This is a genomic window from Metamycoplasma orale ATCC 23714 (assembly GCF_000420105.1).
GTDB classification, from domain to species: Bacteria; Bacillota_I; Bacilli_A; order Mycoplasmatales; family Metamycoplasmataceae; genus Metamycoplasma; species Metamycoplasma orale.
In genome coordinates this window covers 1-57,671 of the sequence record NZ_ATUH01000001.1, presented here as the reverse complement: position 1 = coordinate 57,671, position 57,671 = coordinate 1, and the positions used below count along the sequence as shown (strand labels likewise).

Below are 57,671 nucleotides of genomic sequence, written 5' to 3'. Positions count from 1 at the left end.
TTTACTTGCAAAGCCCCCTGGCGAAAACATTTCAATTTCCTTAAAATTTTCTAAGAAATTATCAGCCATTTCATTATCACTTAAGCCCATTTTTTTACTTACAAAATAAATTTCTTCAACCATTTTTTCAAGAATTTCATCAGGATTTTTAAATATATCTGGTAAGCCTGAATGATTGGCTATTTCTTTTTCAGTTTCTTCTTTTTCATTTTTAAAAAAATCTAATAACGAAGACAAATCTAATTCATCGGTTGAATTATCTCTCATTTGAGGCATATCTTTTGGTGCTTCTAGATAATAAACAAAGTTTTTTGCTTGTCTACTTGGATCAATAACAGGATATTTGCTAATATCTAAGCTGTCTAAAATTTGTTTCATAACCTTAGAATCAAATAATTTATCTTTTAGAAAATCATTGCTTGAATTTAATTTTAATTGCTTAATAATATCTTTTTTATATGAAGTTGATCAAATTAATGAATCTTGAATATTGGTTATATTAACATTACTTTCTAATAGCCCTAGAATAGATTCATTAAAAACTAAAGTTTCTAATGTTTGAAGATTTTGTTCTCTTGAAAACGTCTTATCGTTTAATATATTTAATGCAAAGTTATTTTCAAATACTTGTTTATCATCTTTATTAAGTAAATCTTTTTGATTAGTAATTTCAAAGTCAACATCTAATAAGGAAAATGAAAAATATCTTCCATCAGGTTGAATTGACTCATTATGATTTTGAAAGTTTAATGTAAAAATATTTTTATGTCCATTAATCAAAATACATAAATAAACTACTTTTTGAATTTCTTCATTAATTTTTATTGTTGCTGGTTGAAAATTAGTAACATTAAATTTTCAATCGCTAATTTTAAGTGTCGGACTAAAAAAGATAAGATTGTCTGTATCTTTATCAAAAATAGAGTAATTTTCTTTTATGATTCATTGTTTTTTTACATTGCCTAAATTTCAAGAAAATACATATGAAGGATATTTAGCATAATCTTCTTTTTTAATGCCCAAACAAGATTTAATAATCTTAATTATGTGAGCAAATGTTAAATTTTCTTCAAATGATATGCTTAAAGAGTTAATTAGAAATAAATCTTTCTTTGCATGACTTTCATAGTCTAAAACTTCTGAATTATCAAAAATTAACTCTGGACTATTGTTTTCAATTTTGGTATTTTCTAAATTAGTAATTAAAGATTTTGTAGCATTAGTAATTAAGCAAGTTACATTATGTGTTAAGGAGTTTTTAACTTCCATATCTTTTTCTCTTCTATTCATTATGTCCTCCTTTATCTTCAAATTCATGAAACATGTATTTTCTAGCAAGATTTTTTGATCTATATAAATAATCAAGTATAGCTTCGCCTAAACCATTTTGTTCAACAGCACTAGTATGATATTTTGCATTTGCTTTGACATTTTGGTTTGCATTTGCCATCGCATATGAATACTCAGTTAACTTTAACATTGAAATATCATTGTTGCTATCGCCAATAGTCATTATATCATTTGCAACTAAACCATATTTTTTATAAATATTATTTAGCATTCAAGAAACACCACTTCCTTTATTAATATTCTTTGCTTGGATTTCAATATTTATTGAAGTAAGTGTTATATCTAAATTTTTATCATCTTTTATTTTTTTATAAAATGCATTAAGGCTTTCAGAATTATAATCTTTGTTATCTGCGTATATTTCAATTTTGAGCACGTCTTTTGGTTTTCCTGAATAATATAACACTTTTTCTTTTTTAGTCTTTTCTAGCAGAAAATGATAATACAATATTTCTTCATTTCAAACATGATTTTTCTTTAAAAGGTAGTATTCTTCTTCATCTCAAAAGACCATTTGAAAATCATTTTTTAAAATTAAATCAATAATATAAGCATAATCTTTAAATTTGATTAATGCTTTAAATAAAGTTTTTTGAGCAGCAACATCATAGATATGTGCTCCAGAAGAAGCAATTATATAATTAACTTTTAAGTCATTGCATAGCTTTGCCATTCTTTCTAGATAAGGGTTTCCAGTGCACAAATTAAAATGTCCATTATTATCTTTTAAAAAATTAATATCATAAATAGTTTCTGGAGTAGCACCTTTATCTATGTTGTATAGTGTTCCATCGACATCAGCAAACACTACTGATAATTTATCACTTGTTAGTCTAAACACGTTTAATACCTCTTTTTTTTATTAATTCTTATTTTAATTGAAATATATAAAATTAATGCTAATAAAGCAGCCGAAGGAACGGCTATAGAAATTATAGTATTAGTTCTTTTTTGCTTTTCAGCTTTTGCAATCTTAATAGCTTCATCTTTAAAACCGCTGATATTAATATATTTTCTTGCATAATAAAAATAATATTTAAAGTCTTGATTTTTATATTTATAAGTTGAATTTTTTGGCATTAAAGCAAGTTCCAATGGAATTGTTAAATTATCTAAAGAATTTCTTCCATATATTACAACTTCATACTTTTTAGAAAAATCTGAAGTTGGGTCATTGCCTATTAAAGAATAATATTGGCTTTCTTTAGCAATAGTAACTAACTTAAGCATAATGTCTAGGTCTTGATTATATAAATACTTTTTATAAAAATCAGTGGGACTATAAGCTTCAAGATTTTTAATGTCTTTATTCAAAATATTTTTATCATTGTATAAATTTAAATCTTTAAGTTCTAATTTATTAAATGCCGTTAAGTAATTTTCAAAATTAGAATCATCTTTTGGCTTAGATAGTTCTGGTTTTTGTTTGCATGAAATTGCACTAAAAGGTGCTGCTAATATAATAGGGGTCAAACCAAACAATAATTTCTTCTTCATAATGTAATTAATTTTACTAAATTTTAAAAAAATAAATGATAATACCGCATTCAAAAGCAAAAAGAAAAGAAAAATAACCCAAATGGGTTATTTTAATTTGAAATATATTATTTAAGAATTTTGGTTACTGTACCAGCACCAACAGTTCTTCCACCTTCACGGATTGAGAATTTAGTTCCTTCTTCAACAGCAATTGGTGCAAGTAATGTAACTGTTAATTCAACGTTATCTCCAGGCATAACCATTTCACGTCCAGGTTTAAATTCGATTGAGCCAGTAACGTCGGTTGTACGGAAATAAAATTGTGGTTTATAGTTGTGGAAGAATGGAGTATGACGTCCACCTTCTTCTTTTTTAAGAACATACACAGTTGCTTCAAACTTTGTATGTGGAATAATTGTTTTAGGTTTTGCTATAACTTGTCCACGTTCAACTTCGTCTCTTTCAATACCACGAAGTAATAAACCAGCATTGTCACCAGCTTGAGCTTGTTTAAGATTCTTTCTAAACATTTCAATTCCAGTAACGGTAGTTTTTTTGGTAGGTTTAAGTCCAACAATTTCAACTTCTTCGTTAATTTGAAGAACACCTCTTTCAACTCTACCTGTAGCAACAGTACCACGACCTGTAATGGTGAATACGTCTTCAACAGCCATTAAGAATGGTTTGTCGATTTCTCTAACAGGTTCATCGATATATTTATCAACAGCATCCATTAATTCTAAAACATTTTTTTCATATTTTGGATCACCTTGTAATGCTTTAAGAGCAGAACCAGCGATAATTGGCGCATTGTCTCCGTCGAAACCATATTCTGATAATAATGCACGAATATCCATTTCAACAAGTCCAACCATTTCATCTCTTTCGTCATCTTTAAACATATCAATTTTGTTTAAGAAAACAACGATTTTAGGAACACCAACTTGTTTTGCAAGAAGGATGTGTTCACGAGTTTGAGGCATAGGGCCATCAGTTGCAGCAACAACTAAGATAGCACCATCCATTTGTGCAGCACCAGTAATCATGTTTTTAACATAGTCAGCGTGGCCTGGACAGTCAACGTGTGCATAGTGACGTTTTTCTGTATTATATTCAATGTGTGAAGTATTAATAGTTATACCACGAGCTTTTTCTTCAGGAGCATTATCAATTGCATCATATGCTTTAGCTTCTGAAAGACCTTTTTTAGATAAAACTGTAGCAATAGCAGCAGTTAAGGTAGTTTTTCCGTGGTCAACGTGACCGATTGTACCAATATTTACGTGTGGTTTTGAACGGTCAAAATCTTGTTTAGCCATTTAAAATTCCTTTCAATTTTTATTTTATTTTTTAATTATATATAGTATTCTTTAATTTATGATTAAACGCGTTTAACCTCCATAGTATAGCCTTTCATCTATATCCTGTCCAAACGTTTAATAATAACTTTAATATTTTACCATATTTTGATTTTTATAATTATATAAAATTTTTGTCTTTATGTTAATTTTTGCAAATAAAAACACAAAATGATTTTGTGTTCTTATTTAATTTTGAAATGTTACTTTCAAGGATTATTTCATTTTGAACACTTTTAATGCAATAATCACAAACAATATAAATGTAATAACAGCAGCAACTGATAAAACGCTCAAGAATATTCATGCTTTTGATTCAAATTTAGCACTTAATTTATTATCTGAACGTGATTTCATTTGCATATCTTCATAAATACTTCTTGCAGTACTTAATTGAATTTTTCCACCGAATCCTGATAATGATTTAATAAATACAGATGATTTTGATGCATCTTTTTTAATTGCATAGTAAACATCTAATTTGTCATCGTTAATTAATATTTTAGCAATTTCAACAGTAAAGCCTGGAAGTTCAGCTCTAATATCTCCCATAACAATTTCATCAATTTTCTTTAATGGACTTAATACAGTAATTTTTACGTCTTTTGCTTTTTCATCCAAGTCAAATTCTTGAATAGCAACAGCCATTGTTGTATCTGATGCATATTTGTTTGCAGTTAAAGGTTGAATTAACTTATTAGCTTCTAATTGAGCAATAATTTTTGTATTATCAATTTTAATTTTACTTATTTTATAAAGGATAACACTTGCTTGTTCTAATGTTACAAATCCTCTATATGAACCTAATCTGTGAAAATAAAGTACACATGGAACTTTAGATTCTCTCCCTACTAATATAAATGATTTTAAAGCATCAATAAAGTTTAAAAATCCTCTTGCAGGGTTTTTGGTTCCTATTTCATTGAAATAGAATCCCAATTTTTTAGTTACAGGGTTTGTTCTTTCTAAAATATAGAATTTTTTAACTGTTTGTCCTTGTGTTTGGGCTTGTGCAGTTTGAGTAGTTGTTGTTTTTTGTACTTGCGCTTGTTGAGCAGCAGGTTTTTGTGCTTGTGCTTGTGATTGTGCTGTAGTAGCAGCTGGTTTTTGTTGTGGTGTTTCGTTAGCCATTTTTAACTCCTATAAATTTTATTTTTATTTTTTAACTAAAATTTTCCTAATTTTACTAATTTCATAACAACTAGTATGAATAGAACAAGATTTAATATTGTAATAATTGTAAATACTGAAAAGAATGTTCAAGCTTTAGCACTAAATTTTGTATTTTCTTTTAATTCTTGTTTTGCTTTTAATTGAATATCTTCAAATATTGATCTTGCTTTACTTACTTTTAATGTTTTTCCAAAGCCATAAATAGATTTAATAAATACAGATGATTTTATTTGACCTTTTTTAATTAAATAGTAAACATCTAGTTCTTCTCCATTTATTAAAGTTCTATTTATTTCAACAGTATACCCTGGAAGTTCTGCCTTAATATCTCCCATAACAATTTCATCAATTGGTTTATTTGGTGAAACTAATGAAAGTTGAACATCTTTTGCTTTTTCATCCAAGTCGAATTCTTGAATAGCAACAGCCATTGTTTGTTCACTAGCAAATTTATTTGCAGTTAAAGGTGAAATCATTTTATTTGCTTCTAATTGAGCAATAATTTTTGTATTATCTACCTTAATTTTGCTTAATTTAAAAAGAATTGCAGTTGCTTGTTCTAATGTAACAAATCCTCTATATGCGCCTTGTCTATGAAAGTAAAGAATGCATTGTTCTTTACTTTCTTTAGCAGTAGCAATAAATGCTTTTAGTGCATCAAGAAAATTAACAAAACCTCTAGCAGCTTCTTTTATTCCAATTTGATTAAAATAAAAGCCTAATACTTTTGTGCTAGGATTCATTCTTTCTAGAATGTAAAACTTTTTAATCAAATTTTGCCCTTGAGCCTCGTTTGCCATTTTTACTCCTTATATTATTTAAAATTAACTTAAATCATAACTGAATGATTAATATAATTTACATATAATTATATATAAAATTAAGAAAAAAAATAAAAATGCTCACTATGGAGCACTACTAAGTATTATTTTTGAAACGATTCAAGCTTTTTTGTAATCTCGTCAATTGTTTTATTATCTAAAGTTTCTTCTAATGAAGTAATAATTTCATTGAAACCTTGTTCAAGTTGTGATTGATTAGTAAAAATTATATGTCCCGGAACATTATAAATATCATGTTCAATTTCTTCATTTATTAAAATAAACATTAAAAGAATAGGAACATTTTTAGGAAAAATATCTAAGATATCTTTAATAATCATTTCATCACTCAAAAGTGGGTTAGGAAATACTTTTTGTTTATTTTCATTTTTAGGTGATATTTTATATCATTCTCTTTCGATGCAGTTTCCATCAATCTTTGTATCAAAATATATTGGGTGTGTTAATACTAAAGCACGCTTTGATAATAAAATAGGACCATTTGCTTTTATAACTTGTGATTTTAATTTAAATTCCACTCCATTAAAAAACCTTCAGTTATTTTTATTACAATATCTTTTTAAAAGACTAAAACAAGGAGCATAATTTTCTTTTTTAGCTCTTTCTTTCTTTTGCATATTTCGCTTAAGTAAATAATTAATCACAAAAATTAAAGCAATAAATATTGCTAAGCAAACTATTCCTAAAGAAATTCCTAAAATATATTTTTTATCTAAAGTCATTGCTTTTCCTTTTAATACATTAAATTATATTAGATTAATCATTTGTTAATTTAAAAATGTGTTGATTAAGTTTTTTTGTAACTGCTTTATAATTGGGATAATTATTTTCTACAAGTTGATAGAATGCTTTGTTATGTCCATGATATTGTAAATGTGCAAGTTCATGTACAACTACTGATTCAATCATTTTTTCTTCATAAAATGATAAATATTTAGTAAAGATTATTCTTTTTTCACGTCTAATAATGCAAGCTCAATTAGATGTTTTTGTAACAACTTTAATTGTAAAATCATTTATTTGTTTATAAGGGTCCATGTTGGGCAAATGCTTATTAACTAGATTTACTAAAATAGGATATAGTTTTTCAGATAAAATATCTCAAATAAAATTCTCTGCATCAATTTCTTCTAAACAAACTTCCTTATAAGTTTTTGAATCTAAAGTAAAACTAAGTTCATGATTCATATAATTAAAATAAACTTTATTGCCTAAAAAATAAAAATATTTATCTACTCAATTAATCGCCAAGTTTTCTTTTTTTGCATCTTTAGATAATTTGTTAATAGAATCAGCAACAAACTTTTCTGTGTGCGGTGTATTTAAAAAAAACTTTCTAATTTTTAAAGTATAAAAACCCTTATCAAAAGTCATATATGTTTTTAAATTTTCGGTAAAAATTACTTTAACTGGATATTGCTTTCCATTAACTTCAAAAAATTTAATTATCTCTTCTTGTTTAGCCATATAAAAATATTTTAACTAAATAAATAGCAAAAATAAAAAATTAAGTTAAAATATATAAATAATTTATTTTTAAAAGGAGAAGCAATATGGCAAATATCAAATCAAAACAAAAATCAATTATTTCAGAAAAGAAAGCAAACGAACGTAATTCAGCAGTTAAATCAACAGTTAAAACAGCTATTAAAAAAGCAAAATTTGCTATTGATGAAAAAAATAAAAATGCTAATGAATTAGTTGCCAAAGCACACCACGAAATTGATAAGGCTGTTTCAAAAGGCATTTTACATTCAAACAATGGTGCAAGAAAAGCAAGTCGTTTAGACGCTTATGCTGCTAAAAATAAATAATTAAATCTACTTAAAATATTTATTATTAATATTAAATTGAAAAAGTTAGGACATTCTCCTAACTTTTTTGTTTCATTTAATTAATTATAAAATTAATTATTTTTCCTTCTTTATAAATCTTCTTTATGATCTTCTTATCTTCTAGTCATTTAGCAACTGATTCAACTTTAGCTGCTTCTTTTAAAATTTTAGCTTCATTTCAATCAGGCAATATTTCAATTTCGCCACGAACCTTACCATTTACTTGAATACCTATAATAGGATTTTTCTTTATTATTTTAGATTTATCACAATATGGTCAAGTTTGTAAATGAATAGGATCTTGATTTAATAAAGAAAGTAATTCTTCGGAAATATGTGGTGCAAATAAAGATAAAAGAATTACAAATTTAATTAATGCAGAAGTTGAATTTATTTTTTCTAGATTAGATAAATAATTAATAAATACCATCATTTTACTAATTGCAATGTTAAACTTATAATTTTCCAAGCAATCTTCAAAATCACTAATTAATTCATTTATATTACTTTCTAGTTCTTTATTTTCAGGAAGTGTAACATCTATATTTTGTGAATTTGCAAAATACGATATTTTATTATAAACTTTATCTAACCATTTTCTAATGCCGCCTAAAGAATCTGTACTTCAAGCCTTAGATTCAGTAATAGGTCCCATAAACATTTCATATATTCTTAAAGCATCAGCTCCATATTCTTTAACAATATCATCAGGGTTAATTACATTACCTAAAGACTTAGACATTTTTTGGCCATCAGGGCCCAAGATTAAACCTTGGTTAATTAATTTAGCAAAAGGTTCTTTAGTAGGAACTACTTGTTGATTGAATAAAAATCTATGTCAGAAACGTGCATATAATAAATGCAATACAGCATGTTCTTGACCACCAATATATAAATCGACCGGAAGTCATTCTTCAAAACGTTTTTTTGCTTCCTCAGAATTAAGCGGTAAATAAGTTCCATCATCATTTTTTAGAATATAAGCTAAATAATATCAACTAGATCCAGCTCACTGAGGCATAACATTTGTGTCGTGTCTAAAGAATTTCTTACCAATTCTTACATTCATTCAAGTTTCAATATTTGCAAGAGGGCCTTCTCCAGTACCTGAAGGTTTAATATTAGTAACATATGGAAGTTCAACAAGTTCTTTAACTAAATAAATATTGTTTTCCTTATCATATAAAACAGGAAATGGTTCGCCTCAATATCTTTGTCTTGAAAATACTCAATCATGTAATTTATAATTACATATTCTTCTAGCTTGTCTTAATTTAGTAAGTGCAGTATAAATTTTATCAGTTGCAGTTTCAATTTTATTTCCATTAGCAAAATCTGAATTAATATGTTTTCCTTCGCCTAAATAAGGTAAAGGTTCAGAAGTTTCAATAACAGGAATTATTTCTAAATCAAATTTTTTAGCAAATTCAAAATCTCTTTCATCATGAGCAGGTACCATCATTAATGCGCCTGAACCATATGAAGGTAAAACATAATCACTAACTCAAATAGGAATATCTTTCTTAGTAAGCGGGTGAGTTACATATGAACCTGTAAACACACCAGTTTTGTCTTTATTAAGTTGACTTCTTTCTAAATCTGTTTTAGTTTTAGAATCTTCAATATATTGAGTTGCAATCTTTTTAAATGTTGGTGTAATAAGTTTTGAAAGTTGAGGATGTTCTGGAGAAAGTACTATTGCTGAAACTCCAAAGATAGTATCTAGTCTAGTTGTAAATGTTGTAATTGAAGTGACTGAATTTTTAATTTTTCAAAATACGTTGTATCCTTCACTTTTACCAATTCAGTTTCTTTGAAGATTAATAACAGAAGAAGGTCAATTTAATTCATTAAGACCATTTAAAAGTTCTTCAGCATATTTTGTTATCTTAAGAACTCATTGTTTCATAGGCTTTCTAATTACAGGGAAAGATCCTCTTTCACTAACTCTTTTTCCATCTTTTTCTAAAACTTCCTCGTTAGCTAAAACAGTACCTAATCCTTCACATCAATTAACATCGATGTTTTCAATTGAAGCAAGTCCTTCTTTATATAATTCTTTAAATATTCATTGTGTTCAAAAATAATATTTAGGATCAGTGGTATTTATTTCCTTATCATAATCATAAGAAAATCCCATTGATTTTAATTGTCTTCTAAAATTATCAATATTCTTTAAAGTAAATTCAGCAGGGTGATTACCTGTTTTTAAAGCATATTGTTCTGCAGGAAGGCCAAAAGCATCTCAACCAATTGGGTGGAGTACATCATGTCCTGTTAAACGTTTATATCTTGAGATAATATCTGTAGCTGTATAACCTTCTAAATGTCCCACGTGTAATCCTGCGCCAGAAGGGTAAGGAAACATGTCTAGAATATATGCTTTTTTACTGCGAGTATTTGTAGTTTTGAAGGTTTTATTTTTATCTCAATATTTTTGTCATTTTTTTTCTATATTCTTGTGATCATACATTGCATTATATATTTTATATTTTTTAGTATTTTTTTAACAAAAAGAGTTGGCGAAGTTAAAAAAACATTAATTAAAGATATCAATTAGTATATTTTATGAAATAAAATAAAAAATATAACCGCTTTTAAAAAAGATAAATGGTTATATTTTTGAATAATTATTTGTTTAAATTACGTTTAATTTTCAGTTCAACAATGACATTTTTTTGTTGTTCTTCTTCTTTTTCTACATTAACAACTTTAAGTGGTTCTTTAGATATATCGTTTATTATCATCGAAAGTAGATTATCTTTAAAATAAACAATTCCATTTCCAACGTAATAAGTTTCTTTTTTATCTTTGGTAAACTCTATATAAAGTTCAGAAGGAACAATAGAGGCCATAAATTCAGTGGCATTTTTCATAAGACCACGATAACCTTCTGAAGTTTTAAAAGTTGCTAAATAAACTTGTTCATCTAAATAAATGCCTAAAGGTGTAGAAATAACAATATGAAATAAAGGAAGATTATCTTTGTTTTGTTGTTCCATAATTTATTTATTTAATTTTTCATTAATGCTGTTTGCTTTCGCAACAACATCTTCAATAGTTCCAACATAAAGAAATGCTTCTTCAGGTAAATCATCATATTTACCAGAAAGGATTTCTTTAAATGAATGTAAATTTTCCTTTAAAGAAATATATCTTCCTTTAATGCCTGAGAATTTTTCTGCAACAAAGAATGGTTGGGATAAAAAGTTTCTAATTCTTCTAGCACGTGCAACAATTTTCTTATCTTCGTCATTTAACTCATGCATACCTAAAATTGCAATAATATCTTGAAGTTCTTTAAATCTTTGTAAAATACTTTGAACTTCTCTAGCAATTAAATAATGTTCAATTCCAACAACATTAATATCCATTATACGTGATGAAGAAGCAAGTGGGTCTATTGCAGGATAAATTCCAAGAGCAGCTATATCTCTATCTAGAACAGTTTTTGCATCCAAGTGAGTAAATGTAGTAGCAGGCGCTGGGTCAGTTAAGTCATCAGCTGGTACATATACTGCTTGAACTGAAGTAATTGAGCCATTATTAGTAGAAGTTATTCTTTCTTGTAATTGTCCCATTTCGGTTGCTAAGGTTGGTTGATAACCAACAGCAGAAGGCATTCTTCCCAAAAGAGCAGAAATTTCAGAACCTGCTTGAGTAAATCTAAATATATTATCGATAAATAATAAAACATCTTGTCCAAGTTCATCTCTAAAATATTCAGCCATAGTTAAAGCAGTATATGGCGCTCTCATTCTAGCCCCAGGAGGTTCATTCATTTGACCAAATACTAATGCTGTTTTTTCTAAAACACCACTTTCTTTCATTTCATTATATAAATCGTTACCTTCTCTAGTTCTTTCACCGACACCAGCAAATACTGAAAGTCCGCCATGTTCTTTAACAATGTTATTAATTAATTCTTGAATTAAAACAGTTTTACCAACACCAGCTCCACCAAATAAACCAATCTTTCCACCTTTAATATAAGGCATTAAAAGGTCAATAACTTTTATTCCTGTTTCAAATATTTCTAAGGTTGGTTTTTGTTGTTCATAATTAGGAGCAGCTCTATGAATAGGGGCTTTAAGTTTAAAATTATTATCTTTTCCATCAATAGGATCACCTAAAACGTCAAACATTCTAGATAAAACACTTTCACCAACTGGAACAGAAATAGGTGCTTTTAAGTCTAAAACTTTCATTCCACGTCTAAGGCCTATTGTTAAGTTCATCGCAATAGTTCTAACAGTATCATTACCAATTTGTTGAGCAACTTCTAAAATTTGCTTAGGAGCATTTTTATCATCAAGAACAACTTCTAAAGCATTTAACATATTAGGGATTTTACCTTCAGAGAATCTAACATCAATAACTGAACCTAAAATTTGAGTAATAACTCCATAGTCATCACTACTTTTAGTTTTTGAAATTTTAGTTGTCGTAGTTTTTTCTAATTTTTTTGCTTTTGGCATTTTTAGCTCCTTATCTAATTATCAACGTTAGATCCGCTGACAATTTCAGTTATTTCTTGAGTAATTTTTGATTGACGTATTCTGTTGTATTCTAATTTTAGATTATTAATTAAATCGTCTGCATTTTTAGTTGCTTGTTCCATTGCGGTTCTTTTCATTGACATTTCAGATAATTTAGAAGAATAAAGTGCATAGTAAATTGATGCTTCAAAAAATATAACAAAAGAGTTTTTTAAAATTATTTCTGGACTAGGTTCAAATGAATCTGCATCAATTTCAAAATTATCAATCTCTTTCATTTCTTCTTCATTAAATGTAATTGGAAAGATATCTTTTTTTCTAGGTTCCGACAAAATAGGATTTAAATATTTTGTGTATATGATTGATATAGATAATAAATCTGAAATTTGTAAAACTTCATAAATTTTGCTTGCTACTAATTTAGCAATTTCAAACGTGGGTTCATCACCGATTGCTTTAATAGATTGAATAATATGTGTGTTGGGACGCTTTGCTAGCATTTTTTCTAAGTTTGATCCTACACATATTAAAATATCTTCATCAGTGATTTCTTCATTTATCTTTTTTAGCATATTAGCATTATATGCGCCACAAAGACCAGCATCAGAACCAAAAACTATATATAGTTTTCTTGCACGTTCAAATTTTCAAGATGGTTTATCATTTAGCAATGCATTTATATTTGTATCAGTGTGTTTGATAAGATTTATAAAAATATTTTTAACATTTTCATAATAATCTCTAACACAATCTAAATTTCTTTTAATTTTGCTAAACTTAGCTGCTGAAATTAATTCCATTGCCTTTGTAATTTTTTTTGTTGATCCTATAACTGCAACTCTATTTTTAATTTTTTGTAAACTTGCCATCTATTTTTTACTTTCAAGTTTAGGAGGTTGCTTATAATCTTCTTTTTTATAAAATGGAATTGCTGAAACGAATTGATTATTAAATTCATTGATTGCATTTCAAAGAGTTTCTACAATATCATTATCTCAAGCCTTGGTATTTGGCGATTCAAGTACTGAGATTAATTTAGAAGTATCTTTATTTTGCTTAATGTATTTAATAAGTTCGTATTTATATTTATAAATAGAATCTTTAGGTATAGGATTAATTAATCTATATTTAGAAGTAAATAAGATTACTAATTGTTCAAATTCTGAATATGGACTATATTGATCTTGTTTTAAAAGTTCATATACTTTTCCACCATGATCTAGAATGTCACGTGTGCTTGCATCAAGATCTGATCCGAATTGAGCAAATGCTAACATTTCATTATATTGTGCAAGTTCTAATTTCAAACTTGAAACAACTTTTTTCATAAGTGTATTTTGAGCAGCTGATCCTACCCGGCTAACTGAGTATGAAATATCAATAGCAGGACGTTGTCCAGCATTAAATAAACTTTCCTTGGTAAAAATTTGACCATCAGTAATAGAAATAATATTTGTTGGAATATAAGCCGAAATATCTTCTGCTTGAGTTTCAACAATAGGAAGAGCTGTAATTGAGCCCCCTCCATTTTCTTTATTTAATTTTGCTGCTCTTTCTAAAAGTTGCGAGTGTAAATAGAAAATATCACCAGGGTAAGCTTCACGTCCAGGAGGTCTTCTTAATAAAAGTGATAATGTTCTATAAGCAACTGCATGTTTTGACAAATCATCATAGATGATTAAAACATTCTTACCTTTAGACATTCATTCTTCAGCAATAGTAATACCGGTGTAAGGTGCTACATATTGTAATGGTGAAGAATCTGCTGCAGATGCTGAAATAATAGTTGTATATTTTAGAGCATCTCTTTTTTCTAAATTGCTTACTATTTGAGAAATAGTTGAAGTTTTTTGTCCTATTGCAACATATATACAATATACGTCTTTACCTTTTTGATTTAGAATTGTATCTATTGCAATAGCAGTTTTACCAGTTTGACGATCCCCTATGATTAATTCACGTTGACCTTTTCCAATAGGAATCATTGAGTCAATAGTTAAAATACCGGTTTTAAGAGGTTCATTAACTTCTGATCTAGTCATAACGTCAGGCGCTATTTTAAAAATTGGATTATACTTATCAATTTTTATTTTACCTTTTCCGTCAATTGGGTTACCAAGTGCATCAATAACTCTGCCTAAAAGTGCATCGCCTACAGGCGCTGATATAAGCTTGTTAGTTCTTGTAATTGAAGATCCTTCAACTATTGCAATATCATTTCCTAAAACAACTATACCTACAATTTCATCTTCTAAGTTTAGAGCCATTCCTAAAATACCTGATTCAAATTTTACAATTTCACCATATTCAACATTGTTAAGTCCGCTAGCTAAAACAATACCGTCACCAACGGCAATAACTTTTCCTGTTTCTAAAACACGAACATCTTTTTCAAAGTTCTTAATTTGATCTTTGATAATTTCTGATAATTCATTTGGTTTTATTGGCATTTTTACTCTTTTCCATTATTATCTTCGTAATGTTTAAAAGCTTCTAAATATGACTTAATTGAGTTATCAAGTACATAATCTTCGACTTTAATTTTTACACCGGCTAATAATTGTTCATCAATTATGTTTATTAATTGCACTTCAAAATTTATTTTTTCAGATATTATTTTTTCTAATTTTTTAATTTCTTGATCACTTAGTGGAGTTATAGAATAAACTATTCCTTTTTTAATTTTTAATTCACTATTTGCAAATTCACGATATTTTTTAAAAATAACTAAAAGATATTTTGAAATGTTAGCATCAATACATAACTTAATAAAATTTACTAAATATTTATTAAATGTACTGAAAGCCTTATCAATTAATTTATTTTTAAATTCACTTGAATATGAATATGAGTTTAAGTAGAATAGATACTCTTTATTTTGTTTTAATACATTTATTAATGTATCTACTTCAGTATTTATTTTATTTAATATTTTTTCTTCACTTGCAAGAGAATATAAAGCAAAAGACCAATTATAAATTACTTCATTAATAGAATTTGTTGCCACTAGTTTTCCAACATTTCTTGAATTAATCTTTTGTTATCTTTATCTTTTAATTCTCTTTTTAAAATTTTTTCAGCAAGTTCAACTGCATTTTCTACTATGATTTTCTTTTGTTCTTGCTCAAAATCCTTGTATTTCTTTTCAACTAAAATATTAGCCTGAGTAAGTAAAATCTCACTTTGCTTTTTTGCTTGTTCAATACTTTCGTTGATAATTTTTTCACTTTCAGTTTTTGCTTGAGTAATCATATTGTTTACTTGCATATCTGTATCAAGGATTTTCTTGTCGATTTCTTCATCAACTTTTGATGCTTTATCTTTAGCTGCTATAGAATCATCTATATTTTTTTGAATAAAGTCATGTCTAGCTTTTAACATTTTTTTAATAGGCTTGTAAACTAATAATGTAATTATTAATGTTACTAATGCAAGCGCTATTAAAGATGCTAGAAAGTGTGGTCAACTGAAACTCATTCCTTGGAAGGTTCTTTGAATTTCTTCCCCAACACTAAATTGATTAATGCTATTCATTTATTATGAGAAAATTAACATTAAAGCTATAAGGAAACAGTAAATTGATCCTGTTTCAACAATTGCAAGACCTATAATCATTACTGAACGAATTTTAGACATAGCTTCAGGATTTTTTCCAATTGCTTCAACTGCTTTAGCAACTGCTTTTCCTTGTGCCATTGATACTAATGCAGCTCCAAAAACAGCTGCTGCTGCTGCACAAACTGTAAGACCATATGCAAGGTTGTTATCTTTAGCTTGGTCAGCTTTAAATTGATTAATTAATGTGTTCATTTTAAGCCTTTCTATATAATTATTTTTATTGTATTAAATTAACTTGGGGTTCTCCATTAAGTTCTTTATTTTCATTTTGCAATAACTTTTCTTTTGCGTGTTTTACTTTTGATTTGATTTTTTCTTTTACTTCTTCTTCCGAAGCTTGGGACCAATAAGAAATAGTTAATGTAATAAAGACAAATGCTTGAATGGCTCCAACAAAAATATCAAGATATAAATTAAGTATTGGAGTAATTAACATTTTAATTGGGTTCATAGCAATTGCCATTTCTGAGGATGATTTAATTATAGATTTTCATAAACCATCTAAAGCACTATTTAATAAAACAAATAAAACTATCCCGCCTGTAATATTTCCAAATAACCTAAATGTTAAGGAAATTAAAGGTGAAAAGTTACCTGCCATTTCGATTGGATTTAGCAATTTAATTAAATATTTAATTTTGCTATGATAAAATCCTAGAAGTACCATTGATATTCAAGTAACAGCAGTTGCTGCAAAAATTACAGAAACTGAATTTCCTACTGGTACAAAGCCAAGTAATGAAATCAAATGTCCAAAAAATAAAAAGATAAATAAAGAAATAAAATATGGGTTTGCTTTTTTCAATCTATTTTCACTTAAGTTGTCAGCATAGTCATTACTTAGAGTAACTAAACTTTCAACTAATAAAACACCATTATTAGGAGCTTTATCTGCTCTTTGATTTTTAACAGCAAAATAGATTAATAAAGATAAAACAAAAACAATAGCCACTAAAATTATTAGGGTAAAAAATTGGTTATCTTGAATTTCTTTTGGACCAAAATTATTTAATTTGCCAAATAAAACATCCATTTTATTCCTTTCGTAATTCTTTCTTTTTATTTAGTGAAGCATCAATTGCAAGTGCAACAATGAAAACTAAAAATGGAAAACTAAAGGTTATGAAATTTATTGGCCATAAAAAAAGATTTTTGTTTTCATTAATGTGTTTCTTGCAAAAATAATTAATTAAAAAAAATAAACTAATTATTAGAAACATCATTAATGAAATTAAAAGAAATAATAAAACTGTATAAGTAGCTTTTCTTTTAATTGCCGAGTTTTGCTTATTAAACATTTTTTTAAATAATTGATTATTAATTAATAAATAAATCATTAATGAAAAAAATCCAGCCAAAAATCCGGCAATCAATTCATAATTATTAAATACTAAACTTAAAAGTATTAGTGCAACGAAACTATTTGTTGTAATAATTAGAATTCAAAATCTTTTATTAATTGTATGTTCTTTCATTACCTTTTAAAACTCTTTTGGTTATATTTTAATAACCATTATCTATTATATGCTAATATCAAAAAATATATAAGGTAATCAGAAAAATATTTTCAAGGAACTTAAAAAAGTAAAAATTATTTTTTATTTTTAAGAAAAAAACAAAAAAAATTAATTATTTTTAGCACTCAAGGCAAAAGAGTGCTAAAATATAGTAGTAATTAAAAATAAATGAAAACTTAAGGAGGTTGAAATGGATTTTTCTTTTACACCTAATGATGATAAATCAAAAGACCCATTAAAAGAATATGGGCGTAATTTAACAGACCTAGCAACTCAAAATAAATTAGAACCTGTTATTAATAGGGATGATGAAATTAGAGCACTTGTTAGGATATTAAGTAGAAAAACAAAAAACAATCCTGTTTTAGTTGGAGAACCAGGTGTTGGTAAAACAGCAATAGTAGAAGGACTTGCAAGAAAGATAGTTGAAAATCAAGTGCCAGAAAATCTTAAAGGTAAAGATATTGTTGAACTTGATATGGCTGCATTAGTTGCTGGTACTCAATACCGTGGACAATTTGAAGAAAGATTGAAAGCTGTAATCGAAAAAGTAGAAAAATCTAACGGTGATATTATTTTATTTATTGACGAAATACATATGATCGTAGGAGCTGGTTCTACTAATGAAGGATCTATGGATGCTGCTAACATGTTAAAACCTTTAATGGCTAGAGGACAACTTCATTTAATAGGAGCAACTACTTTAGATGAATATAGAGAAAAAATTGAAAAAGATCCTGCTTTAGAAAGAAGAATGCAAAAAGTATATATTGAAGAACCTTCTATTGAAGATACAATTACTATTTTGCGTGGTATTAAAAAAAGATATGAAACATATCACAATGTAAAAATTGAAGATGAAGCTTTAGTAGCGGCTGCTAATTTATCTGCAAGATATATTTCTGATAGATATTTACCAGATAAAGCAATTGACTTAATTGATGAAGCTGCTTCTAATATTAAAACTGAAATGAATTACATTCCTCTTCCATTAGAAAAGGTCCAACAATCTATCGCTAAACTAGAAATTGAAAAAGTTGCTTTAAATAACGAAAAAGAAACCGAAAAACAAAAGAAAAGAATTAGCGACATTGATAAAGAATTAAAAGAACTTAGAGTCAATGAACATAACCTTGAAAAGAAATGAAAAGAAGAACAAGATGATATGGCTTTACTTTCTGCAACTAAAGAAAGAATTGAACAATTAACAAATAAATTAACAATTCTTCAAAGTGAAGGAAAGTATGTAGAAGCTTCTAAGATTAAATATGTTTTAATACCTGAACTTCAAAAGACACTTAAAAACTTAGAAGAAAAAATTGATAAAGGAAACAGAATGGTCAAGGAAATTGTTGATGCTGAACAAGTTGCATCAATAGTAAGCAAATGAACTAAAATTCCTGTATCAAAATTACTTGAAACTCAAAAAAATAAATTAATTAACTTAGAACAAGCATTAAGTGAAAGAGTTAAGGGACAAGATGAAGCAATTAAGTTAGTTGCCGAAACTATAAGAAGAGCTAAAGCAAATATTAATGACCCTAATAGACCTATTGGAAGTTTTCTTTTCTTAGGTCCTACTGGAGTTGGTAAAACTGAACTCGCCAAAGCGCTTGCTGAAAACTTATTTGACAATGAAAATAGAATTATTAGAATTGACATGTCAGAATATATGGAAAAACATTCAACTAGTCGTTTGATAGGTTCGCCTCCAGGATACATAGGCTTTGAAAAAGGTGGCCAATTAACTGAAAAAGTTAGACAACATCCTTATTCAATTGTTTTATTTGACGAAATTGAAAAAGCTAATAAAGATGTTTTAAACTTATTACTTCAAATTTTAGATAATGGTTTTATTACAGACGGACGTGGTAAAAATATTAATTTTAGAAACACAATTATTATTATGACTTCAAATTTAGGCAATATTGAAGAAGGCAACAAAAAAATGACTGCCGATGAACTTAAGAATGTTTTATTAAAACATTTAACTCCTGAATTTGTAAATAGAATTGATGAAATTGTTCAATTTAATAGTTTAAGTGAAAATGTAGTAAATAAAATTGTTGATCTTGAATTAAAGAAATTAAATGATAGATTATACAAAAATCAAAATATTACTATTTCATATAAAGAAGATTTAATCAAATACATTGCAAATAATTCTTATGACCCTGCATTTGGAGCAAGACCTATTAGAAGATATATTCAAAAGCATGTTGAAAGCCAACTTGCAAACGCAATTATTAATGGAGATGTTAAAGAGGGACAAAATGTTCCAATTGAAATTATTAAAAATGAAATAATTCTACTTACTAAACCAAACAAAAACAAATTAAATTAAAAAAAGGTTTGCCTAATAAGCAAACTTTTTTTATATGGTACACCTTGTGGGGCTCGAACCCACGACCCAAGGATTAAGAGTCCTTTGCTCTGCCAGCTGAGCTAAAGGTGCATAACCATATAAAGTATATAACAATTATGCTAATTTTAAAAAAATATCTTTGTTGGTTTTAAAAATATAAAATGAAAAAACCGGAAAAATCCGGCTTTTAATTTTAATCATCATATTCAGTAGTGTCACTTAAACCACTTCAAGTTGATTTAGATCTTTGATTGTTAAGTTTCATAAACTTACCAAATCCACCTTCTTTAATGGTCATAAGAATATATTCTTTTTTAGTTACTTCATATGGTTGGCCATTTTCACTTACTTTATATTTAAACTTAGTAAGTTTAGAACTTTCACTAGGGTGATATCCACTAGAAGTAATTAAATACATAATAGCATCAGGAGTATAATCTTCTTCTTCATAATATTTGTAAGTTTTAGATCATCAGCCTGATACACTTACACAATAGTTGGTAAATTCACGTCTTAATTTTTCATTAGTAAAGGTTTTTTGCATACCTGAGAATTTAGAATTAATAACTGGAATAGAAGAAATGTTAGTTCCTTCTTGAATTTCTCAAAGTATAGCACGTGTTCCTTTATAAATAGTCACACTAGTTCAACTACCAATACCATAATTTCTATTTCTATCAGCTTCTAATGTTTCACGACCAAACATTTCAAATAAAGCCCATTCTAATGAAACTAATGTTCTATAAGTTGCTTTATAAGCTTCTTGTTTTGAACGTACTTTATATTGAGACATATAGTTTGGAATAGTTTTTGATTCTTTAGTTACTTCATCAGCTAATAATTGAAATACTGTATTTATAGTTGCTAGATAATCTACTGAAATTGTAATGTTATCAGGGTCTGTAGGATCGCCTTTAGGTTTAGGACTAAATACAGATGAAATTCCATCACTTATTATTTTATTTAAAGAAGCTAAGTTAGTTTTTTCAGGACCTTGGTTAAGGTTTCTTAAAGCATTCATAATTATCGAATCTGGATATTTACTTTTACCTAAAACTAAGTTAATTAACTTAACTAATGTAGGTCCATTAATAACTTTATCTTTACCTATATAGTTAGCAATAATTGTTGCATCGTTTCCACCTAATGCTGATTTTACTTTTTCTATAGCTTTTTCAATTCATACACGTGGGTTAAGAATATCAAATGTCTCTGCAGCATTCGCAAATTGAATAATTGAACGTTTAAGAATTTTTCTTGTAAATAATTCAGTTTTAAGAAGTTCAGGAATTAGTTTCTTAGTAAGATCTTTTAAGAAAATAACATCATCTTCAGTTGTATTTTCTAATTTAAGGAAGTTAAATATTTCTGAAACAATTTCGCTTAAAATTTCATCATGTTGAGAGAATTTGTAAATTATCTTAGTTATGTTTTCTTTTAAGTTTGGTTCTATCTTTCTAATAATTTTGCTCATTAATTGGCCTAAATTATTAGCAACTAATTTTTCGCCTGCTAAAACATCATTAACTAAAGATTCTATTAAACTTCTAACTTCGTCATATTCCACAACTTTTTCTAATGATCATTTTAATTTTGAAGCAGATATTGGTAAGTTTTGTACACCATCTAAATTTAATTTAGATACTTCATTTTTCATTATTCTTCAAATAACATTTGTTAAAGACACTTTACCATTTTCATTATCTGGCTTGATCGAACCATTAGCGGCACTTAAAACATTGAAAATTAATTTTTCAAGCATCTTTAGGAACTTTTCACGTTCTTCTTTTTTTGCTTCTTCTGAAAGTTGATTTGTGTTATTGCTATTTGAAGTTCCTACTTGTTTTTTAGCAAATTTACTTAAATTAGTAGTTATAAATGAATAAATAGAATACAACTCATTTTCAATTTGGGTAACTGGTAGATTTTTATCTAAGATAGTTTCAATTAATTCTGAAATATATTCTGTCTTAATGTACTTATCATATTCAATGTTTTTAATTGTATTAGTAATATTAGTTTTAACATCATTAGCATTAAAGTGGCCTTCATCATTAACAATATTAATTTTTTCTAATGAATCCACTAAATCATCAATAATTAAAGAAATGAAATTAAATTTGTTAGATTTTAATAAAACTCTCTTAAGCACTGCTTTAATATTATCTATTTCATCTGAACTAGTTTGTAATTCAAAATGCTTAATTAAATAATTAAATGCAAATTGTAAAGCTTTGTCAACATAGTTTGCATCGCCCAATGATAATGATATAAGTGAATTAATAAACTTCTTAATTTCAGTTTTGTTTTCGCGAATAATATATTTAAATAAATCATTAATTCCATTTAATGAAGCAAGCGCTGAGTCATCAATTGTGACTAATGAAGTTAATAAAGAATTAAAGAATTTTTCAGCATCATCTTTTTCATATAAGCATTCAATAATTTTATTAATTGAAAGCTCTGCAAATTCTTTAGCGCTGCTATCAAACTCAACAAGTTTAGTTTTGATAATTTGCAATTTTTCTTTCAATCAAATTTTTGTTTTAGGTTCAGATCTAAATCATTCAAAAATCTTAGGCAACTTAACTTTAATTAAATTCTTATCATTTTGATTTAGAATACCAAGTCCTTCTTTTAATAAATTAAAGAAGACATTAATGTTAATTATAATTCCTTTTTTAGGTCTTTCAAAATTATAAGATTCGCCAGAAGACGATCCTGAAGAACTTGAAGTGCTTGTATTAACAATATTTGAAAATCCATTTATGTTTTCTAAAATTAATAAAATAACATTTCTAATTTCTTCACTAGTTAATGATTTAACAAATTTAATTATTTCATCATAATTTAAAGTATTAATAATTTCAATAAAGTCAATAGCGCCAAAGATACTAAACTTAGAAAAATCAAAACCTTTTTTAGCCACATAATCTGAAGCATATTCTAAAATAGATTTAACTGCGCCTTTTACAATATTGAATTTAGGAATTGCGCTTAAAGCCTTAACAATAGATCTCTTAAGTGATTCTTTTCCATTAGCAGGTCAAGTAACTGAACCTAAGTTTTGATCCATTAATTCAATTAAAAATGAAGCAATATTATTTTTAAAATCAAGACTATAACTTGCATTTATAAATAAATGTTCAAATAAATTATCGCATTCATCACTAAGAAGTTGAGTTGAGGATGTAATGAATTTCGAAATAAGTTCATTTAATGAATTTGAAGATTCAACAATAGTTTTATCAAATAATTTGTTAACTAAAGTTTTAACTAATGGCTTAACTTTATCATCAAATTTTTCATTAACAAATTGTTTTAAATTATTTAGAATGTTTCTAATTTCTCTTCTAACAGGTTCTGAGAACTTGATTTCATTAATCTTAATATTATCAAGCATTTTTAAAATCAATTGTTTTGGATCTAATTTAACAAAAATATAATCTAAGAATTTTTCTTTTCCAAATAAAACTTTTAGAACATTCATTAATTCTATAGTTGTATATTTTTGCGAAGTTGATGATTTTAAATGCAATAAATCAATGATTTCATTTATTGAATTTGACTCTTTAAGCTGATCTAAAATTGAAGATAAAACTTGACTACCTAAAGTTTTTAGTGATGCTAAAGATTCTAGATTGCTTAATTTATCGCTTATATTGTTAATGGTTGATTCAAAGAATTTTGATGATGGAATAAATTTAAATAATGAAATTAAGTATTCTTTTAAGGTACTAATTTCAGAATTTGTGAGATCTAAACCAATTTCTTTGTCAAGTCAGTTTATAGCTAAAATAGAACTTTTTGAAACAATATTATCATTACTAAATAAATTAGTAATTAATCTTTTTACTAATCTCTTTATTGAATTTAACTTATTGTGTTTTAAAAATTTAATTAATAATTCGTCTAAATTACTAAAGTTATAAAGAGCTTCATTATTAGCGTAATGTACTAAAAGAACTTTAATATCATTTATATTTTCATCTTTTATTAATTCACTTACTATTTCATTAAATATTGAATATGAGAACTCTTCAACATTTTTAGAATTTGTTTCAGCTAATGTTTTATCAATAATATCTTTATCTAGTTTATTAAATAATTTTACAAACGTTGAATTTAAATATTTCTTTAGTGATTCATTTTTCAAAATCTTCTTTAGATTTTCGCAAATAGAATCTATTAAAACTAATTTATCATCTTTATCAACTTTTTTAATTAATTCAATAACAATTGCTAATATTTGTTCTGGTCTAATTGAAGCTGTTTGTGATGGTTGAGGTGGTGTAGTTGGTGATGCATTTTGTGAATTATTAGGTAAAATAGCATTAATAATATTTTCTAAATTATTTAATAATATTTCACAAATATTTCTAATTTCTTTGCTTGTAATGTCATTTTTAATAAAGTTAATAATCTTTTCAACACTTATTAAATTTGTAAAAATATTTTCAAAGTTAAGCAATTTAGAACTTACAAAATTGTTAAAGTTAAATCCTTGATTATTAATATTATCTTTTAGTGCATCAACTAAAAATTTAGTTATGTTCTTATAAAACTTAGTTGTATGTACTTTATTTAAAATGTTATTGAATGTTACTATCAATAAATTCTTGTTATTTGTAGTTAATGTAATTTTGTCTTTTAATTTTGAATATAAAATTTCAACAATCAATCTTGAAAATGTTGCGTTTTTAGTTGGGGCAGCATAAATGAAATCATCAAATAATAATTCAATAATGTTATCTATAATATCCTTGCAATTAGTTAAACCTTTAATAGCAAATTCTTCAAGACTATTAATTGAGCTAAGTGTATCTTTGTCAAATAATTTAATAATTAAATTTTTAATTTTAGAAAGTATATTAGTTTCTCAATTTTTATTAATGAATAATTTTAAATCGCTAATTAAAGAGTTTAAATCACTGGTAATATTATTATCTAAGTTTAATTTCTTAGTATCAATTATGTCTAACAAGTTAATAACTTGTGATTTAAAATCTATTTTTGAAGTTACATAATTAACAAAATTTCTATTTGATAATAAAGGAGAAAATACATTGAGTAATTGACTGATTGAATACTTAGCATTACCGGCTTTATTTTTAGTTAAAACAACATCAATAATTTCATTAATGATTTCTTTATTGTTAGCTGGGTTCAATTTATTATTTAATAAATTAGCAAAATCCTTAAAGCAATCTAAGAATGGCTTATTAATATCAGCTTCATTTGCAGCATCAACTAATGCATTTTTAGCTCTATCAAATAATTTAGTATTAGGAATATTTTTAAGAATATTAGATACTAATGATTTTATTGATTCTAATTCACTTTGTTCTAATTTGACATTAATGGTCTTTTGTAATCATGCATCCATAATAGTTGTTAACTTATTAAGTGCATCAGTTGAAGAAATTTTTTCCAATAAAACTTCAATAATATTAAATAATTTATTTTGATCTTGATTTTTAATAATTTGGAAGATTAAATCTGCATAATTTTTGTTTTTATAGTTTTGACTATTTCTAATAATGTCTGAAATTGTGAATTTAATTGCATCTTTTAATTTTTTAGAAGATAAAATTGCATATCCGTCATCCAATAAAGAATTTGTAAATTCTTCAGTAGTTGCAAATTGTGAAAATGCACTAAGAATAATTGAATCTCATTTGTTTTCTTTTATTATTTTATTTAATGGATTAATGATAGAAAACTTAACTATGTTTTTAAGTGAGTTATATACAAGTTCATTTTTATCTAAAAGCTTATCAATATTGAAATTAATGGTATTAATTAAAATATCTTTTCCATCACTAGTTAATTTATTAAATTTATTATCAATAATATCTGCAAGCAATGTAATTAAACTATTTCTAAATGATTCGTCTGTCAAATTAGTAATATTTAATTTATGCAATGATAATTTGTTAATAAGACTTGAAAATGTTGAAACATATCTACCTTTATCAAGTTCTGGATTATTAGGAATAAATGATAAAATTTCAAATAATAGCGAATGATTTTCATTTAAGTCATATTTATCTTCACTTGAAAATAAATAAGTTATTAATTGTGAGATAAATGAATTTAAATTATTTTTATTTTCACTATTGTTTAAATTGTCTAGTGATATATTAATTAATAAATTAATTAACTTATCTTTTGATTCAAATGAATTAAACCCAATAATAAAGTTATGTAAAAAGTATTTAATATTTTCTATATCGGTTTCTTTTAATGAAAAGTTGTTAGCTAAATTATTAGCTAAAGTTTCAACAACAGAATCTAAATATTCAGTTCCCTTAATTGTTTCAATTAGTAAAACAATAATTTCATTAAATTCAACTTTTAATGAACTAATTACATTTTTAATAAGTTCTTGAACATTGTTTGAAGATGAAATAATAGAGTTATTGGTAATAATAAGTTCAGTTACTTTAATAGCAAACTTTGTAAACTTATTTTTGAAGTTAGTATTAGTTTGTAATGTTGAAATAAATGATACTAAGTTTTTACCAAAAATATGTGGTAATAGTTTACTATTTACAAAATCCACAATAAAAATATTTGCAAATTCATTTAATCATTTTTTGTTTGCTTCATTAGAAGAAAATGAAGAATTAAAAAATTCTTTTATGTTTGAAAATATTTGTGTATTGTATAAACTAAATGAATCAGAAATAATTTCTAAAACCTTAGTAAGATTTTTGTCTTCATAATGAATTGATTCAAATAATTTTTCAGCTTCAGCATTAATATAATTAATTTGATTATTTAATGTTTCATTATTAAGGATTTCTTTTATGAATGTAATAACTATTTCTTTGGTATTTTTATGTGATGCTGAAGAAGCTAAATAGTTAAATGAATTTTTAAATTCACTATTTGATAAATTAAATAAACTAAATAATTGGTTAAGAGCTTGTGTAACTTCTTTTTTATCAAATTCTTTAATACTATTAAAATAATTTTTAAATTCAACTACAAAGTTTCTATTCAATTTATTATTTTCAGCATCTTTGATAGCATTTTTGTTTATATCATTTGATTCAAAATCATAAACTTTTTTATAACTATCTAAATTTAGAGAAGATATTCCTAAAATAGTGTTTTTAATTATTGTTGCTTTTTCATTAAAATTAATTGATTTATATGAAGTGTAAGTAGAAAAATTATCAACTTGAGGTTCTAAATTAATAGAAGCCACATTTGGTTTGTGTTCTGGATTAAATTTCTTTGATTTAACTAATAAATCATATTCTTCATTAGTTAAAGATAATTTTAAGAAAAGTTCTTGAGCTAATTTTTTATGTGCAGAATTATTAAGCGAAGAATCAAATAAACTATTTCCTAATTCATAACTTTTGTCAACTACTTCTTCTTGGTTTTCAAAGTTTAAATAATTAATATTATTTGTTTTGGCAACATTTTGGATAGTTTGATTAATTACTGTAAAAATATCTTGAATAGAATAATCTGCATTAATGCTTTCAATTACTTTAGCAATTTTTACATATGGACTAATATATCCAATTAAACTAATGTTTACATTTTTGTTTAATTTTCTAATTTCTGAAATTAAGGTATTGTATTTTCTTTCAATCGATTTTGCTTTTGCACTAATTTCTTGTATTCAATCTTTAAATTCGTTTTGAAAATCTTCAATGTTACTTTTTGCTAAATGCAATAATTGCAATAATTTTTCAGAATATTCGTAAGGATTAATAAAATCATTTAATCCTAAAGAAATTGTCATTAAAGATGCTTCTTTAATTTGACTAATTAAATTATCATTTTTGCCATCTTGAAAATCGTTAAAGAAACGTTCAATAACACTTTTATTATCAAATTGTAATGTTTTCTTTAATGAACTATTAAAATCTAAGTTTCTAATAGTGTCATTTGATTTTTTAGATTTTGCATTAATTAAATAGAGTCAATCATCAATTGTTGTATTTGATAAACCTAAATTGTAAAAAGTATCTAAATAAGTTGTTTGGTTAGAAAGTAAATTTATGTTATTAGCTAAATAAGAAGCATAAGATATCCCATAAGCAATTTTATTTTTGACATCAAAATATTCAAAATTATTACTATTGTAATTATCTAAATATTGATCTCCTAATGCTAAATATTTAATTGAACCAGTAACAGCTTCTTGTCTATTAGTTTTTTTCACATCAGGTTCTTGAGGGGTTGGTTTTGTTATTTTACAAGAATTAACAAGCATACCAATAGCTGCTCCAGATAACATAACTGTCGCAATTGCTAGGGGTGAACTTAATTTTTTGTGCTTGAAAGATTTTTTATTTAGAGTGTTTTTCATAATGATTCTCCTTTATTATCCGATCGCAACATCTTCATAAATATATCTAACGTGTTCGTTGCTCTTTCTATTTCTTCCTCAAATTAAAATAGTTTGTGGAATACCTAATTGACCAATAATCATTATTATGATTAATGTAACTTTTCCGTATCCTGAGAAGTTTGGAATTATACCCATAGGTGAACCTGTACTTCCAAACGCAGAACATACAACGAATAATATGTGGCTTGTATCGAATTTCTTTTCATGAGGTAAAATACTATTAGCATTTAAATTTGTAGTTGAATAACAAATTAAAACTCCAATAATAACTAGAAATATACCAATAGCAAATACATTAATTGCCTTGATAAGGTTTTCTTTGCCTATTTGTCTTTTGAATGCTGTCACTTGTTTTTTTCCAACAAGCATTGATACAACAGATAAAAAGATAATAGCAACTGTTGCACTTCTAATCCCACCAGCGGTTGAAGCTGAAGAGAAACCAATAAACATTAAAATTGAATGAACCAATAAAGTTTGTTGTGTGAAATTATAATAATCAGTAGTTATAAATCCTGATGATCTAGTAGTTTGTGTTTGGAATATTACAGCAAATGATTTTGCAAATGTAGAACCATATTGACTTTGATTTCAAAATGAAAATTGATTTTTAGAAGTTGTTTCAAATAAAAATGTAAGTAGTAAACCAATAATGCTTACAAATACATAAGTAATTAAAGTTAATTTTGTAAATAATGTAACTCTATAACGTGGTTGAGTTTTTCTATAACTATTTAGTTTTTTATAAATATCATAAATAACTGGAAATCCAACTCCTCCAATAAATGCTGCAATTAATGTAAATATTTGTAGAGAATAATCTTCATAATAAGGCATTAAACTTTTGCTTCCTATATTATCAAATCCTGCATTATTAATTGAACATATTGAATGAAAGATTGCATATCTAAGCGATTTCCCGAAATCGCCTTTTGGATTTTGTACATTAAATTCATATGGGTTAAATGTTCTTAAGTCATATGATTTTGCAGCTTCAATATCACTAAATTTTCCATATGGAGAATAATAGAAAATGAATGTAAAAATAATTGTAAAAATAAAAAGAGAAATTAAAAGAGTTGAAACAGATACTTTAATAATTTTTTTAGTTTTACCACCATCAGCTGAACCACGTTCAATTTGGGTAAGTGCTGAATTGAAAACATTTATTTTTGATCCAAAGATAGTTTGAAGAATATAAACCTTCAAAGTAAATATTCCTAAACCGCCAACTAAAACACTAATAGCGATTAATGCTTGGCCAAACATATTAAATGAATAAGCAATAGAAATTGGGGTTAAACCTGTATCAGAAAACGCGGACGCAGCTAAGAACAAGGCGTCTATGTAACTAAAAGTAACTTCATTATTTTTAATTGAAGTTCTAAAACTTTCTGTATGCGTTATTGGTCAATATAAGAATAAAGAAATAAGAAAGGTAATTAAAATATAAATTATGAAAATATATTTAATTACTCCCATTCTTTTAAATAGCATAAAGAATCAATTATATTTTTTAATTCTTCTGTTCTTCTTCATAATAGAACAATTATATACTTTTTTAAAAATAAAATTAGTTTTATGGCTTTGGGCTAATTCTATACAAAAATAGTCAACCTTTAATACATTAAAAAAATAACAAAAATAAAAAAGTTATCTATAAATAGATAACTTATTTTTGGTTTTTAATCTTCTACAAATGCAGAATGGTAAAGTTTTTCATAGAAACCTTTTTTAGCAAGAAGTTCTTCGTGTGTTCCAGATTCAATGATTTCACCACCATTAACTACTAAAATCTTATCGGCATTTACAATAGTTGAAAGTCTATGTGCTATAACAAAGGCTGTCTTTTCGCGCATTAATTCTAGAATAGCATCTTGAATAAATTTTTCTGTTCTAGTATCAATATTAGAAGTAGCTTCATCTAATATTAAAATGTTTTTGTTAGCCAAAATTGCTCTTGTTATTGCAATTAATTGTCTTTCACCATGTGATAAATTAGCTCCACCTTCTTGTATAATTTCATTATAACCATCTTTTAATTGTTGAATAAATTCATCAGCTCTAGACATTTTTGCTGCGGCAATAATTTGTTCATCTGTCGCATTTTTATTAGCATACCGTAAGTTTTCCATTATTGTAGTCTTAAATAAAAATGTATCCTGTAAAACTATTGAAATTTGATCGCGTCAATATTTTTCATTAATAGAAGTTGATTCTTTACCATCAATTAAAATTTTTCCAGAAAGAGGTAAATAGAATTTGCTTAATAAATTAATAATAGTAGTTTTGCCTGCACCAGTAGGGCCTACAATCGCAAAAGTTTGGCCTTTATTTGCCTTAAATGATGCATTTTTTAGTTGTAGATTGTTTGGATCATTTGTATAGCTAAATGAAACATTTTTAAATTCAACAATTCCTTTAACATCATCCATTTTTTCTAATTTATCTTCATTAGTTGGAGGAACTAATTTACTTATTTTTAAAATTCTACTTGTTGATACTAATGCCATTTGGAATTGTGTAAAGTTTTGGAAGAAAAATGTAATATTATAAGACATTAAACGTATATAAATACCAAATGAAATTAACAAACCTACAGTAATTGTTTTATTTCAACCATTGCCAATATTAGATAAAGCAAATGTTATTCCGATAGCAGCAACAATAAATTGAATTGCAAAAATTGCAGCATTAGAATAAGGATAAATGATTTCTGAATATAAATTAGCTTTAAAAGCTGAATTAAAATATTTTTTAGTAATTTTATCAAACTTATTTTTAATAGTTTCTGTTTGATTAAATGATTTAATTAAATGATGTACTGTTAAATACTCTTGAACAAAGGTAGTCATTGATGCTAACCTTGTTTGTTGTTTTTGAAATTGAGGCATAGCCTTTTTCATTATCAAACCAACAAAAGAAAACATTAATGGTATTAACACAATTGTTATTAATGTTAAGTATAAAGATAAATAAATCATAAATCCAAATGAAAATAAAATTGCAAAAATTGAAGTAATTAATTGAGCAATAACATCACTTAATCCAAATAAAATATTATCAGCATCATTTGAAATAATACTCATAACTTCCCCTGTATTAATTGAATCAAAGAAAGAGATTGGCATTTTCATTAATGCTTTATAAGCATCGGATCTTAAAAGTTTAGTAGCGTTTGTGGCCATTTTAACGCAAATTAAAGAAACTCCAATATCAATTAATTTTCCCAATAAATACACCACCACTAAAGCTACTATACTAAGTATAAAAGTTAACAAACTAAAATTTCCGCCAATTTTTAATTGATCAAATCCCAAAGCTCTGTCAATAATAATCCCAATAATAAATGAACTACTTGAAAAAAATAAACCGTTTAAGATGGCTAGTACAATAAGTCCAAAAATTAAAAATTTACGATGCACTAAATATTTAAATAATTCGCCAAAAGTTTCTTTTTTAATTTTTGCATGAAGTTTTTTTCTTTCACGCAATTCTTCTTTAGTCATGTCTTTTGGGTTCTTTTCGCTGTAAAAAGGATCAAAATATTTTTTATTATTCATTATTTTCCTCCTACGCTTTCTTGTTGAACATCTGCAATTTCTTTATATAACTTATTAGTTTTTAAAAGTTGTTCATGAGTTCCATATCCATCTAATTTGCCATGGTGCATAACTAAAATTTTTGTTGCATCTTTGATAGCAGAAATTTTTTGTGAAATTATAATTTTTGTTGTGTCTTTAAATTGTTCATTAATATTAGCTTTAACTTTAGCTTCAGTTTTAGCATCTAAAGCACTAGTAAAATCATCTAACATTAAAATTTTTGGATGCTTAATTAAACCTTGGGCTACTGACAAACGTTGTTTTTGTCCCCCAGAAAGGTTAGTAGCTTTAGGTTCTAAAACATAATCAAATTTTTGAGGAAATTTATTTATAAAATCATATGCGCATGCAGCTTTAGTAGCTCTTTCAATATCTTCTTCTGTAGCATTTGCATTAGCAAATAATAAATTTTCTTTAATTGACGCATTAATTAATGCAGGAACTTGATAAACATATGAAATATTTGTAACTAATGAAATAGTATCAAGTTCACTAATATCATTGCCATCAATTAAAATTTGTCCATGTTTGGTTAAATAATCACGATTTATTAAATTAGTAATTGTACTTTTGCCTGAGCCAGTAGGACCTATAATTCCTAAAGTTTCTCCGGGTTTAATTTCAAATGAAATGTGTTCAATAATATTTTTATCCTCATAAGCAAAAGTTACATCTTTAAATACAATATTACCTTTTACTATTTTTTTATCAGAAGTTACAAAAGGTATTGAAGTTTTTGTATCAAGAACTTCAAATAATTTTTTAGATGATCTTACACCTCTTGCAATATTAAAACTAATAAAGGTAGTAGTCATTATTCCTTGCACAACCACAAATATATAATTTATAAATATATTTATGTTACGAATCATTTCTGTATGCGCTTGTTTATCTAATGTACCTTTATATTTAAGACCAATAATACCTAATAAAAATGCGATTGCTAAATTTGCAAATAAAAATATTAAACTAAATGCAATATTAATACCATAATAATTGCCTCTTACCATGTTTGCAAATCCATTATTAACATTCATAAATTTAGCATCTTGAATATTTTCAAGATTAAATGATTTTATAACTCTTATCCCTAAAATGCTTTCAGAAGTTTCTAAATTTAATTTTTCTGCTAATTCAATTTCTTTTTTAAATCTAGGTAACAATTTTCAAGAAGTAATACCCATAACTATAACTAAAACCGGAATTAATGCAACTAAGATTAAAGAAAGATTTATATTTATAAAAAGCGATAAAGTAATACCAAAAATCATATTAATAGGACCTATAATTAACATTCTAAGCATATTTGTTACAGCAAATCTAACTCTAGCTATATCTGTTGTAAATCTAGTTATTAAATTACTATGAGTAAATTTATCTATTTCCTTTTTAGAAAAACTTAGAATATTATCTCACAACTTATTACGCAAGTCTCTTGAATGACCTAAACCTATATAGTTTGCTAAATAAGCAGCTCCCAATGATGAAAATGTACCAATTAATATAACTATTAAAAAGATTATGGCTACTCATTTTAGACCTTCAAGTGGGCTAGCTACATTAAACTTAATATTGCCAATAATTTGAATGGTTATGCTTGAACTTGAATTAGAATTTGCAATTAAACTAACTATAGTACCATAAAAATTAGGAGAAAGTAAAAAACATGCTACTTGTAGCATTGTTAAAATAATTGTAACAAAAGCTAATATTTTAAACTTTGGTCGCATTATTTTAAAAATTCTTATCATATATTATCTCCTGTCTAATTCTTTTGCTTCTTTAGCAATATAAAGTTCCTCATTAGTTCTAACTACATAAATAGGAATAGAACTCTTTTTAGAAGAAATTAAATTATATTCCTTAAAATCATTTTGATTATTTTTTGAATCATCAATATCTAAAGGAATAAGATTAATTCTTTCGATTACATGTTTACGTAAATCACTATTATTTTCAGCAACGCCCGCAGTAAAAACAATAGCATCAATTTTGCCTTGAATCTTATTTAAATAATTAATTAAATAATCTGAAATTTTTTGAATATATAAATCATATGTAAATTTAATTTGAGGTTTTTCAATATGTGTTTTAATATCACGAAAATCTTGAGAATATTCACTAACACCTAATAAACCTGAATTTTCATTTAACATATGCATTGTTTGATCAATAGTTCAATTGTTGTGTTTCATAATATATGGAATTATTGATGGATCAACATCGCCACTTCTTGTGCCCATCATAACCCCTGCTAGTGGGGTAAAACCCATTGAAGTTGCAATTGACTTACTTTTTTCTATAGCACATAAACTAGCGCCATTACCAATATGTAAATTAACTATATTAACTTCTTTTTTATTTAAAATTTCTTCCATTTTTAAAGCAATATAATGGTGGCTAAGTCCATGAAACCCATATTTTCTAATATTTAATTTTTCACTTAATTTATTATCAATAGGATAAGTATATTCAATTTTGTCTAAAGTTTTGTGGAAAGATGTATCAAAGTGTAAAGTTTTTCTTTGCTTAACAAAAACTTTTTCAATAGCTAAAATAGTTTCAAGTGCACCTTTATTATGCACAGGCGCTAAATCTAAAGCATCTTTTAAATAATTAATAGCTTTTTTAGTAACTTCACAAGTTTCTCTTAAATTAGGTCCTCCATTAACAATTCTAAATGCTATGTGTTCAATTTCATTAAAGTCACTAATAACCTTATTTTCTTCTCATTCTTTAACAAGTTCATTAATTGCAAAATCAAATGAAGGCAAAGCAACTTCCTTAGTTGTTTTTATACCATTAAAAACTATAGTTAATAACCCTAGCTTTTGCTTAATACGTTCAACAACACCTTTAGCAACCATATTTAAGTCATAATCAAATAAGGTTCACTTAATTGAACTTGATCCAGCATTAATAATTAAAATCTTTGACATACTCTCTCCTTTGTTTTTTTTATATTTATTAATTATAAATAATTAATTTAAATTAAAAAATAAAATAAAAATAATTTCCTAGTATTAAAACTAAGAAATTACGTATTATTCATAAAATAAATCTAGGATATCTTGAGAAATTGGTTTTGGTTTATCTGAATAGAAAATATGTTGTACTGAATCAATCTTATGTGTTTGTGAAAATGCAATGTTTTTGCTATCTTTATTTTTTAAGAAATATCTATAACTATATCCTTCTTGACCAGTACTAGTATCGCTATTTGTTAAATCAAGTGGATATCATTTCCCGCCATCACCCAAATCAAGTCAAACTTCATTTCATGCGTGTGGTTGGCCGCCACTAGGGTTATATGGATCAAAGCTTAACCCACCAATGTAACGCGCTGGAATACCTAAATGATACATAAATTTAACAAATATTCTTGCATACCCATCACAAACAATTTTTCCATTTTTAACAATATTATAAGGATCAGCAAGTGATAAACCTAAACTATTTTGATATTTGTTAATATTTGTTTGACTATTCTCATATTCCATTTTTCATAAAATATAGTTATGAACTGCTTCAACTTTTTGCAAATCAGTTCATCTTCTATCAATAATTTGATTAATTTTGTTTAAAACAAAATTATTTAGTTCTTGCTCATGACTTTGTACATTAGCTTCTGACATATTTTCATTAGAAGAATATCTAAAGTTAAATTTAGTTATATTTAAATTAAATGTATGATTTATAGGATTTTTATCTGCATTAGTAGGAATATTAAAAGCGCCTAATAAACTTAATGTTTCATAGTATCCTTCGCCAGCTGCAACATATAAAAATCTTGCAAGTTCTAATTCATATGAAACAAAATTAAATTGATTTATTTTTTGAGCTTCAGTTCAATTTTCAAATTTATCAACAAAAGAATTATTGATATATTGTCTAAATCAATTTGTTAAATTATCTGGTAAAGTATTTATATAAAATAAGTCTTCTTCAAATGGTAATTTCATTCCAGGAACTGATTTCCTATTTTTAAAAATATTTTTTAATTTATTTAATTCTTCAAATTTACTTCTTTTATTAATCAATAAATTATTTTCTTTATTTTGTCTATCGTTTGCATCAGCATAATAAGAATAATTTGAATTTGTTCTTAATAGATTATAAGCTCTTTCAAATTTAATAATATCTTCTAAAGTTTTTGTATTCTTTTTTAAATTATTTAAAAGTGAATAATATTGAGATTCTCATTGAATATCTGCATTTTGACCATAATAAGGTTTAGTATTAATATAATTTTGTAATATGATATTAAAATTATTTTCATATGATTCCAAAACAGTTTGAGCATCCAACATTAATTTTTTAAAATAATTTCCCATTCTAAAATCGCTAGCAATAGCCTTATCAAAATCACTAGATACTTTTATATATTTAGAAACTTTTCGCATATAAGGATATAAGATACCAAATGATTTTGCATATTTATCTACTATATTAACACTAGCATTTTGCTTAGAATAATATTCTAAAGAATATTTATCTTCATCTGCAACTATGCTAAAAGGTAATTTAGGAGCTTCTGTATTTGTTTCAATATTATAATTTCCAAGTTGATATAGTGGCTTGTTTAAATATTTAGCAGTTGCTAAATCTGAATGTGATCTTGAGATAATATTTGCTTCTTTTAGCAATTCATTTAAAGACGCACTTTTTAAATTATTTTCTTTAATAAAACCATTTAATTCAACTACTTTAATAACAAATTCTTTATTATTAATTTCAGAAGTTAGTTTGATTGAAACTAAAATTTTTCCTTCAATTCTTTTTCTTTCTATATTAGTAATTGTTATATTTGCATCAGCGCTTGGTAAGGTCGCTAAAATATCTTTATCATTAATATCATTTACTTTTTTAGTTCCATATTGTGAAACATTTAAGTTTTTTATTGAAATATTTATTTTGTTTAATAAATTAGATAAATTAATTTCGGTACTTGTTTTTAGTAAAACATCTTTTTTAATTGTATAAACATTATCTTTATAAGTTACCTTAAAAGATACAGTTGCAAGTTTTTCGCTTTCATTAATATCTTCAATTTTAAGTCCACTATTAAATGAAATTAAATTTTTAAAAGTTTCTGAAACTGTAAGTTTAAAATCAGCACTATTTATTTCATTAAAATTTTTTTGTGCTGGAATTGGCGAATATAAAACTGTAAAATTATTGGTTAATGTTTTAATTATTTCACTTTCACTATTTTTCTTATCTTCTTCATTTGAAAATAAATTACATCCATTAAATAATGAAGACATAGTTAAAGCTGGCGCTAATAATGTAGACGACAATGCTAAAATACTTACAACTTTTTTGCTATTTTTCATGTTCTACTCTCCTTGAAATTAATTTAACTCTTATATTGTATTAGATATTTTAAAAATAAAATAATAAATAATAAAAATAAAAAAACGCCATACATGACGTTTGCAGATTTCTCTGAAATGGTGGTTCCGGCAGGAATCGAACCAGCGACACACGGAGCTTCAGTCCGTTGCTCTACCGACTGAGCTACAGAACCATAATGGCGGTCCAGACGGGAATTGAACCCGCGATCTCTTCCGTGACAGGGAAGCGTATTAAACCACTTTACCACTGGACCGTGGTTGCGGAGATTGGATTTGAACCAATGACCTTTGGGTTATGAGCCCAACGAGCTGCCGACTGCTCTACTCCGCTATATATGGCGGGCAATGAGGGATTCGAACCCCCGCGGGCCGTGAAGCCCCTGACAGTTTTCAAGACTGTTCCCTTCAGCCAGGCTTGGGTAATTGCCCATGGTGGACCCAACAGGACTCGAACCTGTGACCGACCGGTTATGAGCCGGTTGCTCTAACCAACTGAGCTATGGGTCCAAATCAAAACTCTGTTGAGATTCCGTATGGTAGCGCCAAAGAGAGTCGAACTCTTGACCTTCCGGGTATGAACCGGATGCTCTAACCAACTGAGCTACAGCGCCAAATGGTGGAGAGGAAGGGACTCGAACCCTCTACCTCCTGCGTGCAAGGCAGGCGCTCTAGCCAGGTGAGCTACCCCCCCATAAATGGTGAAGAAGACAGGATTTGAACCTGCGACCACTTGGTCCCAAACCAAGCGCTCTGCCAAACTGAGCTACTTCTCCACAGCACTTCAACTATTCTTGCATAAGAATACCTTATTATTATATATAAATTTTAATAATTAATTAAAAATTCCTAAAAATATAAATATGGCCTAATAATTGAAAATACCAATTAAATTATTCTTCTTCTCAACTGAATTCAAAGTCTTCTATTTTGACTATATCACCGTGTTTTATTCCTTTAGCTTTTAAAGCATCATAAACGCCTAAACCTTTTAATTTATAATTAAATCTTCATAAATTATCAATTGAAACTAAAGGTATTTTATGATAAAGATTTGAAACCTTAGCACTTTTTATTTCATAAGTAGTGTTATTAATTTTAATTATTTCTAAATCATCTTTATCTAATGAAATAGTTATTTCTTCTTTTTCTAAACTTTGAGCATTTACTAAAGTATCTTTAGACTTCTTATATATTTCGTATAATGTTTTTTTAACTTCATCAATATTATCTTGTAAAAGTGCTGAACAGGTTACAATTTGCAATTTAGGAAATTTTTTTTTAAACAATTTTAAATGTTCTTTAAATTTAGGTAAATCGCTTTTATTAGCAATAATTACTTGCTTGATTTTTTCAAGAAACAAATTATATGATTTAAGTTCATTATTAATAACTAGATAATCTTCAATTGGGTTTTTATTTTCATCACCAAAATCAATAACATGCGCAATTGCTTTACATCTTTCAATGTGCTTTAAAAATTGAATACCTAAACCTTTACCTTGCGAAGCAAATTCTATAAGACCAGGTAAGTCAGCTACTACAAAAGAAGTATTGTAATATTTAACTAAACCTAATTGTGGAGTTAAAGTTGTAAAATCGTAACTCGCGATTTTAGGTTTTGCATTTGAAATTATTGAAAGTATTGAACTTTTTCCGGCTGAAGGTTTGCCAACAAAACCAATATCCGCTAAAACTTTAAGATTTAATTTCAAATCAAATACTTCACCAAGTTCTCCATTTTCGCAAAGTCTTGGTGCAGTATTTCTAGAGGACTTAAACTTTAAATTCCCTCTTCCACCTTTGCCTCCTAAAGCAATTAAATATTTATCTTTAGTAGTTATGTCTGCAAGCAATTTTTCACCATTAAATACCATTGTTCCTAAGGGCACTTTAATAATTAAATCTTCACCATTTGCACCATATTGGTTTTTACTTTTTCCGTTTTCTCCACTTTGGGCAATATATTTATTTTGATAATAAAATGGTAACAAAGTGTTAAGTCCATCATCTCCTTGGAAATATACGTCGCCACCTTTTCCACCATCGCCACCATCTGGACCACCACGATCTACATTAGCTTCACGCCTAAAACTGATGATACCATTACCACCATTTCCAGCTTGTACTTTTATATTTATTTCATCAATGAATTTCATTTTATTTACCTACATTTACTTAATTCTTGGAAAAAGAATTTCCTTAACTTCAACTTTTTTATTATCAAATTTTGTTCAATCAAATAATAATTTTTCATCAAATTTTGATTGATTTAAATAGCCTAAAATGATGTTACATTTTTTAGGCATAATTACACTTAACATAAAATTAATAGCATATAAGCCATTTAAAAGGGTATTTAAGACACTATTCAATCTTATAGGATCATTTTTTAAACTTCAAGGCGTTGTTAAATCTATATATTCATTTAATTTAGAAGATAAATTAATTACAGCTTTTGAAGCCTTGTCAATATGGAAATTATCAAAATGTAATTTGTAATTTTCATATGTTTCAAAAATTAATTTATAAATAAAATTATCAATTCCTTGCAAGTTTTTTTCATCATATTTTGTCCCATTAGAAAATGATTGATTAACCATTTTGACTACTCTATTTAATAAGTTTCCAAAATTGTTAGCAAGATCAGAATTTAAAACATTTACTAAAAGTTCATCTGAATATGAAAAATCATTATCAATATTTATTTGCGAAGAAAAGAAATATTTAATTTCTTCAGCACCATATTTTTCAACTAAGGGAATAGGTTCGATTATGTTGCCTTTTGATTTAGACATCTTTCCTTCAGGAGTTATTATTCATGAATGAATAACTTCTTTAGTTGGTAAATTAAGGTCTAATGATTTTAAAAAGATAGGCCAATAAATTGCATGGAATCTTGAAATTTCTTTTCCTAATACATGTACTCTTTCAGTACCATTTTTTCAAAACTTTCGATAATTTGTATCATCACTTTCTAAATATTGAAGTGCTGTTAAATAATTAAATAAAGCATCTAATCAAACATAAATGATATGAGTGTGTTTATTATCATTTGATTTAAATTTATCAAGTGCAATACCTCAATCAAATGATATTCTTGTAATTGATAAGTCTTCTAAACCTTTATCTAAAAAATTATTTATTAGTTCTTTTTCAATTGCTTTATTTGTTAAAAACTCAGGATTATTTAAAAAGTATTCTTTTATTCAAGAACCGAATTTAGACATGCTAAAAAAATAAGATTCTTCTTTTATTTCAACTAATAAGTGGTTAGAAGTAGGATGGTAATATTTGCCATCTTTGTGTATTGCTTGAGTTTTGGTTAAAAACTCTTCATCATTGATTGAATATAAACCTTCATAATTTCCTTTGTAAATGTACCCTTTTTCAAACATTTTTTCAAAAACTTTTTGAATTGTTTTTTTGTGCTTTTCATTAGTAGTTCTTGAAAAGAAATCGTAATTAATATCAAGTTTTGTTCAAAGATCTTTGAATTTCTTTTCTTCACCATCAACATATGCTTGAGGCTCTAAATTTAAAGACAAAGCTTTCTTTTCAATTTTTTGTCCATGTTCATCAATACCTGTAACAAAATATGTATCATAACCTTGTTGCTTTTTATAATTAGTATAAACCCATGCTAAAGTAGTAGTCAAAAGGTGACCAATATGTAAATTGCCACTTGGGTAATAAATAGGAGTTGATATATAAAAGGTTTTATTTTTTTTCATCTTCATTATCCTTTGCTTTTATTGGCGAATATAGCTTTACAATTTCTTCTGTGTATTCGTGATTATTTATATCATTATAATGCAAATATAAATTTTTTTTGAATGAAGTACCTCAACCACTATTATATCTAGATTCAATTAAACAAAATTTTGGTAAGTCATTAACTCTTGGATAAACTAATTGTATTACTTTAGGTTCAAAATTATATTTTCTTAAAAGAGTTACTGCATCGATATATCTTGCAATAGGTAATACCATTGTAAGATATCCTTTTTGTTCAATAATTTTTGAACTACCTTTAATTAATTGTTCCAAAGTTAAAAATATTTCATGAGTTGCTGCTTTTTTAGCATCTGTGCATTTTGTTCTTGGAACATTAAATTCTTCTTTATAATATGGGGGATTTGCAACTATTGCTGAATATTTTTTAGCTAATTTATTGCCACATTTAAAGGCATATTCTTTAGCATAAATATTAAAGTCTTCATTTATTACATTAATTTGAGATTCTAACTTATTTAACTTAACATTTTTTTTAGTTAATAAAGCTGCATCTTTTTGAATTTCGAGAGCATCAATATTAATTTTTTTAGAACGTGAAGCTATAAAAATAGAAAGAGCCCCATTATTAGTCCCTACTTCTAAAATATTAGATACAGTTCTATTAATAGAAAAAAAGTTGCCTAATAAAATAGTATCAATAGAATAATTAAAGGCATCTTTATCTTGATATACAAATAAAGTTCCACTATAACCTAAATTGTTTTTAACAATATTCTTTTTCATATTGTCTATTATTTTATATTGTTTCTAGTTTTTTAATTTCTTTTTTAAATTTTTCAAATGTAATTAAAGAATTATTATTTTTGTAAACTAAATTTGCAAATACTGATGTTAAAGATTCTCTAAATGAATCACTATTATTATCAACTAGATCTTCATATATTTTTAAATGTTCATCTGTAGTACTTCTTAAAAATAAATTATTAATTTGATCTAAAACAGGATCTTCATTTAAAAAATGTTTATTATATTCATCAATAAAATGTTTTGATGGAAATGTGTATTTAGTCGACATTGCATAATATTCAATAGGATTAAGTTTTACTATCTTATTATTAATATTTCAATCCATTAAATTAGTTGGATCATATAACCAATTAACAAATTCCTTGACTTGTTTGGTTCTGTTATCATTAATATTAACACCTATTAAATTTATGCCTTGATTAGTAAATGTAGAATTTTCTTGGCTAGTAGTATTTTTACTTGGCGCAAGTAAAAATAAATAATCTTGTTTATTTAATAGGGAAGTATTTTTAAGCAAAATTTGATCATATGCTCAATGTGATGAAATAAGCGTAAAAATTGTGTTTATATCAAAAGGACTACGATTAAAATCTTCTTCACTATATTTAAAATGTAATGCTTTATTATAAATAGCTTTTGCTTCTAAATTAAATATTTTTGTTAACATTTGATTTTCAATTCCTTTGCCTTCAAGTGCTTCATTATATTTTAATCTTGCAAAGTTATCATATTGTAAAAAATAATTTTTGTATAAACCATTAGACTCATTAAATAACATAGAATATGTTAAATTTGCTGAATGATGACTATAAAAAATACGTTTTGAATTATAATCCGAAGGGCGTGCACTATGATTAAAAATTAAAGACATAGTATTAGCAAAATTAAAAAGGTCAAAATAATTGAAAAAAATATTATCATTAAATTCAAAATTAGTTTCTTCGATTTTTGATTTAATAAAAGTATTGGCTATGTTTCATTCTTTATTAATTCTATCTTTTTTAGTTGTATATAAAGATTGATAATAATTTAAACATTCTTGTAATATTTTATTTTTAGAATTATCTAAAGAAATTATATTTTTCGAAATCGAGTTTTCAAGACAATACTTTTGCAACTCATAAATAAAATATCCTAAAAGTCCTTTATTAAGTGCTAAAACGTCGCTACTATTAGCAACAGGTAAAATTCTTCTTTTCATATTTTTAGATGGAATACCTAAATTATTATTAATATCTAAAAATTTTGAAAATATATTATTATCAAATTTTTCATTATACAAATCTAAGCTTCGATTATATGAAGCAACTAAATAAGCCATGCTAGGATAATAAAAAATTAAATCAGATATAGCCTTGTCTTTTGAAGCAAGCTGTATTTTTAATTTATTAATTAATAAAGATCTAGATGATATACTAGAAACATTGACTGGTAATTTTGTTATATCATTTTGGATTTGTTCATTATATTTTTGAATTACATTTAACATCTTTTCAAATCTTAAATCATTTGTAGTAAATGGAAGTAAAACATCAATATGTTTATTTTCTTTAGTACATTTAGAGCTAAAAACGCTAAAAGGCAAAATACATAATGATGAAATTAAAGACAATTTAATAAAAGTATATTTTTTATTTTTCATATTAACTATTTTAGTTAAAAAAATAAAAAATAGTAAATTATTTCTAATCGACTATTTCTTACTATGTTTAAAATTACGCAAATTATACAGTTAATTTATAGCTTGAATTTTGTTTGAAACTTAATACATTAATTTTTTTATAAATAATTACATAACATATAAAATTAATTATAAAAAACACTAAGAAGCCAATCATAATTATTAATGCTGAGACGCTATCTAAAAAACTAGCAAAAGGATAAAATGCCAATGGAATTAAATTATAAATGTAAAAGCCTCAAAATCATTTTTTATGTTCAAAATTATTATATCAAAATACATAAAATAAAATTGTTCCCACACAATATGCAACCATAATAAATGATAAAATGCTTGCGGTTATAATTTCGTTTTTGTTTAAATTTCATTTTATATTTGGCTTAAATATGATAAACATGCATAATGCAACAATTAGTATTGCTAGGAACTCAAATATATTTATTGAACAAAGTATAATGATATGTCTTTTTGCATGTTGACTGTGCTTATATAAATAAAAATCATTTTGATAATTTTCTTGTGAAAAAATTAAATCATATAAATTTAGTATGTCAAAGGCAAAACCATCATTAATATTTTGAAACCTTAAATCTATAACTTTAAGATTTTCATTATCAAAATTAATATTGATTTTTTTAAAGAAACTTATTAAGTAATCTTTAAATTTTTCTTTATTTTTTATAAAAAGTATTGATTTATCAAATTGAAATTGTTCATCAAATTTTTTATAATTAGAAATAAGATATTTAATTAATTTTCTCTTTGTTAATAAAATAAAGTCTATGTTTTCTATTTTTTTAACTATACCCTTATTTTCAAAAATATTTTTTACTATTGAAATTAGATTGCCAAGTTTTTCTTTATCAATATTTTTGTAATACTTAGGAATTATTTTTCAAAGTTTGTCATAAGTTTTAACTATATTAAAGTAATTTTGATTTGAATTAAAGAAGTTAAAAATATATTCGCGTTCTAATATTTCACTAAAAATTTCAGGCGAATTAAATACATTAAATTTATCGACAATTTCAAAAATGTCATCTATTATTTGCTTAATTTTTTCTTTTTGAAAAAAGGCAGATTGAATATAATCTTTTGATAAAAAATAAAATAATTGACATAATGTTAAAGAATATGAATATTCTAAATTTGCTACTAATAAATTATTAATTTTTATGGTATGTCTTTTAAATATATTTTTTGACATAACGCAATTTATAATAACTATTTCATTATTAAAAAGGACTTCATATTTTTTAACTAAAAAACTATCTATTAATTTTGCTTTAATATTAAAATTAGAAATAAAGTTTTGTCAATAATTATTGTAATCTAATAAAGTATCATTTTCGTTATATAAAAATGAAATATCCAAATTGTTTGGCAGTCTAGTAATTAATTTATTTAAATATAAAGCTGCGCTTCCATAAATTAAAATTTTAGAGTTTTCATTTATTTTATTTAATTGTTTAAGTAATAAGTCTAATGTTTCTTTTTTCATAAAATATTTTTCCCCAACAGAATAATTAATTCATTTATTTGGACTTTAATAAACTATAATTTTTCTTAGCTTAATAAAATTATAATATATATAAAAAGTTAAATATATTAAAATAGTGAATTATTTCTAATCCACTATTTTTACGAATGATATGTTAATTAACTTAAAGCTTCAGCTGGGGTTTTAATAATACCATAGCATGCAAGGCCAGCAATAATGAGACCAACTATTAAAACAAATGCTAGTATTACATAAATAACAATTTTTGTAATCTTACTTTTTAATTGTGTTTTTTTGATTTTTTCATATTCAACTGGGTCCATAATTCTATCCTTTAGAAGCTCTACCTTGACGAGATATAGCATTCATTATTCTTTTTCTTAAACTAAAGTAAACAATTAACATAGGTAATATAGCTAATATTGTAGCAGCCATTCTAATACTCATATATACCCTATTACCATCAGGGTCATTTTTAACTTGACCGGTATCTGTAAGTCAAATGTTCATAACTGTTCATGAACCAGGAGCTTGTTTTCCTAAAATTAATAATGGTCATGTATATGAGTTTCAAGTTGCAAGTGCAGTTAAGATACATACTGTTCAAGTTGTGGTTTTAACCATTGGCATAGCTATTTTAATGAAGAACTTAAATCCAGAAGTACCATCAATTAATGCAGATTCTTTAACTGAATCTGGAATATCTTCAAAGGCATTTCTATACATAAATCCAGAAAATACTGAAGCCACGAAAGGCATCATTAATGAAACAAAACGTCATGTTCCAATATGTCAACCTAATTTAACTGCTACAAAGTATTGACCTGATAAAAGAGCAACTTCTGGTAAAACTAATAATGATAAGAAGAATGCTCATGAAAATGATTTAAATCTTCATTTTCTAAGTGAGAAGGCATACCCAAATGACATTGAGAAGAATACTCTAGCTACAACTGAAAAAGATGTAACTATAAATGTCATTAAAAGAGCTTTACCATATCCTTCTTGGAATGCAAATTTGAAGTTTTCTCAGTGCGCTTCAAATTTAGAGTATGTAACACCAAATTTCTTAGGGTATCACAATATTGAACTTGAGTTTACCATTGATCATTGCTTATCTGTTAATGATTGTGAAATCATAAAATAGAATGGGAAAGCAATAATAAATCCAAAAAACGCAAGAACAAATATTTTAAATATTCAAGTTAAGATAATGCTAGATGCTTTAGTATCATCTATAGGTCTTGACATTAAATCTTGTTTAGACTGTAAAGATTGTTTTTGTCTTCAATGTCGAGTTTTCAATTTTCCTAATAACATTGTTTTCTCCTAACTTAACACTTAACTTAAATGTTAAAGTTACAATTTTTCTTAATGTAAATGATACAAACACACCAATAACAAATAAAATTACTGATGCAGCACCTGAGTAGTATCATTTCCCAGCTTTAACAGCACGATACACAAATAACATAATTGAAGAACCACCATTATTAATAGCATCTTCGGGATTGTTATTAAATAATGCAAGAGGGAATACTTTTATACCATTAATAAGACCCATAGTAATTAAGAATGATAATGTTCTTTTAATTGATGGTAAAGTTATTGCAAAGAATTGTTTTGATTTTGAAGCACCATCAATAGCACCGGCTTTATATAATTGTTTATCAACTGAAAGCATAGCAGTAGTTAATATAAGAATTTGAAATGCTAAGTTTCCTCAAATTCCACGTAACAATATAACTCAGAAAGCATTTCATGTGTCTTCTAATCCTGAGTTTAAAAATTGAATAGGTTTTTTTCTTCCTAATTTGGCCAAAATACCATTAATAATTCCACCGTCAGATTTAAACATATAAAGAAATGAAAGTGAAACTGCAACTGCTGAAGTCACATAAGGCAAGAAGAATACTGTTTGTCAAAATCCTCTAGCTCATTTTTTAACTACCATAGTAATAGCAACGCTAATTAAAACGGAAATAAATAAACTAATCGGTAATGCAGCAATTGAATAAATTATTGAGTTTCTAACCCCAACTTTAAAGAATGGGTTAGTTAAAATACTTTTATAGTTATCAATTGAAAAAACAGTATCAGCTACTAAGTGAGAAGTTGGACTTTGTACTTGAAATGAGTTATACAACACTATAATAAATGGAATAAGTGTAAATAGACTAATAGTCAACAAAGAAGGAAGTAAAAGTATAAAAGCTTTCCAATATGGTGTTCTTTTATTGAGAATAGCTAAATCTGTTCCCTCTTTATTTATTCTATATTTTTTTCAAAAATAAGTCTTCATCTAATTAACTCTTTCTGTTGTATCGACATCAAATAAATGAAGTAATGAAGTATCTTTAACTGAAAACTTCAAAGTTTCTCCTAAATTATATTTATGCTTTTTAGTTAAATAAACATTTGAGATCATATCAATATTTTTAATGTAAACTTGAGCTTGAATTTCTTTTCCAAGATATTCAACAACTCTTAGTTCACCTTCAAAAATACCATTTTCGTCTTCAACTAAAGTTTCTGCTCTATAACCAACACGAATTTTGTCTTTTGCGTAATTCTTTGGTTTAGTTGCTATTTGTTCTTTACCAACCATTATTTTTGTACCTTTAATATCAGCTGTAAAAATTGTCATTTCAGGCATACCTAAGAATTTGGCAACAAATTCATTTTTAGGTGTTCTATATAATTCCATTGGTGAGCCAATTTGTTGTACTTTAGCAGTTGACATACATACAACTTTGTCACTAATTGACATAGCTTCTTCTTGGTCGTGTGTAACAAAAACAGTAGTAATACCAAGTTCTTGTTGAATTTGACGTATTCACTTTCTTGTTGAAATACGTAATTTTGCATCAAGGTTTGAAAGCGGTTCATCAAGTAATAATATTTTTGGCTTTTTAACAATAGCACGAGCAATAGCCACACGTTGTTGTTGACCACCGGATAATTGAGTAGGTTTCTTGCCTAAGTTTTTGGTAATATCTACCCTTTTTGCAACTTCAAGAACATCTCTAATTATTGCTTGATCAATAGTTAAAATATCCGCAGAAATTACTGAAATTTTTTCTATTAAATCTTTTGGCAATAAAGAAATTAAATTATGTAATTTTTTATTAAAAGATCTTCCTTTAATATTATTTTTTTCAAATATAGGATCTAAAATCCTATTAATAACTTCTTTATATTCATCTTTAACAATAACATTTGCTTGTTTTAATTTGCTTTCAAATTTATGAACTTCTGCATTGTAAGGACTAAGACGTTTTTGATGTAAAGCTTCTTTTAATAAAATATATTTCTTTTGAATATCTGCATTATTTTTAATTTTTGCATTCTTATAATTATTTTCATAAGTTTCAGTAAGAATAGCAATTTCTTTGCGGGCATCCAATTTAATATTTTTAACTGTTTGTTTATACAAAGCAGCAATTTCATTAATTTTTTCAATATCTTTTTTGTGATCTAAACTAATAATTTTTTTATTGAAATCAAATCTAGCTTCAATAAGCTTTTCTTCTTTATTCTTTTTAACTAAACTAATGTCTTTTAAAACTTTTTTAGTTAATGAAGTTAATTCAGCTGATTTTTTAGTTAAAGCAAAACGATATGCATTTTCTTCAGCTTCACTAATATCACTTAATTTTCCTTTAATTTCAATTAAATGTTTTTTAGTTTCTTTAGGAACATCAATTAAATAGAAACATTTCTTTTTTGCTTCGTTAATTAATTCTGGACTAACTTTAAAGTATTCAAATATCAAATTAAATACTTTGTGTTGAGCTAATTTAGTTTTTTCTATTGTTTCTTCTTTTCAATGCTCATCATTAGACAAAGGGAAGGCAATATTTTCATAAACTGTCATATGAGGATATAAGGCATAATTTTGGAAAACTAAACCTAATTCTCTTTGTTGGGGTGAATATTTAGTAACATCAATACCATTAAATATTAATTTACCACTAGTTGGTCTCAATAAACCAGAAATAGCATTTAATGTAGTGGTTTTACCTGAACCAGAAGGTCCAAGTAAAGTTACTAATTCGCCTTTCTTAATTTCAAATGTTGCATTGTCTACTGCAACAGCATCACCAAAGTCAATAATTAAATTTTTTATTTCTATTGCTGGTAATTCTTTGTTTTGTTCAAAACGTTGCTTAGAATAGCCATGAATTTCTTCAAGGTCTAAATTATATTTTTTTTCAGCAACCATTTTTACTCCTTTCATAAAAGTTAAATAAAATAATCAATATGCAATTTTAATTTTATTTTAAATAATTTTCACTATTCAGCATCTTCTTTATTTAATTCCAAAAGATGATGAAATAAAGAATACTTGTTTGTGTTTTTTTGTTTTAATGATTTCATTGTTGAAAATTTTGAATCTAAAATATATTCTAAATATGGCATTAAATTACCATGTGTAATATACATTTTGTTAAATTCGCTAACATTTTTAAAAAATGTTTTGCCTTGATTAGCTCTATTAGGATTATAAAATCCTTTTTTATTTTCAATCCCATCATTGAATGCATATGCAAAATAAGGCAATAAAAATCCTTGGATATTTTCTTTCTTAACTTGATTGTATGAATATAAAAATTGCAATTTGTCGTCATCACCTATTCTAGGTAATGTATAACCGTTTGCTACTAATTCAACAGAATAATTTTTTTCAAAATGTTCTCCAAAGAATACATGTGCAACAATTCTATTATATGACTTTGTAATTTTTCCATCAGGTGGTACAACTCTAACGGTTGAACCAACAGGCAACATTTGTTCAGCAAATGCTTTGTCTTCTTGCGCAAGTGCTTTTTCTGCCGGGCTTACAGTACCGCCTGGAATATGTTCTTCTAAAGTATCAATAAGAGAAATTCTTACAGCAAATGTAGAAGGAAAATTTTCTTTATTAACTACAATTCCATTATTTAATGTAAGTACTTTGGGTTGCTCTTTAACTGAAAAATTCATGGTATCACCATCACTATATGAAATTAAAGTTGCTTCACATGCGCCCATTAAATCTCAGTAAGAATATTCATTGCCAGAATTATATTTAAATTTTCTATCCAAAAGTTTTCCAACTTTGCTATATTCCTTAAGAGGAATAGGTTCTGGTTTATCAAAACCAAATTCTTCGTTAATAGTCATATCATGATGATCTAATTTGCCGACTTTTGATAAATCTTCATCTTTTGATAAATCTTTGTCTTTGCATGAAAAAGCAACAAGCGGTAAACTAGAAAGAGAAATTAAAGGCAATGTTCAAAATAAAATATTTTTTTTAATTTTTTTCATTATTTTCCTATTAGACAAGAATAAAACAAATAATAAATATTTGTTTTATTCTACTTAAATTATTTATTTTGTAAAATTATGATTTAGTTATTTAAATCAGCAAATGATTTTTTAATCTTGTCAATAAATGTAAGGAATGTTACAGTTTCACCATCTTGTGCACGAGAAACTAAAGCTTTTCCTGCAGATTCTATTCCACTACGCACAATGTTTGACAAGTGTGAAGGAACGTCTTCAACAATTTTATAGTGTTCACCATCTATGTTAGCTTTAGCAAAGTTTTCAAAAGCTATTTTATTGGCAGCATTTAATTTTGTTAAAACTGGATCTGATGTTAAAGATCTTGCAAAGAATGATTCAGTTGGTGAAACATAACTTGCATGAATATTAAATGCATCAATTGGAGTACCATTATAAGTTGCTTTTTCTATCTTAATATTTGTTAATTTTTCAGTAAAGAATCATTTAACAAATAAGTTTGTTGCTTTATCTTCTTCTTCATTAGCATGAATACCAACAAATGATGGTCCTTGAGTAAATACTGAATTAGTTTCTTCAGCAGCACCTGTTGCTTTATAAGGTGCAGATAAATGGGTAACTTCAGTTTTATTTAAAAATGCTTCAGCAGTCTTTTTAATAGTGTCATATGCAGTTTTAGGTAAATAATAGAAATTATATTTATCATCTTTTGCTTTACCTTTATTATTTACAAAAATATGTGAATATTTCTTTGCATTTTTAATTTCTATTTTTGTTGAAGAACCAGGTTTAGTGTAATATACTTTTCCATTTTCTTCAGAAAATTGTTGTTTTTCACTAGTAGTATCTTCTTGAATAAAGACTCCACCTGCTGTTAAAGCTGCTGTAATTTCACTTATTTCATCGCTAGTTAACGAATCACTTAAGTAATAAGCATAACTGTCGTTTTTAAGAGTATCATTCACTGTACTAAATTTGCCAAAAACAGGGTTAGTATATTTTCCGCTTGTAATACCAGCAATAGCAGAATCTCAGTTTGCTTTATACTCAGCTTTTGCTTTTGCTTTTCCATCTTCTTTTGAAACAATATCTAATGGTGAATCAAATTCAATATCAGTACCTTTTGGTTTAATTAAAATTATTTCGTCTTTTTCAACATAAGTATGAGAGAAACCAGCTGTTGATCCTAATGATAATGCTAACTTATGTATTGTTAAATCTGATGATCCATATGTACCACCACCACCAACAAATATAGCATTGTTGTTAATACCTTCAATAATTTTAGTTAATGATTTTTCAAACAATTTATATTCTTCAGAATTTTTATTTTGATAAAAACTCTTGAAATCGTATCCTCCATTTACTTTAAATTTAGAATCAGTTGATTTTCTAATATAATTCTTAGAAGGATCACCTTTTGAAAGTGAAGAACTAATAGCATTAACCGCATTAGGCAATGAGTCAAAACCTAAAACATAATATCCTGACTTTCCAGGGAACATAGATTTAACTAAAATTGCAAAATCAATTAAATCTGAATAATTAGAAAAGATTTTATCATCTAATGTAAATTGTTTAATTTTTGCTTCTAATTCAGCGTTAATTGTAGGTTCGCCTCATGAATCAGTTGATTTAATGTAATTAACATCATTTACAGATGCATTAGCCGCAGCTATTATTTTATCTACAAGTGTGTGATTATCACCAATTTTTGCACCTTTGTCTTTTAGAATGTTTAAGAAATAACCAGTAACAGGTTGGTTAACAGCAAACATTTCAGATGAACGTGACATAGGAACCATTCATTTTTGATTGTTATTATTAAATGCTATATCTTTGTTAACATCCTTAAATGCTTTTGCAAGACCATATTGTTCATAGTCTTCTTCATTAAACGCTAAATTCATGTCATATCTAGCAATTTCTGCAGCAGTTGCTGGATAGTTAGCGATAAGGTTATAGAATCCTTTTTTATCTTTAGAAGATAATTTTAAGTTCATGTCATCTGTTTTATAACCATTAGGGTTAATAACAGACATAACTGGCATATATCCTTCTGCTTGTTTATTTACAGCTTCTCATGTAACTTTTTCGTTACCATCAACTTTAGCGCCAATAAAAGTATTATATCTTTCAATTAAAGCATCTAAAGCAGCTTTTTGTTTTCCTGAAGCACCAAATCCAGTTGCTATTTTAACAATTCCATCATTTTCTTGATCAAAACGTGGAGACTTATGCTTACATTTTAGAGAAAGTGGAAGTATTGACAATCCAAGTGTTAATGAACTTGCTAAAAATATAATTTGTTTTTTATTTTTCATTATTTTACCTTTCATAATTTAATGTTATTTATATGTTATTTTTTTAAGTTCTAGGACTATATAAAAATATATAGAACAGAATAAAAGAAAAGCACAAAAGAAAAATTATCTTTTGTGCTAAAGATCTTTTAGTGAAATATTATCGTTTGCATATTGATTTTTCACATAATTAATTTTACCATAAGATAGCCCACTATTTTTGAGAAAAATTAAAAATGTATGTAAGTCAAAAGTAAAAACTTAAATTTCAAATATAAAAAAGCACAACAAATTATTATGCTTAGATGTTGTGCTTAATATGTACTTAATAAAATAATTTATAAAAATTGTTTGTATAGTTTTTTATATATTACTTTTACAAGCGAAACTAGCATTACATATGTTCCTAAAAATAAACTTAGTCATGCATAGAATAGTGGAGGAAGCGCTTCTAGTTTAATTCAACTATTAACTTTTGGAATATATTGAATTGAAGTTATAACTGCTACTCCTAAAAGGGAAGTAATAATAATTGGACTCGAAGCATTTGATTTTATAATTGGAATTTTGTTTGTTCTTAAAAAATGGATAATAATAGTTTGAGTTCACATTGATGTTACTAATCAACCAGTTCAGAACATATGTTGAAACTTTTCTTGTAAGTTTAGATTAGATATAGATTTATATTGAGTGCCTAATTGTGAAGGAATAAATACATAATATAAAATAATAAATGTCATAATATCAACTATTGAACTAACAAGACCAAATCAAATCATAAACCGAAGAATGGATTTGTGTTCTCATTGCCGCGGCTTATCTACAAATTCTTTATCAACATTATCTCATGGAATAGCACTACAACAAAGATCATAAATTAAATTTAAGAAAATTATTTGTACAGGTGCCATTGGCAAGAATGGTAAAAGCATTGAAGCTAATAAAATACTAATAATATTTCCAAAGTTTGAAGAAACAGTCATTTTAATATATTTATTTATATTAGCATGTGTTCTTCTACCTTCAATTATTCCAGTTGCTAAAACATTTAAGTCTTTTTCTAAAAGAATAATGTTAGCAGTTTCTTTTGCAATATCGACAGCAGTATCTACTGAAATAGAAACATCAGCAACTTTCATAGCAGGAGCATCGTTTATTCCATCGCCCATATATCCAACAACATGTCCGTTTTTACGTAATATTGTAATTATCTTTGCTTTTTGATCAGGGGACAATTTTGCAAATATTTGTGTAGTCTCTACAGCTTTTGCAAGTTTTTCGTCGCTCATAGTAAGTAAATCTTTTCCTAATAAAATCTTTTCATTAGGAATACCTACCTTAGCGCATATTGCTTTTGTAACTAATGGGCTATCGCCTGTAAGAATTTTAATTTCGATACCTTTGTTATGTAATTCTTGAATAGCAGTTTCGGCAGAATCTTTTGGTGGATCTAAAAATGTTAAATAACCAATTAAAGTCATATTTTTTTCATCTTCTATAGAAAACTTACCAACAGGAGCTGCATCATTTTTAGAAGCTATTGCAATAACACGCATACCTTCTTCATTAAATTCTTCAACTTTTTCTAAAACGTTTTTAATAACATTATCAGTTAATTTAATAACTTTACCGTCTTTATAGATGGTGTCACATACATTAATGATTTCTTCAACGGCGCCTTTAGTTATCATTTTAATCCGATTATTTTTTAATGATTTAACTAAGACAGACATTCTTTTACGATTGAAGTCAAAAGGAAGTTCATCAATTTTTTCAAAATGTAACTCAAGATTGTCAAGTGATTTTTCTTCATCAGCTAATTCTAGAGTTCTTTTAATAATTGAATTATCTAATAAGTTTTTAAGGCCTGTTTGATAATAAGAATTTAAAAAGGCAAATTTAAGAACATATGGGTCTTCTTTTCCGGTAACATCCATATGTCTTTCAAGGATAACTTCATCTTGGGTTAAAGTACCAGTTTTATCTGTACATAATATATCCATAGTACCAAAGTTTTGAATACTATTTAAATTCTTAACAATGGTTTTATGTTTTCCCATTGTTATTGCACCTTTTGATAAACAACTTATTATAATCATTGGTAGCATTTCGGGCGTTAACCCTACTGAAATAGTAATTCCAAATAATAGGGCGTTAATTCAAGGTTTTTGTGCATGTGTAAAATGCCCTTTAAGGCCAACAATTAGAAATACAATTGGAATAATAATTGCAATTACTGTTGTAAGTAATATTGAAATTTTCTTAATTCCTTTATCAAAATTTGTTTTGATTGGCTTTTCATTTATTTTAGAAGCAACTTGCCCAATGTAGGTGTCATCACCAACAACTACAACAACCGCTATCGCAGAACCTGAAATAATATTAGATCCCATAAATGCTAAATTAGGGCGATCAGTAATATTATCATAATTTTTAGAAGGATCTAAAATTGCAAACTTTTCAATTGGCTCACTTTCTCCGGTTAAAGACGATTGTGATAAGAAAAGGTCTTTTGCTTGAATAATTCTAACATCGGCAGGAATAATATCTCCAGCTGCTAAATGTATAATATCTCCAACTACAATATTAGTAAGAGGAATTTCTTGAAGAACTCCATTACGTTGTATTAAAGAAGTTGTTTGAATTATTTGAATTAATTTATTAGCACTTGTTGCGGATTTTTGTTCTTGAACAAAGTGAATAATAGAACTAACAAAAACCATAACTAAAATAATTATCATAGTTGTATAGCTAGCTTTTTCTTTGTTTAAAATAGGAATTATTATTTCAACTACGCAAGAAACTAAAGCAAGCACTATTAGAATAATATTAAATAAATTAAAAAAAGAACGAACTAATCTTTTTGAAATATTATCACTGCCTTTTTTAGTAATAATATTTTTTCCATATTCATCTTGATTTTCTTCAACAATATGTTCGCTTTCAATACCACGTTTAGTAGTATTTAAAGAATCAAGTAATTTATCAATATCACTATTAGAAGCACTAATTAGGCGGTTCTTAGTTTTGGTTAATCTTTCATCAACTTTAGTTTTGTTTTCTAATGTTTTGCTAATATTTCTCATTTTTTACCTTCTTTAAATAATTATTAATAATTTTACATTATTAATAATAAAAAAACTTATAAAAATTACTAATTAGTATGAACCCATTTCCAAAAAAGTCTTGAATTTGGAATTCACTCTATATCTGCGTTATTATGAATTAAGTAATTATAAAAAAGATTATTTAATAAAACGCTTTTACCACTTCTTCTAATACTAGTAATAACTTTAATTAATCTATTGTTTTTATATTTGATTAATTAATTCAAATAAAAATGATGTAATTTTGTGAAATTTAACCACTTCATTACATTATAATTCAATTTATTTTTAATCTATAAATCCTAAATCACTAACTTTAAATTTTGCATACTTTTTATTTAATTTATAGGAAGTAATTCTTTTAGTACCACTATTTGGAACTAAAATATCTTTGTCTATTCAGCCTTTAGTTCATTTTGATATAGCTCTAGAAGTAACACCAAAAACTGAAACTAAATCTTTAATAAGAATAATACTTTTCTTATTTTCTATGCAATATCTTAATAAAATTAAGTCTTTTTTATTAAGATTATTTAATAAATCATTATGACTATTATCTTTAGTGCTTGCTTCTAAAGCACTTAAATATATATTTTGTGCATTAAGAGCCATAATTTTACAAAAGTAAGTTATTCATTTTTCTAAATGTGGCGGTTTATTACGTCCATTATAAAATAAAGGACTTAAATCCATTTGTAATGCTTGATAATATTCATTTAAGTTATTACTATAATATTCTTCAAAAGAATTAAATCCTTTGAAATCATAATCATCTAACATTAATGAATAAGTAGCTAGTGCTCTAGCACTACGACCATTACCATCCTCAAAAGGGTGAATTGTAACAAATGCATAATGAATAATAGCTGCTCTTATTGCACTTGGTAAATGTTGGTTTTCATTTATTCAAGTTATTAATTCATCTATTAGAATATTTATATCCTTAGCTTCTGGTGGTATATATTCAGGGCTTTTAGTAACTGAATCATATACAGCAAAAAGCACTCCAGGAAGAGTAGATTGTCGAAAATCTATTTTGGTAATTCTAGAACTTTTAGCTTCAATAATATTATGTAAACTAAAAATAAAATCTTTAGTTATTTTTATTTTAAATTTTTTACTTCTTTCTAAGAAACTTAAAGCTTCTCAATAGTTTAATACTTCTTGTTCAGCTTTAATTCTTGTTTGATGTGTTTTATTGTTTATAACATTTTTAATTTGTTCAATGTTCAAAACATTACCTTCAATACTTGTAGAAAAATGAGTTTGTTTGATTTTTGCCTCAAATTGAATTCTTTGTTTGCTTCTTGTAGGCAAAGACAAAAATTCTAATGAACTTTTATATTTTTCAATTTCTAGAAGATAATTGACAAGCTCATCTGTATATTTAAATGATAGATCTAATTCCTTTTTCATGTAAATATTATACCAAATAAGGAACAAATAGAGAACAAATAAAGAACGGTTTTATTCTTAATTTGTTAAACAAAAGTATAAAAAATCTTCCCTAAATAATAAACTAGGACAAAAAAAATGGACTCAAATTAAAAAAAAAATTGAGTCCTTTTTTTCATTTTAAGTAAAGGAGATAATTATGGGTAGACAATTAAAAATTAATGAGTGACTACAAGTATTTGACTTGTATGAAAACTATAAGAATAATAAAATTTCCAAGAGAGCATTTGAATATGAATATTTAAAAATTTGCGGTTCAAATAAAATTTTTAATAGATATGTAATTCGTTGAATAAAAATTAAAATTAAAAAATATAATTTAGGTATGAACATAGAATCTAAAACTGGTAAATCACCTAAAAAAGGAAAAGGAAGCGGCCGTCCAAGAAAAAAATTTCCATTGCAAGAAATTGAA

General features: G+C 26.1%; 39 protein-coding genes, 9 tRNA genes and 1 pseudogene (1 of these 49 running past the window's edge). 3 read left to right on the top strand and 46 right to left on the bottom strand.

The window, feature by feature from the left end:
• From F795_RS06085 to F795_RS06070, 8 genes are all read right to left on the bottom strand, one after another.
• On the bottom strand, positions 1–1,290 hold the 5' portion of the coding sequence (locus F795_RS06085; protein WP_022935745.1) for a hypothetical protein. It extends 234 nt beyond the left edge of the window; the window shows 1,290 of its 1,524 coding nt (coding positions 1–1,290); its start codon is at positions 1,288–1,290; its stop codon lies beyond the left edge, outside the window.
• Positions 1,283–2,191, bottom strand: a complete 909-nt coding sequence (locus F795_RS06080; protein ID WP_022935744.1) for a Cof-type HAD-IIB family hydrolase — start codon at positions 2,189–2,191, stop codon at positions 1,283–1,285. The genes F795_RS06085 and F795_RS06080 overlap by 8 nt, the downstream gene beginning before the upstream one ends.
• Before the next feature lie 2 nt (positions 2,192–2,193).
• Complete coding sequence (locus F795_RS0100235) at positions 2,194–2,847, bottom strand: hypothetical protein (protein WP_022935743.1); 654 nt, start codon at positions 2,845–2,847, stop codon at positions 2,194–2,196.
• A 107-nt stretch (positions 2,848–2,954) separates the two neighbouring features.
• Positions 2,955–4,148: an elongation factor Tu gene (tuf, locus tag F795_RS0100230; RefSeq protein ID WP_022935742.1), complete on the bottom strand. Its 1,194-nt coding sequence runs from the start codon at positions 4,146–4,148 to the stop codon at positions 2,955–2,957.
• Between the two features lie 255 nt (positions 4,149–4,403).
• Positions 4,404–5,318, bottom strand: coding sequence for a hypothetical protein (locus F795_RS0100225; protein ID WP_022935741.1), 915 nt, complete (start codon positions 5,316–5,318; stop codon positions 4,404–4,406).
• A gap of 35 nt (positions 5,319–5,353) precedes the next feature.
• Entirely contained in the window at positions 5,354–6,160 is an 807-nt protein-coding gene (locus F795_RS0100220; protein WP_022935740.1) for a hypothetical protein, read from the bottom strand.
• Positions 6,161–6,285: 125 nt separating this feature from the next.
• Complete coding sequence (locus F795_RS06075; protein ID WP_022935739.1) at positions 6,286–6,924, bottom strand: hypothetical protein; 639 nt, start codon at positions 6,922–6,924, stop codon at positions 6,286–6,288.
• A gap of 34 nt (positions 6,925–6,958) precedes the next feature.
• Entirely contained in the window at positions 6,959–7,669 is a 711-nt protein-coding gene (locus F795_RS06070; RefSeq protein WP_022935738.1) for a M48 metallopeptidase family protein, read from the bottom strand.
• An 86-nt stretch (positions 7,670–7,755) separates the two neighbouring features.
• Here F795_RS06070 and rpsT point away from each other — a divergent pair, with 86 nt between their 5' ends.
• Positions 7,756–8,016, top strand: coding sequence for a 30S ribosomal protein S20 (rpsT, locus tag F795_RS0100205; RefSeq protein WP_022935737.1), 261 nt, complete (start codon positions 7,756–7,758; stop codon positions 8,014–8,016).
• Positions 8,017–8,092: 76 nt separating this feature from the next.
• Here rpsT and leuS read toward each other — a convergent pair whose 3' ends face one another.
• From leuS to F795_RS0100155, 10 genes are all read right to left on the bottom strand, one after another.
• On the bottom strand, positions 8,093–10,510 hold the full coding sequence (gene leuS, locus F795_RS0100200) for a leucine--tRNA ligase (RefSeq protein WP_022935736.1): 2,418 nt from the start codon (positions 10,508–10,510) through the stop codon (positions 8,093–8,095).
• A gap of 157 nt (positions 10,511–10,667) precedes the next feature.
• A complete protein-coding gene (locus F795_RS0100195) occupies positions 10,668–11,039 on the bottom strand; it encodes an ATP synthase subunit epsilon (RefSeq protein WP_022935735.1) in 372 nt (123 codons plus the stop codon).
• A 3-nt stretch (positions 11,040–11,042) separates the two neighbouring features.
• A complete protein-coding gene (atpD, locus tag F795_RS0100190) occupies positions 11,043–12,515 on the bottom strand; it encodes a F0F1 ATP synthase subunit beta (protein WP_022935734.1) in 1,473 nt (490 codons plus the stop codon).
• 14 nt (positions 12,516–12,529) lie between these two features.
• Positions 12,530–13,405 carry an ATP synthase F1 subunit gamma gene (gene atpG, locus F795_RS0100185; protein WP_022935733.1) on the bottom strand — a complete coding sequence of 292 codons (876 nt, stop codon included), beginning with the start codon at positions 13,403–13,405 and terminating at the stop codon, positions 12,530–12,532.
• Entirely contained in the window at positions 13,406–14,986 is a 1,581-nt protein-coding gene (atpA, locus tag F795_RS0100180; protein ID WP_022935732.1) for a F0F1 ATP synthase subunit alpha, read from the bottom strand.
• 2 nt (positions 14,987–14,988) lie between these two features.
• Positions 14,989–15,543 carry a F0F1 ATP synthase subunit delta gene (locus F795_RS03290; protein ID WP_022935731.1) on the bottom strand — a complete coding sequence of 185 codons (555 nt, stop codon included), beginning with the start codon at positions 15,541–15,543 and terminating at the stop codon, positions 14,989–14,991.
• On the bottom strand, positions 15,543–16,070 hold the full coding sequence (locus F795_RS0100170) for a F0F1 ATP synthase subunit B family protein (RefSeq protein ID WP_022935730.1): 528 nt from the start codon (positions 16,068–16,070) through the stop codon (positions 15,543–15,545). Before F795_RS0100170 ends, F795_RS03290 begins: the two co-directional genes overlap by 1 nt.
• A gap of 3 nt (positions 16,071–16,073) precedes the next feature.
• Positions 16,074–16,346, bottom strand: a complete 273-nt coding sequence (locus F795_RS0100165) for an ATP synthase subunit C (RefSeq protein WP_022935729.1) — start codon at positions 16,344–16,346, stop codon at positions 16,074–16,076.
• Between the two features lie 25 nt (positions 16,347–16,371).
• Positions 16,372–17,187: a F0F1 ATP synthase subunit A gene (locus tag F795_RS06065; RefSeq protein ID WP_022935728.1), complete on the bottom strand. Its 816-nt coding sequence runs from the start codon at positions 17,185–17,187 to the stop codon at positions 16,372–16,374.
• A gap of 1 nt (position 17,188) precedes the next feature.
• Positions 17,189–17,629 carry a hypothetical protein gene (locus F795_RS0100155; RefSeq protein ID WP_022935727.1) on the bottom strand — a complete coding sequence of 147 codons (441 nt, stop codon included), beginning with the start codon at positions 17,627–17,629 and terminating at the stop codon, positions 17,189–17,191.
• Positions 17,630–17,861: 232 nt separating this feature from the next.
• Here F795_RS0100155 and F795_RS03285 point away from each other — a divergent pair, with 232 nt between their 5' ends.
• Positions 17,862–20,015 carry an ATP-dependent Clp protease ATP-binding subunit gene (locus F795_RS03285; RefSeq protein WP_022935726.1) on the top strand — a complete coding sequence of 718 codons (2,154 nt, stop codon included), beginning with the start codon at positions 17,862–17,864 and terminating at the stop codon, positions 20,013–20,015.
• Positions 20,016–20,050: 35 nt separating this feature from the next.
• Here F795_RS03285 and F795_RS0100145 read toward each other — a convergent pair.
• From F795_RS0100145 to F795_RS06025, 28 genes are all read right to left on the bottom strand, one after another.
• Positions 20,051–20,126, bottom strand: a tRNA-Lys gene (locus F795_RS0100145).
• Between the two features lie 103 nt (positions 20,127–20,229).
• Positions 20,230–28,371 (bottom strand): hypothetical protein, encoded by an 8,142-nt coding sequence (locus tag F795_RS06060; protein ID WP_022935725.1) that lies wholly within the window; start codon positions 28,369–28,371, stop codon positions 20,230–20,232.
• A 15-nt stretch (positions 28,372–28,386) separates the two neighbouring features.
• A complete protein-coding gene (locus tag F795_RS0100135; RefSeq protein ID WP_022935724.1) occupies positions 28,387–29,952 on the bottom strand; it encodes a TrkH family potassium uptake protein in 1,566 nt (521 codons plus the stop codon).
• Positions 29,953–30,098: 146 nt separating this feature from the next.
• Positions 30,099–31,976, bottom strand: a complete 1,878-nt coding sequence (locus F795_RS0100130; protein ID WP_022935723.1) for an ABC transporter ATP-binding protein — start codon at positions 31,974–31,976, stop codon at positions 30,099–30,101.
• Positions 31,976–33,769 (bottom strand): ABC transporter ATP-binding protein, encoded by a 1,794-nt coding sequence (locus F795_RS0100125; protein WP_022935722.1) that lies wholly within the window; start codon positions 33,767–33,769, stop codon positions 31,976–31,978. Before F795_RS0100125 ends, F795_RS0100130 begins: the two co-directional genes overlap by 1 nt.
• Before the next feature lie 3 nt (positions 33,770–33,772).
• Positions 33,773–34,957 carry an acetate/propionate family kinase gene (locus F795_RS0100120; RefSeq protein ID WP_022935721.1) on the bottom strand — a complete coding sequence of 395 codons (1,185 nt, stop codon included), beginning with the start codon at positions 34,955–34,957 and terminating at the stop codon, positions 33,773–33,775.
• A gap of 105 nt (positions 34,958–35,062) precedes the next feature.
• On the bottom strand, positions 35,063–37,354 hold the full coding sequence (locus F795_RS06055) for a transglutaminase domain-containing protein (protein WP_022935720.1): 2,292 nt from the start codon (positions 37,352–37,354) through the stop codon (positions 35,063–35,065).
• Between the two features lie 118 nt (positions 37,355–37,472).
• Positions 37,473–37,548: transfer RNA gene (locus F795_RS0100110), tRNA-Phe, on the bottom strand.
• Between the two features lie 4 nt (positions 37,549–37,552).
• Positions 37,553–37,629 (bottom strand) — tRNA-Asp (locus F795_RS0100105).
• A gap of 1 nt (position 37,630) precedes the next feature.
• A tRNA-Met gene (locus F795_RS0100100) sits at positions 37,631–37,706 on the bottom strand.
• A 5-nt stretch (positions 37,707–37,711) separates the two neighbouring features.
• A tRNA-Ser gene (locus F795_RS0100095) sits at positions 37,712–37,804 on the bottom strand.
• A 1-nt stretch (position 37,805) separates the two neighbouring features.
• Positions 37,806–37,882: transfer RNA gene (locus F795_RS0100090), tRNA-Ile, on the bottom strand.
• Positions 37,883–37,909: 27 nt separating this feature from the next.
• Positions 37,910–37,986, bottom strand: a tRNA-Met gene (locus tag F795_RS0100085).
• 3 nt (positions 37,987–37,989) lie between these two features.
• Positions 37,990–38,066, bottom strand: a tRNA-Ala gene (locus tag F795_RS0100080).
• Between the two features lie 5 nt (positions 38,067–38,071).
• Positions 38,072–38,148: transfer RNA gene (locus tag F795_RS0100075), tRNA-Pro, on the bottom strand.
• A gap of 117 nt (positions 38,149–38,265) precedes the next feature.
• Positions 38,266–39,531 carry a GTPase ObgE gene (gene obgE, locus F795_RS0100070; protein WP_022935719.1) on the bottom strand — a complete coding sequence of 422 codons (1,266 nt, stop codon included), beginning with the start codon at positions 39,529–39,531 and terminating at the stop codon, positions 38,266–38,268.
• A 15-nt stretch (positions 39,532–39,546) separates the two neighbouring features.
• Positions 39,547–41,106 (bottom strand): methionine--tRNA ligase, encoded by a 1,560-nt coding sequence (gene metG, locus F795_RS0100065; protein WP_022935718.1) that lies wholly within the window; start codon positions 41,104–41,106, stop codon positions 39,547–39,549.
• Positions 41,093–41,893 carry a tRNA1(Val) (adenine(37)-N6)-methyltransferase gene (locus tag F795_RS0100060; protein WP_022935717.1) on the bottom strand — a complete coding sequence of 267 codons (801 nt, stop codon included), beginning with the start codon at positions 41,891–41,893 and terminating at the stop codon, positions 41,093–41,095. The genes metG and F795_RS0100060 overlap by 14 nt, the downstream gene beginning before the upstream one ends.
• Positions 41,894–41,906: 13 nt before the next feature.
• Positions 41,907–43,559 (bottom strand): hypothetical protein, encoded by a 1,653-nt coding sequence (locus F795_RS06050; RefSeq protein WP_022935716.1) that lies wholly within the window; start codon positions 43,557–43,559, stop codon positions 41,907–41,909.
• An 82-nt stretch (positions 43,560–43,641) separates the two neighbouring features.
• Positions 43,642–45,099, bottom strand: a complete 1,458-nt coding sequence (locus F795_RS06045) for a hypothetical protein (protein ID WP_022935715.1) — start codon at positions 45,097–45,099, stop codon at positions 43,642–43,644.
• 158 nt (positions 45,100–45,257) lie between these two features.
• The gene (locus tag F795_RS03795; protein WP_022935714.1) at positions 45,258–45,422 is read right to left on the bottom strand and encodes a hypothetical protein; all 165 of its coding nucleotides are present in this window, start codon (positions 45,420–45,422) and stop codon (positions 45,258–45,260) included.
• Positions 45,423–45,426: 4 nt separating this feature from the next.
• A complete protein-coding gene (locus F795_RS06040) occupies positions 45,427–46,419 on the bottom strand; it encodes a carbohydrate ABC transporter permease (protein ID WP_022935713.1) in 993 nt (330 codons plus the stop codon).
• The gene (locus F795_RS06035) at positions 46,361–47,401 is read right to left on the bottom strand and encodes a carbohydrate ABC transporter permease (protein WP_022935712.1); all 1,041 of its coding nucleotides are present in this window, start codon (positions 47,399–47,401) and stop codon (positions 46,361–46,363) included. Before F795_RS06035 ends, F795_RS06040 begins: the two co-directional genes overlap by 59 nt.
• Positions 47,402–49,324, bottom strand: coding sequence for an ATP-binding cassette domain-containing protein (locus F795_RS06030; RefSeq protein WP_022935711.1), 1,923 nt, complete (start codon positions 49,322–49,324; stop codon positions 47,402–47,404).
• 71 nt (positions 49,325–49,395) lie between these two features.
• Entirely contained in the window at positions 49,396–50,412 is a 1,017-nt protein-coding gene (locus tag F795_RS0100025; protein WP_022935710.1) for a thermonuclease family protein, read from the bottom strand.
• An 83-nt stretch (positions 50,413–50,495) separates the two neighbouring features.
• Positions 50,496–52,715 (bottom strand): P68 family surface lipoprotein, encoded by a 2,220-nt coding sequence (locus F795_RS0100020; protein ID WP_022935709.1) that lies wholly within the window; start codon positions 52,713–52,715, stop codon positions 50,496–50,498.
• A gap of 317 nt (positions 52,716–53,032) precedes the next feature.
• A complete protein-coding gene (gene mgtA, locus F795_RS0100015; RefSeq protein ID WP_022935708.1) occupies positions 53,033–55,780 on the bottom strand; it encodes a magnesium-translocating P-type ATPase in 2,748 nt (915 codons plus the stop codon).
• A 309-nt stretch (positions 55,781–56,089) separates the two neighbouring features.
• The gene (locus tag F795_RS06025; protein WP_022935707.1) at positions 56,090–57,217 is read right to left on the bottom strand and encodes a Fic family protein; all 1,128 of its coding nucleotides are present in this window, start codon (positions 57,215–57,217) and stop codon (positions 56,090–56,092) included.
• A gap of 178 nt (positions 57,218–57,395) precedes the next feature.
• On the opposite strand from F795_RS06025, the pseudogene F795_RS06020 reads away from it, so the two are divergent.
• Positions 57,396–57,671, top strand: a pseudogene (locus F795_RS06020) (IS3 family transposase); the annotation flags it as partial.